This is a genomic window from Pseudomonas sp. TH31 (assembly GCF_016650815.1).
GTDB lineage: Bacteria > Pseudomonadota > Gammaproteobacteria > Pseudomonadales > Pseudomonadaceae > Aquipseudomonas.
Genome location: NZ_JAEKEZ010000005.1, coordinates 65,172 through 122,842 on the forward strand (window position 1 = coordinate 65,172; position 57,671 = coordinate 122,842).

A 57,671-nucleotide genomic window follows, 5' to 3' on the forward strand; every position below is an offset into this window, starting at 1 on the left:
AAGCTAGGGGGTAACATTCACATAGTCCCTTCGTTCTTTGGTCGCCTACGCACCGATTCGTAGTGCTTCATGCCTTTGGAGATCCCTCGCAAGCGAGGCAAGCTCCCGAAGTCGAGCATCTCAACCATTCAGACTTTGTCGAAGAAGTCCTGGGTGCTCTACGGGTCGCAAGATCTGCAATCCGGATGCTGGCACTGGCAATTTCTCAGCACGAAGAAATCCTGAGAAAGTAAACGGATGGCATTATCGGAACCCTGATCGTTCATGATCACCACTGGATTCGTGGTGAGGATGAGGAGTTCTGACTAAATATACTCGAGCAGAAGAGAGATTCAATTCGGGTCGTGTTGTTTATTGATATCCAGTAGAGGAGTGAATTCTATCCAGCAAAAAAAACGTCACCACTTTGTCCCCAAAGCATATCTAAAAGCGTTCGCGAATAAGGATGGCCAGGTTCTCGTTTACCGTAAGGACAACCCCGGACGTGCGCTCCCCGCCAACCCCGATACAACGCAGTTTGAGCGCTATTACTATTCGCAACCGCTACCCGAGGGCGGTCAGGACAATAACACCCTAGAGGACATTTTTTGCGAAGTAGAGTCCGCATGGCCAGCTCTCGTTGAGAGGCTGGCTCGGAAAGAATCCATAAATGATGAAATTGATCACTTCATCCAATTTGTGGCGCTACAACGAGCCCGTGTGCCTGCGGCGAGAGATGCGTTTGAGGCCGCATTGGGGGCAACCGTTAAGGAAACTATGAAAGCGCTAGCGAGAAATGGAAAACTCCCTGCGCCGCCCCCAGGTTTTGAAGAAATCCTCGACAAGATCGACGTGTCCATAGACCCTCATCAAAGTATTCACGCGATGCCTGGCCTCATCAACAAAATTGGCGAGCTTTTCGATACGGTTGGCCTAGCCATTATTCACAACATGTCAGACATGCCGTTTCTGACAAGCGACAATCCAGTCGCTTGGTACGACCCGTCGATCCCAATCGAAAGTCAGAATCCCTATGCCATTTCCCCCGATGGGCCGATAGCGATCCAGTTTCCTATAAGCCCCCAGATGATGTTGTTTGGAGCTAAGGAATACCGAGAGCGCTACTGCGCAGAAGGGCTCTTGCATGGCGAGATACCGGACGTTGAATGGGTACGTTCTGTAAACACCCAGACCTGTCGCTTCGGCTATGGCGCTGTAATTGCCCAACAACCAGGACAGGAAGAAATGATCCTGGCGCATAGTGCGCTGTCGCCGGTGTTCGACCACTCATCACTGGAACTTGGCGCCAAGACACTCTCAATGGGTCGGTTCGTTTTCGGTGCGCGAGTAGCGAAGCTAAAGTGGATACCTCACAAAGATGGATCCGCCTGAACTCGTGCCCTGTCCGTAACCAGTCGGAATTTCTGTCAATGTCTACCACCGCATTGTCACCGAGATTTGGTCGCGGGCATTTGCCGGAGCCTGGTGCTGAACGTACATCAGCTGCGGGTGCAACTGAGGCTCGGCTCTCGGCAGGTTGCTCGGCTGCGGGAGCCACGTGACGATGTAACCACTCACAATCCCTACGGCCAGGTTCAGCAGCGTTTTTTTCAGATCTTTTTAGTCATCAGTTGCCCACCTCCTTTTTCGAGGGCAACAGTCGGTATAACGGCAGTTTTTTCCCCGACCAGGTTGTTCGCTATTTTTTTCGCTTCGTCATCGCGGCCTCGCTCGCAGTGTGATCTCTTGATCGCGCAGTCACGACCAATTGCAGGCGCTATTTTCACCAGCGTTTAGCTGTGTCATCGGGAGGGTTTGCATGGTTTTCGCAAATCCTGAAAACCGAATCTGCCAAGTCAGGAAAACGTGAACCGCTAGAGCTAGATGTCCGCTAGGGGAGCTAGCATGGAGTCGGCGTTAACTGATCATGTGTTGGTCGGCAAGGTAAGAAACCGCCCACGACGCTCTAAGGGTGGTTAATGCGCTAATTACGGAACATTATAGCGAGCGCTTTTAAGGCTCAGCTGCGTCCACCCCTCGGATTTCTGAGGAAGGTGAGCAGGGAGGGAGCGCCTGCTCAGCTCCGGCAGACTACGTTGAGGCTTTACCAGAGATGGTGGTGATGCCTTTGACGATAAGTACCGCAACCATGCCTACGAACGCGCCTACTAGGCAGTGGATACCTAGAGTTGCGACGGTTTCCCACGCACCTACCTCTTCGACTAGTCTCTCAGCAAAATGCTGCATCGGCTCAATGCCTTCTGTGATAAACGCTCCACCGACCAAAAACATTGCGACAGTCCCTATCCAGGACAGTGCTTTCATAAGCTTCGGTGCAGCTGACAGCAGCCATCCTCCGACAGTTCTCACCACAGAACCCCATGTACCGGTAGCTTTAGATTTCTGGAGGATAAGGCCTGCATCATCCAGACGTACGATCCCCGCGACCAAGCCGTAAACGCCCACCGTCATGACCACAGCAATCAACGCTAACGTCAAAACCTGCTGGAGCATTGGTGCATCAGTAACGATATTCAGGGTGATGACGATGATCTCGGCGCTCAGAATGAAGTCCGTTCTTACAGCACCAGCAATCTTCCGCTTTTCATAAGCTGCAAGCTCATCAGGTGTCTTAGGCTTCGTTTTCTTCGGTTGCCCTGTGCCGTCGTCTCGACTAGCCGTGAGCTTGTCCTTGATGGCCTCAAATCCCTCATAACAGAGATAAGCTCCCCCTATCATGAGCAGCCAGTGAACCGCCGCAGGCAGCAGTGCGTTCAACACCAACGCACAAGGCACCAGGATTGCTTTGTTTCTCAACGACCCCTTGAATACAGCCCATACCACCGGTAGCTCTCGGTCTGCTTTCATGCCAGTAACCTGCTCAGCATTCACAGCAAGGTCGTCGCTCAAGACACTAGCCGATTTCTTTGCAGCGACTTTGCTCATGAGCGAGATGTCGTCTAGCAGTGTGGCGATGTCGTCCAGAAGTGCGAAGAGGCTACTGCCTGCCATATGAAAATCCTTGAATAAAACACGAGCTACCAACTGAACAACCGCCCCCAGTAAGCTAGGTCGAGCTTGAAGGACGGCTGCAATCGAGGTGAGTGTGTAAATGAGCGCAAGTGGCCCAGATGGCACAGGTACTAGACCATATGCTCGGATCACCGTTCCGCATGGCACTTGAGGCCATAGATGGCTTGGATCAGGAGGTACCGCGAAGTGCTGCTAACCTTTCAGAGACGAAGCAGGCTAACGATAAAACCCAAGCGTCCGTAACAAGGGTTCGCCCTTCTAGATGAGCTCTCACCCAGTACGCGAATGAGAGCCCAGCTAGGGCGATTACTCTGTGACGACCAAGGTGTCAGATATCGTGGCGCGAACCTTAGCTATCTCATCGATAATTACTTGGCTCAACGAAAACGGCGTGTGATCGAAATCGATTATCAGCTTCCGAGCCGAAGCCACGTCGAGGTCGCTATCAGGGACTAAGCGCTGAAGCTCAGCAGCCGCGATGCGGGATAGCCCAAGCTCAAGAAACGCTCGTCCTGTCACGGTGCTGACACCCAACTCCAGCGCTAACGAGAAATCAAAAATCTCTGGCACTCTATGGCTCATACCATTCTCAACCATCACATAAGTCAGAATGTCGATGTAGGCTTTACCCATCTGCACCAATTGAAAACGGATGACGTCTTCTATGATATCGAAAGTATCCTTAATAACCTTACTGGGATTAAGGTCAGCGACTTTTCTCACCTTGTAACCCTCAATTGTCCGGGCATACATACCTTCAATATCTCGCTTTTTCTGAATCTGACCCTGCTTAGAACTTATTTCATACTTTAAGATAACTGGATAAGGCTTACCCTCCATCCATCGAACTGCAATTCTTGCTACATACCCGCCAAAGTTTCCCCCATAACCTTTTATGTATTTAAACATAACATTAAATATATCGCGGTAATGCCCGATGGACTTCCGGGCGAGATCTGAAGGGTTTCGCGGGATCAACAGTTCCAGAGTTCCATCGTCCAGGCTCGCACGCAAGAAAACCTTCAGTCTATCGAGGGAAAAAAGGTCTAAAGTCCAGTTAGCTTTAAGAACGTTAAGCGGGAGATCCAAACTCTCTGATGCTTGTTGAGAGGCAATACAAAGCAACCGTGAGTCGTTAACGTTCAATTCAGGGGCAACGCGTTCAAGGAAGCTCTGAACGTTACCTTGTCGTGCCTTGGTGATGAGCATGCCAGCAGACGCGAAAGCATTTCTACTTGCTTCATCACGAGGTTTACCAGCAGGCGCCTCCCCTCCCAGCACCTTGAGAACTTCACTAGCGTGATGGGTGATAGCCTCACCCAAAGCGGATTTAATGGTGAACTTCGTAAACTTATCCATGGGCTGCTGGCTCCACGAATCGTAGTCAACAAGAAACACATTCCCAACGATATCCTTAGTCATACGGCCTGCTCGGCCAGCAAAATTCCAAAGCAGAGCAGGATCTAGAAGCTGTTTATCACCCCTCCCACGGGCGGGAGTATCGATGAAGACATTTCTAGCTGGCAGATTGATGCCTTGGAACAGAGTAGTGGTGCAGACTAAGAATTTGATCGAGCCATTACGAAATGCGTTTTCGATAGCCTCTCGGAGCAACGACGGCATTTGTCCGTAATGGAATGCCACCCCCTTCTCCACCATGTGTATCAGGTGATACTCCGGATGAATGTGTTCTTTGATGAATGCTACTAAGTCTTTAGTCTTACCAAGGGCACCTGGATCTGTAACCCCTATCGCTATCGAACCGGCGAGTTTTGCTGCTTCTGTAGGCGTCTTGGCATATACCAAAGAACCGCCACTACTACCTAGTTCAAGCGCTACGGCTGCCAAACGGCTATCTGGCGACGACATACCAGTGCTACAGTTCATAGAACCAATGGGAGTCGTGCTGAGAGAGGAAAGTAGTTTGAAATCTAATTGACGCGGCCCAACGCCCTTAGTCACGACAATCCTATTCTGAAGAACAGGTGAGACGGTGGTGGTGATTTCCGAAATTTCCGGCAGACCCAGGCTTTCGAGAGCTTTTTTGAACCCTTCCGCACCAGGTGCAAGCATAACTACATGAGTACGCTCATCGCGCACCACGCACTGTTCAATGCAATCCTGGAGGATCATTCCCCGCGTACCGTCAGAAAGATTTTGAGCCTCATCTACGACCACTAGATCAATTTTAGCGGCGGTTGTAGAAAGAAGTACCTGGAAACGCTCCTGCGTCAGGACAAAGACCTGCCGAGGTACCTGTTCAAATGTCGGGATATCCGTAACACGAATTTCTATATCACTTGCGAGCCGAGCCTTTATCCTCATATGAACTTCAGAAAGCAGGGCTCGAGTAGGTGCTATGTATACAAATGTAAAACTACTGGAGGAAACCGCACGACGGCATAGGTGCTCAATCACCAAGAAAGATTTCCCTGCTGAGGTAGGAGCAGATATCGCAAGTGATGACCCACCCTCCAGAGAGTCCCATACTTCTTTTTGATAATCCGTTAGAGCTATTTGTTCTCCATGAACACGGATAGTGTTGAGATGCTCGACCACGCGCCTTTGAATCAAGCCAACCAAGCTATTCAGTTTTGATTTGAAGTTCAGTTCGGCATATCGGAGGCCGGGAAAATTTCCGAGCTCTGTCAACACTGCTGAACACCGATCCAAAATACTTTGTTCCTGATTAACTAGCATTGCATTGAATGCGATGGCTTGAGCCATTCCTACATGAGCCTCGATATTCGACTGAGCGAAAACAGATGCGCAGTAAAGTAACTTACCGAGAGCTTCGACATCAGGATCAGCCTCAGATCGCTCGATGCCCTTTGGCAAAGTATTCGCTGCACCTGCAGACTGGAGAGTTCCTAGAGTCTTCCTGAATTCGGCGTTTTCGATGATGCGCGCCGACAACTCAGACGCAAAGCTACTCATTTTGATCATCCCCATCGGTCAATGGAGCTGTTAATGCCGTGTCAGATAGTGCTGGTGCAATCCCCAATGACTCGTAAAACTGCTCCCTCAACTCATCGACATCAGGTACCGCCACCAGATACAACATACATTTGTTGGGATCAACTCCGTGCCTTGCCAGTTGGTTACTCACATTTTCATGATGACGACTATGGTCTTTGACGTACAATTCACCGAAGTGAGTCTCGTGCTTATCGAGTACGGTATCATCAACTGAAACTTTGTTGCCAAAATGCTTAGTTTCCGAATAACAAATCACACCAACAGATCGCTCTCTCCTTGGTGAGTTAGGCTTATTAAAAACATCAAGGTAATCCATCAGCAGTTCTTTTTCTGCTGGGTCAAGCGCGTCCAGGTTGCCTAGGTCTCGAACCAATCCATATTCCTGCATGTACTGTTTTTTATTGCTTCCGAATCCTGCGATAGACTCTGCGTAATCAGCAGTGCCGCTTGCGGCTGAGCCGGCCAGCTTCGACTCAAGAAAAAAGACGTTTAGCACCCCGTCTTTCACAGAGGCATGAATTCCATCGAGCCCGTGGACTGGCATATTAGTGGAAGTTTTCAGGGACATCTTGGCTACTAGCTGGGCAGCGCCCAGGTGATGTATCGCCACGCAATAAGCAAGAACCTCACCGACCTCACTTGCTCGAGACGGAAACTCCTTGCGGAACTCGATGAACGCACTCCTCACAGCTTTATGAATCTGAGAAGTGAGCGATAGATCACCATTTTTCCCAGAGTTCAGCTGCGTCATGTAAGCATCACGACGCCGCCGGCTAAGCGCGTAATTAACCGCTTGGCTGCTTAGGAAGTCAGCCAAGGAGATGGTGTTAGGAATGTCCTCTTGGAAACGTACATGCAGCAAAGCGAGCTTGGGTGGTGAGCCTGGTAACTGGACGGAAAAGTCCAAAGCGCATTTGACGAAGTCGTCTAGCGGAGACTGATTCAACAGCTTGTCTATGACCTCACTCAGTGAGGGCACAGTTGCTAATGGTGAGGACACGGTTCCATTCCCTGGGTAAAGCCCAACACGACCGGCAGCACTAAATCTACGTGAGCACGGGACTTCTGCGATATGGCGATAATGACGGGAATATAAGCAGATTGCCATCACCCAACAATTGGTGGGGCTTCCGGGGTATGCCATAGATCGAGGTGTGTCAGGAAGGCCAAGGCAAAAGCACTCCCAATCAAATATACATCTTAAGCTTCCACATCAGGAGCAGGAGCAGGAGCAGGAGCAGGAGCAGGAGCAGGAGCAGGTCAAAGCCTAAGGGCTTTGACACCAAAGAGGTGTCTGTCTAGAAAATCACCGCCGAGTAGATCGTGTCGCGCACCAGGGTCGGCGAGGCTTCGTTGCTCATCATGATCGCCAGGATCACCACTTCCACCAACACCGCAGCGAGGGTCAGGATCATCGTGCCGTAAGGATCGCCGACTTTTTCGGCGAGCAATTCGGCGTGATGAGCCACGCGCATCGAAGCGACAACGATGAAAGCGATCAGCACCAGCCCGGCGGCGAGCGCGACGGGTTGGCCGCTGTGCAGCATCCACGGCTCGAGCGGGTACGCAACGACGGCGGCGAGAACGGCCAGCAGCAGAAACTTTTCTTGCTTGAGGAGTGTGAGCATTGCGGGCCTTTTGCACAGTGGAGCAAAAACAGGGTGATGAGCTACTGACTGCGGGGCGGCGCTAACGTTTCGTTACACCTTAGCGCACCAGTGGATGGCGTGAGTCCGGTCAGTTGCACTGGGTTGGTTCTGGAATCGAAAAGATCGCAGCCTTCGGCAGGTCCTACAGAGGTACGCAAACTCATGTAGGAGCTGCCAAAGGCTGCGATTTTTTGATTTTGTTGTCCTGTTGGTCAGCAATTTGCATTGACCTCGCCAACCTCAAAACAAAATGGAGTTCGAGTTCATGCATAAACGTCCGCTGAAGAAGCTGTTGTGCGTCGTTGCGGCAACTATCGGTCTGAGCGCCAGCCTGATCGCCAGTGCCGCCGACCCGCTGAAAGTCGGCTTCGTCTATATCGGCCCGATCGGTGACCACGGCTGGACGTATCAACATGAACAGGGGCGCAAGGCACTCGCCGATAAATTCGGCGCGCAGATCACCACCCACTACGTGGAGAACGTCGCCGAAGGTGCCGACGCCGAGCGGGTGATCCGCAACATGGCCAAGGACAACTACGACCTGATCTTCACCACCTCCTTCGGCTACATGAACCCGACCCTGAAAGTCGCCAGGCAATTCCCCAAGGTGACTTTCGAACATGCCACCGGCTACAAACAGGACAAGAACCTCGGCACCTACCTGGCGCGCACGTATGAAGGTCGCTACGTCGGCGGTTTCCTCGCGGCGAAGATGACCAGGACCAGGAAGATCGGCTACGTCGCCTCGTTCCCGATCCCGGAAGTGATCCGCGACATCAACGCCATTCAACTGGCCATGAACAAGTACAACCCCGGCACCGAGATCAAGGTTGTGTGGGTCAACTCGTGGTTCGATCCGGGCAAAGAGGCCGACGCAGCCAATGCACTGATCGACCAGGGCGTGGACGTGGTATTCCAGCACACCGACAGCCCGGCGCCGATCCAGGCCGCAGAACGGCGCGGCGTATATGCCGTGGGCTACGCCTCGGACATGGCGCACTTCGGGCCCAAAGCGGTGCTGACCTCGATCGTCAACAACTGGGGCCCGCATTACATTCAGGCGACCCAGAGCGTGCTCGATCACAACTGGAAGTCCCAGGATTACTGGGGCGGGTTGAAGGAAGGCACGGTTGAACTGCCGATCAGCGACCTGGTGCCGGCGCCGGTGAAAGCCGAAGCCGAGCAGATCATTGCCGACATCAAGAGCGGTGCGCTGCACCCGTTCACCGGGCCGATCAAGGATCAGGCAGGCACTGTAAAAATCCCGGCGGGGGCGACGGCCAGCAATGCGGAGCTGGCGTCGATGAACTACTACGTTGAAGGCATGAAGGCTGATATTCCGAAGTAAATATCGTCACTTCGGCAGCTCCTGTAGGAGCTGCCGAAGGCTGCGATCTTTTGGCCACACCACAAAACTTCGCCTGGAACAGCACATGAACCCACTCCCCCTCATCGACATCGCCCCGCTCTACAGCGACGACGCCCACGCCTGGCAATCCGTTGCCACGCAAATCGACAGTGCCTGCCGCGACTGGGGCTTTTTCTATATCAAGGGTCATCCCATCAGCGCCGCCCGCATCGATGCCGTGCTTGACTACGCCCACCGTTTCTTCGCCCTGCCCGCCGCCGAAAAGCTCAGGATCGACATCACCCAGACCCAACACCATCGCGGCTACGGAGCCATCGCCACCGAGCAGCTGGACCCGAGCAAACCCAGCGACCTGAAAGAAACCTTCGACATGGGCCTGCACTTGCCGGCCGATCATTCTGAAGTGCTGGCGGAAAAACCGCTGCGTGGCCCCAACCGCCATCCATCGATGCCGGGCTGGGAAGCGCTGATGGAGCAGCATTACGTCGACATGCAGGCCCTCGCTCAAACCCTGCTGCGGGCCATGACCCTGGCGCTGGGCATCGAGCGCGATTTCTTCGACAGTCGCTTCAACCAACCGGTCAGCGTACTGCGGATGATTCACTACCCGCCACGCCACACCGCCAGTTCCGCAGAGCAACAAGGCGCCGGTGCCCACACCGATTACGGCTGCATCACGCTGCTGTATCAAGACGCGGCCGGAGGCCTGCAAGTGCGCAACGTCAAAGGCGAATGGATCGATGCGCCGCCCATCGAAGGCACGTTCGTGGTCAACCTCGGCGACATGATGGCGCGCTGGAGCAACGACCGTTACCTGTCGACACCGCACCGAGTGATCAGCCCGTTGGGGGTGGACCGCTACTCGATGCCGTTCTTTGCCGAGCCACACCCGGACACCGTCATTGAATGTTTTCCCGGTTGCCACGCCGAGCTGCATCCGGCGAAGTACGCAGCCACCACTTGTGCGAATTTCCTGCTGTCGCGTTTCGCCGACACCTACGCCTACCGTCGGGAACAGGAAGCGGAGTGAAGTTCCGATTCATCAGGTTTTAGCCATGCTTGTAGGAGGATTCTGTAGGATATAGTCATTGCACCTTGATGAGATTTCAAACATGTACGACTGGCTGAACGCCCTGCCCAAGGCTGAACTGCACCTGCACCTCGAGGGTTCGCTGGAGCCTGAGCTGCTGTTCGCCCTGGCTGAACGCAACAAGATCGCCCTGCCGTGGGACGACGTCGACACCCTGCGCAAGGCCTACGCCTTCAATAACCTGCAAGAGTTTCTCGACCTGTACTACCAGGGCGCCGACGTGTTGCGTACCTCTCAGGATTTCTACGACCTGACCTGGGCTTACCTGTTGCGTTGCAAGGCGCAGAACGTGATTCACACCGAACCGTTCTTCGATCCGCAGACCCACACCGACCGTGGCGTGCCATTCGAAGTGGTGCTCAACGGTATCGCTGCCGCGCTTAAAGATGGCGAGCAGCAACTGGGCATCACCAGCGGTTTGATCCTGAGTTTCCTGCGTCACTTGAGCGAAGAACAAGCACAGAAAACCCTCGACCAGGCGCTGCCATTTCGCGATGCGTTCGTGGCTGTCGGCCTGGACAGTTCAGAGATGGGTCACCCGCCGAGCAAGTTCCAGCGCGTGTTTGATCGTGCCCGTCACGAAGGCTTCCTGACCGTCGCCCACGCCGGTGAAGAAGGTCCGCCGGAATACATCTGGGAAGCCATCGATCTGCTGAAAATCCAGCGCATCGACCATGGTGTGCGCGCCATCGAAGACGAGCGTCTGATGCAGCGGATCATCGACGAGCAAATCCCGTTGACCGTGTGCCCGCTGTCCAATACCAAGCTCTGCGTGTTCGATCACATGTCCCAGCACAACATTCTCGACATGCTCGAACGTGGGGTGAAAGTCACCGTGAACTCCGATGACCCGGCGTACTTCGGTGGTTATGTCACCGAGAACTTCCATGCGCTGTACACCGATTTGGGCATGACCCAGGATCAAGCGAAGCGTTTGGCGCAGAACAGCCTGGATGCACGGTTGGTAAAACCTTAAAAGCAAAAGATCGCAGCCTTCGGCAGCTCCTACAGGTGTACACATAACCTTGTAGGAGCTGCCGAAGGCTGCGATCTTTTCGGGCCTATCCCACCACTGGTTCTGTCAGCTCTTCCAACGTCTTGCCCCGCGTCTCCACCCCAAACACCCAAACCACCCCCGCCGCAATCGCAAAGCACATCGCCCCCAAGGCGAACACCCCGCCCTGCCCGGTGATCGGGAACACCAGTCCGGTCACCAATGGCCCGAGCAACGAGCCGATGCGTCCAATCGCCGAGGCAAATCCTGAGCCGGTAGCCCGCGCCGAGGTCGGGTACAACTCCGGCGTGTAGGTGTAGAGCACCGCCCACATCCCAAACAGGAAGAATTGCATCAACAGCCCCGAGGCAATCAACAGGCTGACGTTGCCGCCGAACACCGCACTCTGACCATAGAGAAACGCCATCACCCCGCCGCCGAGCAGTGTCACCACGCACACCGGTTTACGTCCCCAGCGTTCCACCAGCCACGCGGCCATGAGGAACCCGGGAATCCCGCCGAGGGAAATCAGCACCGTGTAATACACCGACTGGGTCACGGCAAAACCTGACTGTTGCAGCAAGGCGCTGAGCCACGACGTCAGTCCATAGAAACCGAGCAAGGCGAAGAACCAGACGCTCCAGATCATCATCGTGCGCTGGCGGTACAGCGGCGACCAGATCTGCCGCAGCGCGGAAAAGAAGTGGCCCGGCGTACTTTCCACGCGCGTCAGGCGCATCGGCTCCGGCAAATCAGCCCGCCCCAGCGACGCCCGGACTCGATCTTCAATGCGCAGCAAAACCTTGTCCGCCGCCTCATGCCGCCCGGCCTGTTCCAGCCAGCGCGGGGATTCGGGAATGAAGAAGCGAATCGCCAGGACAAACACCGCCGGCACCGCCAACACCAGGAAGATGTCGCGCCAGCCGATCACCGGCAACAGAAAGTACGACAGCACCCCGGCCGCGACGAAACCGAGCGGCCAGAACCCGTCCATCAACGCGATGTAACGCCCACGCTTGCCGGCCGGAATCAGTTCCGAGAGCATCGACTGCGCAATGGGAAACTCCATACCCATACCGATTCCCAACAGGATACGGAACAAGGTCAGGGTTTCCACATTCTGCGCCGTCGAGCACAGGTAACTGGCAATGCCCCACAACACGATGCTCCACTGGAACACCGGTTTGCGCCCGAAGCGATCGGCCAACATGCCGGACAACGACGCCCCCAGCACCATGCCAAAAAAGCTCGAACTGGCCAGCAACCCGGCCTGGGCGCTGCTCAGGCCGAACTCGGTTTTGATCGAGCCGAGCAGGAAGGTCATCATCGCCAGGTCCATGGAGTCAAAGAAAAACGCCAGGGCAATGATGATGAAAATGATGCGGTGATAACCGCTGATGGGCAGCCGTTCCAATCGCTCTGCCGCGCTGAAGCCTCGTATTTCCATGCCACATCCCCCGTCCGAAAGTCCCCGGAACGAGTGTGCGCGATAGTGGCTGGGGGTTATTGCTGGATGCGACCCGCTCGCATCCATGAACGACGCCCGAGAACTCAGACGTCGGTCTCGACGTCTCTAAAACGCCATTTCCAGCTCGGCTTCCCTGGCAAAGCAATGAACTTCACGCTGCCCGGCAACGGTGATCTGCAACGCCCGCGAGTCATTGGGCAGGCTCAACCAGCCAGACTGCATGAACAACTGCAACAACGCCGCGCCCAGCGAGCCACCCAAGTGCGGACGGTGTTCACTCCAGTCAGGGCAGGCGCAGGCCATTTGTGAGTTGCGGTGGGCCAGGGCCTGGATGAACACCCCTCGGCTGGCCAGTTGCGTGGCGCCCTTGGGGGTGACGACGACCCGCTGATCGAACTGCTCGATCCAGCCGGCATCCAGCAAACGCTGGTAAAGCTCGGCCGCCAGCGTGCCGCCCAGGTGGTCATTGCAGAGCCGGGCCTGCAACAGCGACGATGGCACGGCCTGGCGCCAGGCCATGAGGCTGCCGCGTTTGACCGTCTGCACAATATCCCGAGGCTTGCTGGCCAGTGAGGCGCTGGCGAGCGCCTCGACCGCGGCGCCGACTTCGGGGGCCGCCAGGCGGAAGAACCTTTTTCGCCCACGCTCTTCGACTTTCAACAGACCTCCGGCGGACAAACGCCCCAGGTGTGCACTGGCCGAAGACGGCGACAGCCCGGCGAGCAAGGCCAGCTCTTCCGCATGCCGCGCCGAGCCATCCATCAAGGCCCACATCATTGCGCTGCGCTTGGGGTCAGCCAGCAACGTGGCGATCTGGCTGATGCAAGGTGCATGTTCCATGTATTCACTCCCTGTTGAATCATTTCGTCTACTGCTCACAGACATCTTGACCAGTAATGTGTCGTCGGCCAAGGCGCGTAAACCGCCATGAATCGGTTCAGGCAAGCCATCAACGCATCGTGCCCTGTCGAACAACCCGGGCCGACTCCGGGCAAGGACGACTGGATGGTGAACGGCTCGAGGCCGCTTCGACCATGTCGGCGTAAAGCGGGCGCCAGTATAAGCGGGTTAACCGCCGGTTCCTGCCCTTGGGACGCTTGCGGTGGTGATAGTTCGTGACAGAAATTTCGCTATTTTCCTGCGACTATTGATCGCTTCCCGGCAGGGCCGGACATTGACGACTCAATTGCGCGCAACGACTGGCAAGCATTTCCCGCAACAGGTTCACCGGCTTACTCAATTGCGCGCGATGAGCGCACAGCAAATTCAGCGGGGCGCGCTCACAGAGCAACTCTGGCAACAGCACTTTCAAGCGACCAGCCAGTACATCGGCGGCCACATCGAGCCAGGACTTGTAAGCAATCCCGGCCCCCGCCACAGCCCACAGGCGCACCACGTCAGCGTCATCGCTGAACCGGTCACCACTGACCGTCAACCCGACTTCGCGCCTGCCGTCATGGAAACTCCAATGATCGTGAACCCGGCTGCCGAGCATGAACAACAGGCAATTGTGCTGCGCCAGTTGCTCCAGTTGGCGCGGCTCGCCGTACCGGGCCAGGTAACCGGGCGAGGCACAGAGGACCCGGCGGTTTTGCGGGGCGATGGGCAGCGCCACCAGGCTCGAATCTTCCGGCTCGCCGTAACGCAGGGCAATGTCCACCGGTTGGCGGAACAGATCGGCGATGCGATCCCCAGCAGTAAACGCACCGTGAGTTTCGGATGTTCGCGCTGAAATTCATCCAGCCACGGCAGCAACAGGTTGCGACCAAAATCCGACGGCGCCGACAGTTGCAGCACACCGCTGACCTGATCCTGACCGCTGGCCAGCAGACGACGGCCCTCATCCAGATTGCTCAGGGCCGCCCAGGCATATTCCAGAAAGCCTTCACCTTCGGCCGTCAGACGCAGACTGCGGGTGGAACGGGCCAGTAACCGCGCGCCGAGTTGCAGTTCGATACGTTTCAGCGCCGCGCTGGCCACCGCCGCCGACATGTCCATCCCCCGTGCCGCCGCCGACAGGCTGCCCAGGTCCGCCGCCCGGACAAACAACTGCAAGTCATCGAAACGCAGCATCTTCAGCCCCGATTATCAAAAAAATATTGAAAGAGACTGCTCTTTTAGCGGGTTTTATCTTGCAGAGAAATAGCCAATCATCTGTCCCATCGAAATCATTCAGCGTCAGGAGTCGAACATGTCCCAGCCTTTTACCGCCATCGCCACCCTCATCGCCAAAGCCGGCCAGCAAGACGCCCTCGAACAGCACTTGCGAGCGCTGCTGGAACCGACCCGCGCCGAGGCCGGTTGCGGTCAATACGATCTGCATCAGGACCTGGCCAACCCCTTGGCCTTCTACATGATCGAACAATGGAGCAGCGACGAAGCCCTGCAAGCCCACGACGCCAGCGCCCACATCCAGAACTTTCGCGCCAAGGCCGGTGACGTCCTCGAACACTTCGACCTCAAGCGCCTGCGCCCCCTGGCCTGATAGCCGTAACGCGATCTGTAGCCGCTGGCGAAGCCTGCGTTCGGCTGCGCAGCGGTCGTGAATCCAGGCGACGCGGTGTATCAGAAGGACCGCGTGCTCAGATTTACGACTGCTGCGCAGCCGAACGCAGGCTTCGCCAGCTGCTACAAAGAGCCTGTTTCACCTGAGATTTTCTTAATTGAGTGGCATCAGGCCTCACCCCTTTCTTTATTACTGTTCCGGAGCCCTCCATGAAAGCCATTGCCTATTACGCCGCCCTGCCGATCAGCGACGCAAAATCCCTGCAAGACATCGAACTGCCAGAACCGGTAGCCGGCCCCCGCGACCTGTTGGTGGAAGTCAAGGCCATCTCGGTCAACCCGGTGGACGCCAAGGTCCGGCAGAACGTCCAGCCTGAAGGCGGCGCGGCAAAAGTGCTGGGGTGGGACGTGGCGGGCGTGGTCAAAGCGGTTGGCAGTGAAGTGACCTTGTTCAAGGCCGGCGACAACGTGTTTTACGCCGGCTCCATCGCCCGGGCTGGCGGTAACAGCGAACGGCATGTGGTGGACGAGCGGATTGTCGGCCACATGCCGAAAACCCTCGGTTTCGCCGAAGCCGCCGCCCTGCCGTTGACCGCGATCACCGCGTGGGAATTGTTATTCGAGCGCCTGCAAGTGCGCGAAGGCAAAACCGATGAAGGCCAGAGTCTGCTGATCGTCGGGGCTGCCGGCGGTGTCGGCTCGATCCTGACCCAACTTGCCAGACAACTCACCGGGCTGAAGGTCATCGGCACCGCCTCTCGCCCACAAACCCAGAGCTGGGTGCGTGAGCTGGGCGCCGATCTGGTGATCGATCATAGCCAGCCGCTGAGCGAAGAGCTCAAGCGTGCCGGCGTTGAGCAGGTGACCCACGTCGCCAGCCTGACCCAGACCGATGAACACCTGGATCAACTGATCGAAGCCTTGGCGCCCCAGGGCAAACTGGCGCTGATCGACGATCCGAAGGCGCTCGACGTGACCAAGCTCAAGCGCAAGAGCATTTCGCTGCACTGGGAGTTCATGTACACCCGCTCGCTGTTCGAAACGGCCGACATGATCGAGCAGCACAACCTGCTCAACCGCGTGGCGGAGCTGATTGACGCCGGGACGCTGAAAACCACGGTGGGCGAACACTTCGGCACCATCAACGCGACCAACCTGCGCCGCGCCCATGAACTGCTGGAAAGCGGCAAGTCCAAGGGCAAGATTGTGCTGGAAGGGTTCTAACGCCCGAGATCAAAAGATCGCAGGCTTCGCCAGCTCCTACAGGTTTTGCGTATGGCTGGACTATCCGGATCAACGCCAATCCATGTAGGAGCTGCCGCAGGCTGCGATCTGTTGATCTTGCAAACTGCGATCTTTCCGGACGACAAAAGCAAGATCAACTGATCGCAGGCTTCGCCAGCTCCTACAGGTTTTGCGTATGGTTGGACTATCCGGATCAACGCCAATCCATGTAGGCGCTGCCGCAGGCTGCGATCTGTTGATCTTGCAAACTGCGATCTTTCCGGACGACAAAAGCAAGATCAACTGATCGCAGGCTTCGCCAGCTCCTACAGGTTTTGCGCATGGCTGGACTATCCGGATCCACGCCAATCCATGTAGGCGCTGCCGCAGGCTGCGATCTGTTGATCTTGCAAACTGCGATCTTTCCGGACGACAAAAGCAAGATCAACAGATCGCAGGCTTCGCCAGCTCCTACAGGTTTTGCGTATGGCTGGACTATCCGGATCAACGCCAATCCATGTAGGAGCTGCCGCAGGCTGCGATCTGTTGATCTTGCAAACTGCGATCTTTCCGGACGACAAAAGCAAGATCAACTGATCGCAGGCTTCGCCAGCTCCTACAGGTTTTGCGTATGGCTGGACTATCCGGATCAACGCCAATCCATGTAGGAGCTGCCGCAGGCTGCGATCTGTTGATCTTGCAAACTGCGATCTTTCCGGACGACAAAAGCAAGATCAACTGATCGCAGGCTTCGCCAGCTCCTACAGGTTTTGCGTATGGTTGGACTATCCGGATCAACGCCAATCCATGTAGGCGCTGCCGCAGGCTGTGATCTGTTGATCTTGCAAACTGCGATCTTTCCGGACGACAAAAGCAAGATCAACTGATCGCAGGCTTCGCCAGCGCCTACAGGTTTTGCGTATGGCTGGACTATCCGGATCAACGCCAATCCATGTAGGCGCTGCCGCAGGCTGCGATCTGTTGATCTTGCAAACTGCGATCTTTCCGGACGACAAAAGCAAGATCAACTGATCGCAGGCTTCGCCAGCTCCTACAGGTTTTGCGTATGGCTGGACTATCCGGATCAACGCCAATCCATGTAGGAGCTGCCGCAGGCTGCGATCTGTTGATCTTACAAACCGTCAGTCAGATGCTTGACCGTTGTCACAATTACGATCGTATTCAGGTCTACAATCGAAACCTCTGTGACACCGTCTTTTACTGAAGGAGGTCAGCAATGAAGATCCTGATAAAAGAAGTGGCAACATCCCAGTGGCAGGTCCGCCTGGACCAACACGCCGTCACGTTCCGCAGCGAAGCTGAAGCGCTCGCCTTCACCCGCACCCTTGAAGCGCGGCTTCTCGCCCCTCATCAGATCCCCGACCGCCAGCAGCGTGCCGCTGGCTGAGTCTGCGTTCACGCCTCTGCTTGGGCCAGCGCCCGGGCATTTTGCAAACGCCGGGTGAGCATCGCGACGCTCACCACCAGAATTCCGCACAGGCTGATGACCATGGCCATCGGCATGGCGCTGCCATCGTGTAAAACCCCTACCAGCGTTGCTGCCCCGGCGGCAATGCTGAATTGCAGGCACCCGAGCAGCGCCGACGCACTGCCGGCGCGGGCGCCCTGCCCGTTCATGGCGCAGGCTGAAGCGTTGGGGAGGATGCAACCGAGGCTGGCGATGCAGACAAACAATGGAATCAGCAGCGGCCATAGCTGTTCGGTGTGCAGTGAGCTGACAGCGAGCAACGTCAGGCCCGCGCCCAGATAAATCCAGACTGTGCGCGCCAGCAGGAACGCCGGGCCACGCTTGGCCAGCAATCGCGCGTTGACCTGCGCCACCAGAATGAATCCCGCCGCGTTGGTGCCGAACAGCCAGCCGAAATGCTCGGCCGGCACGCCATAAAGCTTGATGAAGACAAACGGGGAACCGGAGATGTAGGCAAACATCCCGGCGACGGCGAGACCACCGGTCAGGGCGTGGCCGAGGTAAACCGGATCGGCCAACAACCGACCGTACTGCCGCAATGCCCCTTTCAACGGTTGGCGCGGCACATAGTCGGGCAGGCTCTCCGGCAACCCGAGGGCTACCGCCAGGGCGGCCAGGGCGCTGAACACCGTCAGCACCAGGAAGATCGACTGCCAGCCGGTGGTGTTGACCAGCAACCCACCGAGCATTGGCGCCAGAATCGGCGCCAGCCCCATCACCAGCATCAGTTGGGAAAAGACCTTCGCCGAGCCCACCGCATCACATTTATCACTGACCACCGCCCGGAGATCACCATTCCCGCACAACCGCCCAGCGCCTGGATGAATCGCGCGCCCATCAGCCATTCCAGGTTCGGCGCAAATGCGCAGGCCAGGGAAGCGGCGGTGAACAAACCGACGCCCGTCAGCAACGGAATACGCCGCCCGAAACGATCCGCCACCGGGCCGTAGAGCAACTGACCAATGGACAAGCCAAGGAAATACGCGGCGAGCGTCATTTGAACGTGTTTTTCGTCGGTGCCGAACGCCTGCGCGATGGCCGGGAACGCCGGCAGGTAGAAATCGATCGCCAGCGGACCGAAAGCGGTCAAGGCGCCAAGAATCAAAATGGTACGCAAGTTCATCGGGCATCCAGTTGGGCATGGGTCGGCAGCTCGACAGTCTAGCCGCGCGGGAACGCCTTGAACATTCCGATAGGTCGCTAACTATTAAAAAACCCCTGGATGAACACAAGTCCATGTGGGAGCGGGCTTGCTCGCGAAGGCGGAGAGTCAGTCGGCATCTATGTTGAACGTGCCGACCTATTCGCGAGCAAGCCCGCTCCCACATGGGCTGATCGCCGGATGCAAACTTTGTGTTCACTACCGATCAAAACTGTGGGAGCGAGCCTGCTCGCGATCGCGGAAGTGTCAGTCAACATCGAGGTTGAATGTGCCGGCCTCTTCGCGAGCAAGCCCGCTCCCACATGGGCTGATCGCCGGATGCAAACTTTGTGTTCACTACCGATCAAAACTGTGGGAGCGAGCCTGCTCGCGATCGCGGAGTGTCAGTCAACATCGATGTTGAATGTGCCGGCCTCTTCGCGAGCAAGCCCGCTCCCACATGGGCTGATCGCCGGATGCAAACTTTGTGTTCACTACCGATCAAAACTGTAGGAGCGAGCCTGCTCGCGATCGCGGAGTGTCAGTCAACATCGAGGTTGAATGTGCCGGCCTCTTCGCGAGCAAGCCCGCTCCCACATGGGCTGATCGCCGGATGCAAACTTTGTGTTCACTACCGATCAAAACTGTAGGAGCGAGCCTGCTCGCGATCGCGGAGTGTCAGTCAACATCGATGTTGAATGTGCCGGCCTCTTCGCGAGCAAGCTTTGCTCCTACAGAAGCAAAAGCAGGAGCAGAGGTGTATCAGGCGACTTTGGCTTCGTAGCCTTCTTCGGTGATGGCGGCGATCACCTGCTCGATGGTCAGTGCGCTTTCAACGCCGACTTCCTTTGCCCCCAGGTCCACACGCACGCTGGCCGCCGGGTCCCTGGCTTGCAGGGCTTGGGTGATGGCCTTGACGCAGTGACCGCAGGACATGCCTTGAACGTTGAACACTTGCATGGGATGACTCCTGTAATGGGGCTTTTGGATGAGCTGCCGGCAGTCTCGAGCTTGCCACCATGGCAAGGTCAAGTTCTGAAATAAACTGCCGGGCTGGCAATCGGCCGCGCGCTCGGCCAAGCTGCGTCCATCAATGACTCGACCTCAGGAGATTCAGCCATGCGCTGGTCAGCTCTCAGCCTGTTTGGCTTCCTCAGCCTTTTCGCCGCCCTGCCTTCGGCCAATGCCGCCGGGGAGGATTACGCGGTTCTGATCATCTCGCGTGAGCGCCTGGAAGTGGCGACCTCCTGCGAGATTGGCGTGTACATACAAGACCAGTTTGTGGGGCGACTGCTGCAGGAGCAGACCACCTCGTTCAACCTGCCCCATGGCACGATTTCCGTGCGACTGAAGCTGGAGCCAGGTCAAGTGCCAGGCTGTAACCCCGGCATGCTGGCACCGCCCGCGCAGGAGATCACGCTCAAGGCCGGGGATGTAGTGAAGTACCGGATTGCGACGACAGCGAGAGGGTTGTACCTGAGGCCTGCCGCTCTCGAGTATTGATCATCGCCACCCCGTAGGAGCAAAGCTTGCTCGCGATGAACGATGACGCGCGGCGCCTGCATCGCGAGCAAGCTTTGCGCCTACAAAAACGATCGCTTGACCTTGCCCGCATGGCAAGGTTGATCCTGTAGACACTTTCTACAGGGAGCGTGACCGATGTCCGAATCCACCACTTTCGATCTGCCGATTGCCGGCATGACCTGCGCCAGTTGCGCCGGGCGTGTCGAGCGCGCCTTGAGCAAAGTCATCGGCGCCACGGCGGTCAGCGTCAACCTGGCCACAGAACAGGCACGCATTCAGGCGCCCAGCGACAGCTTGCCGGCATTGATGGACGCGGTGCAGCAGGCCGGCTACAGCGTTCCACAGCAAAGCCTGGAGCTGAGCATCGACGGCATGACCTGCGCGTCCTGCGTCGGCCGGGTCGAACGGGCGTTGACCAAGGTGGCGGCAGTGAAAAGCGTCAGCGTCAACCTGGCCAACGAACGTGCGCACCTCGAACTGCTCGGCCACATCGACCCGCAAATCCTGATCGCCGCGGTGACCAGGGCCGGCTACGGCGCCAGCGTCTGGGAAGTCGAACACCCGACCGACAATCAACAAGCCCGCCTTCATCGTGAACGCTGGATCCTGCTCGCGGCCATCGCCCTGGCCTTGCCGCTGGTGCTACCGATGCTGCTGCAACCGTTCGGCGTGCACTGGATGCTCCCGGCCTGGGCACAATTCGCCTTGGCCACGCCGGTGCAGTTCATCTTCGGTGCCCGGTTTTACATCGCCGCCTGGAAAGCCGTGCGCGCCGGGGCCGGCAATATGGACCTGCTCGTCGCCCTGGGCACCAGCGCCGGTTATGGCTTGAGCCTCTATGAATGGGCCACCGCCGCCGGGCGCATGCCGCATCTGTATTTCGAAGCTTCAGCGGTGGTGATCGCGCTGGTGCTGCTGGGCAAATACTTGGAAAGCCGCGCCAAACGCCAGACCGCCAGCGCCATTCGCGCACTGGAAGCCTTGCGTCCGGAACGGGCGATTCAGGTGATCGACGGCCGCGAACAAGACGTCGCCATCAGCGCCTTGCGCCTGAATGACCTGGTCATGGTCAAACCCGGCGAACGCTTCCCGGTGGACGGCGAGGTGGTCGAAGGCCAGAGCCACGCCGATGAAGCGTTGATCAGCGGCGAAAGCCTGCCAGTGCCAAAACAACCCGGTGATAAAGTCACCGGCGGTGCGATCAACGGTGAAGGCCGGTTGCTGGTGCGCACCTTGGCGCTCGGCGCCGAAACCGTATTGGCGCGGATCATTCGTCTGGTCGAGGATGCTCAAGCCGCGAAAGCGCCGATCCAGAAACTGGTGGATAAAGTCAGCCAGGTGTTCGTGCCGACGGTATTGGTCCTGGCCCTGGCGACGTTGATCGGTTGGTGGCTGTACGGCGCACCGATCGAAACGGCATTGATCAACGCCGTCGCAGTGCTGGTGATCGCCTGTCCTTGCGCCTTGGGCCTGGCCACGCCGACCGCGATCATGGCCGGTACTGGCGTCGCGGCGCGCTACGGGATTTTGATCAAGGATGCCGAAGCGCTGGAGCGCGCCCATGAAGTCAGCGCGGTGGTGTTCGACAAGACCGGCACCCTGACCTCCGGTGCGCCGCGCATCGCTCATTTGAGTGCGGTTGACGGCGATGAGGCGCCACTGCTGCAAATGGCCGGCGCGCTGCAACGGGGCAGCGAACACCCGCTGGCCAAAGCTGTTCTGGATGCTTGCGCCGAGCGTGGGTTGATCGTGGCCGATGTCACCAACAGCCAGTCGCTGACCGGCCGCGGCATTGCCGGCACGCTTGATGGTCGTCGTCTGGCCCTGGGCAATCGTCGTCTGCTGGAAGAAAGCGCATTGAGCGCCGGCGCACTGGCCGATTCTGCAAGCGCCTGGGAAACCGAAGGCCGTACGCTGTCCTGGCTGATCGAGCAAAGCCCCGAACCGCGTGTGCTTGGTCTGTTCGCCTTCGGCGACACCCTCAAACCTGGCGCCCTGCAAGCCGTGCAGCAACTCAACGCGCGCAACATCAGCAGCCATCTGCTGACCGGCGATAACCGTGGCAGCGCCAACGTCGTCGCCCAAGCGTTGGGCATCTCGGATGTTCACGCCGAAGTCCTTCCGGCAGACAAAGCCGCCACCGTTGCCGAGTTGAAGAAAACCGGTGTAGTGGCGATGGTCGGTGACGGCATCAACGATGCCCCGGCGCTGGCTGCAGCGGATATCGGCATCGCCATGGGTGGCGGCACTGACGTGGCGATGCACGCCGCCGGGATCACCCTGATGCGCGGTGATCCACGGCTGGTGCCGGCGGCGCTGGAGATCAGCCGCAAGACCTACGCGAAGATTCGGCAGAACCTGTTCTGGGCCTTCGTCTATAACCTGATCGGTATTCCGCTGGCGGCATTCGGCTTCCTTAACCCGGTGCTGGCCGGCGCGGCCATGGCGCTGTCGAGCGTCAGCGTGGTGAGCAATGCGTTACTGTTGAAAACCTGGAAACCCAAGGATCTGGAGGACAACCGATGAACATCGGCCAAGCGGCCCGCCACAGTGGCCTTAGCGCGAAGATGATCCGTTATTACGAGTCCACCGGTTTGCTCAAAGCCGCCCATCGCACCGACAGCGGCTACCGGGTGTACGGCGATGACGACCTGCACACGCTAGCCTTCATCAAGCGTTCCCGGGACTTGGGGTTTTCACTGGAAGAGGTCGGCAAACTGCTGACCCTCTGGCAGGACCGCCACCGGGCCAGCGCCGATGTGAAGGCCCTGGCCCGTCAGCACATCGACGAGCTGAACCAGAAGATCCGCGAGCTCGGCCAACTGCGCGATACCCTGCAGGATTTGGTCGAACACTGCCAGGGCGACCATCGCCCGGACTGCCCGATCCTCAAGGAGCTGGCGTCGGGCTGCTGCGCCGAGCCTGCTCGCGCCTGAACGACAAGCCCTTCACCACCAGCAACGTGGTGAGGGGAATGCCGTGAAACAACATCACCACCGCGCCGGGCGTCCACCAGGCATAGAACGGCGCGGCGATCAGCATGCCGATGCCGAACCCGGTCATTTGCAGCAAGGTCAGGAAGCTGAAGATCGGCAGGCGCAAGTGGTCCGGTTCCCGTTGCAGGCGCGACATCAGCCCGACCTCGGAAAAACCGTCGCCCAGCCCGGCCGGCAACGAGAACAGCAGCAAACCGTAAAGCGTCTGCTGCTGGAACATCAGGATGAAGCCGCAGGACATCAGCAGCACCCCGAAGAAGAATCGCCGCTCCAGGTGGATGTTGTCCGAGCCTTTGAGGCGGCTGGCAATCCGCGCGCCGATGAGTTTTCCGCTGGCCCAGACCGCCAGCATCAAGCCCAGTGTGGTGCTGGCTGATTCTGGCGTCAGCAGTCGGGAGATGATCGGGAACCCGACGTTGTGCGCCGCGCTGCCGAGGGTGTCGGCCATGGCGACTGCAAGCATCGCCGCCAGCACCGGAGCGGACCGTAACCCCTGAAGCAGCGCCGACCATTCCCCTCGTTCGGAGCCTGGCTCTGCACTGGGCGTCGGTGCGCGAAACCGCAATGGCACAATCAACAACGCCGCCAGCAGATACGTGAGCACATTCAGCGCGAACACCGCTTCAAAGCCAAAAGCCGCGACCACCAACCCCGCCACCAAACTGCCGCCGACCATCGCAATGGACGCCGCCGAGGTGATCCAGGCGTTGGTCTTGAGCAAGTGTTCACGGTCGATCAGGTTCGGCAATTGGCTGTTGAGGCCGATGGCGAACATCGAATTGCCAAACCCCAGACCGAACGCAATCACCGGCAGCAGCAGTGCTTGTTGGGTCACCGGCAGAATCAGCAACAGGCCAAGGGCCCCGGCGCGCAGCAAGTCGAAAGCAATCAATGGCACGCGGCCGGACCAGCGACGATAGAACGTGGTGCCGATCAGACTGGCGAAAATCCCCCGGCCACGCGGCTGGCGAGAAAGATCGCGACGCTCATGGCGCTGTTGCTCAGCACATAAACGTAAGTGGCCAGGGCGACCATATTGAGGAATGCGCCGAAGTCGGAGATCAGGCGGGCAGTGATGATGAGCTGGGCATTGCGCGTGGAAGGGATGTTCACAATCAATCCTTGAGTGTGGGGTGTTGTAGGAGCTGCCGAAGGCTCGGGCCGCGTTCGGACGATCTTTTGATCTTGTTTTTTCAAGGTCAAGATCAAGATCAAGATCAAGATCAAGATCAAAATCAAAAGATCGCAGCCTTCGGCAGCTCCTACAGGGTATTGCGTGTCCTGCAAAAAACCCGGCCGAAGCCGGGTTTTTTGTCAACCGATCACTGCATCCACGGTGGAGGCGGTTCTTCGGTTTTGCCCGGTGGCGCATCATCAGCCGCGCGCACCGCTTGTTTACGCTCTTCATCCAGGCGTGCCGCCTCGATTTCGCGTATGACGCCGCCAACGTCCGCCAGTTCTTCCGGCTCGTCGAACTCGCCGGTCAACACGCTGGCCGGGTGCAAGGTGCCGGCTTCGTAGAGCGCCCACATTTCCTTGGCGTACTTGGTCTTTTTCAACTCCGGCGCAAACCGCCCGAAGTAGGACGCCATGTTGCCCACGTCCCGCTCCAGCATGTTGAACGCGTGGTTGTTGCCCGCCGCATCCACCGCTTGCGGCAAGTCGATGATGACCGGGCCGGTCGGGGTCAACAGCACGTTGAACTCCGACAGGTCACCGTGCACCAGACCGGTACACAGCATCAGCACGATCTGGGAAATCAGGAACGCGTGATACTCACGGGCCTGATCCGGTTCCAGCACCACATCGTTCAGACGCGGCGCGGCATCGCCGTATTCATCGGCCACCAGTTCCATAAGCAGTACGCCTTCGAGGAAGTCATACGGCTTGGGCACCCGCACCCCGGCGCCGGCCAGACGGAACAGGGCCGCGACTTCGGCGTTCTGCCAGGCGTCCTCGGTTTCTTTCTTGCCGAACTTGGAGCCCTTGGCCATCGCGCGAGCCTGTCGGCTGTTGCGAACCTTGCGGCCTTCCTGGTACTCGGCTGCCTGACGGAAACTGCGTTTATTCGCCTCCTTGTAGACCTTCGCGCAACGTAGCTCATTACCGCAGCGCACCACATAAACAGCTGCTTCTTTACCACTCATGAGTGGGCGCAGCACCTCGTCGACCAGACCGTCCTCGATCAGGGGTTCAATGCGTTTTGGAGTCTTCATCAGCTTTTATTGTGGGTCCTTTATTACCAAACACGCGAAAGTCATTCGTTATACGGCAATCCTTGCGCGTCGGGGAGGGGTTGCCGACCTATGAACATTGAAGATGCACACAATGTGTCGAATTTATCCGTTAAATCCCGCGCCAATCAACGACTGACAGAGATCATAGCCGAGACGCCGACGCTTGTTGGCGAAGGGATGCGCGGCCATTTTCGACAGAAGCCGACATCCGGATTCCTCCTATTTGCAGGTTTTTTCCCAGAAGGCCTCAATTTCCCGTTTTTTCAGCCGAAGTCATCAGAGAGAAAAGGAATTGTCCGACAATCGTCTCGACAAAAAAAGACGATGCCGCCCTCAAGGAACCGAGTCGATCAACACCGTTTTCGGCTGCCAATAATCCGCGAGTCATCTGCACTGCGTGGGCCTACAAGAAAAATCTGGAGCGCGGATGAACATCAAACAGAAGTTGACCTGGGCGTTTGCAATCATCGCCTGCTTGCCGGTGGTACTGGTCGCCACGCTGGTCGTGCTGAACCTGCGCAGTGATGCCAAAGAAGGTTTCGTCGACAGCAGTGGTCGCGAGATCCGCCAGGTCAGCAATGCCATGCAGCTGTTTTTCGACGGCATCAGCCAGAACGTTGATTACCTGGCGTCCCAGCCGCTGATCAAGAACACCGACGACAGCCTCAAGACCTACATGGCCGCCAACGCCGAGAGCATTCCTCAGGGCGAGATGGACAAAAAGGTCTTCGCGCTCCTCCAGGACCTGGGCAACAGCCATCCGTCCTATGCCTACGCGATCGTCGGCACGGCGGCCGGCGGTTACGTGTCGTGGCCGGACGACGCGAAGCTGAACAACTACGATCCGCGCCAGCGTCCCTGGTACAAGGCCGCACAGGCCAAACCGGGCAAGCCGTTGCGCACCGCGGCTTATTACTGGGCCCAGGACGACGCGTCCTACGTCAGCACCGTACGCACCATCGACAACAAATTGGGCAGCAACGGCGGCGTGGTCAGCATCGACGTGACGCTCAAGCAGCTCACCGAAATCGTCAAACAGATCAAACTCGGCGAAACCGGCTACCTGATGCTGCTGGAAAACAGCGGCACCGTGCTGGTTGATCCGAAGCAGCCTGAGCACAATTTCAAGGCCCTGAGCAGCCTCGGCGACGGCTACGCGCAACTGGCCAAGGCCGGCAAAGGCCTGGTGGAAGTCGAGCTGAACGGCGAGCGCTACATGGCCAACGTCTGGCCGTCGGAGCAGCTGGGCTGGACCTTTATCGGCCTGATCAAGCAAACCGACGTGATGAGCTCGGCCACCCAGTTGACCTGGTTGATCGCGATCATCGCCGCAGTGCTGGCGGTGTTCTTTGCCATCGTCGGTGCCAGTTTCGCCAGTGTCATCGTGCGGCCGATCCGCAGTGTGGCCAGCGGTCTGGAAGGTATCGCCCAAGGTGAAGGTGACCTGACCAAGAATCTAGAAATCCGTGGCAACGACGAAACCGCGCAACTGGCCAACTGGTTCAACCAGTTCCTGGCGGCGATCCGCAACCTGATCCAAAGCATCGGCGGTGCGGCGAACAAAATCCTCGCCACGTCCCAGAGCTCGACCCGTGTTTCCAGCGACATGGCCGAAGCCGCCGGGCGCCAGCGCGAAGCGGTGGATATGGTGTCCACGGCGTTCCACGAGATGGTCGCTACCGCCAACGAAGTCGCCCGTTCGTGCAGCCAGGCCGCCGAGTCGGCCGACAGCGGCCAGCGTCAGGCCCGGGAAGGCCAGCAGCAGATCGATGCCGCGGTGACCAGCGTCGATCGCTTGAGCCAGGAGATCGAACAGTCGGCCCAGTCGATGCAGCAGCTGGAACGCGACAGCAACGACATTCAGTCGATTCTCGGGACCATTCGTTCGATTGCCGAACAGACCAACCTGCTGGCGCTGAACGCGGCCATCGAAGCGGCGCGGGCCGGAGAGCAAGGTCGCGGGTTTGCGGTGGTGGCGGATGAAGTTCGCGCCCTGGCTAAACGCACCGCCGACTCCACGGCGGAAATCGACGGGTTGCTCGGCAACCTGGCCAAGCGCACCAGCCAGGTGACGCAGCAAATGCATGCGAGCCTGGAAGTGTCGCAGCAGTCGGTCACCCGCATCGGTGAAGCGCGCAGCAGTTTCGGGCAGATTCGTGAGTCGGTGGACGTGATTCGCGATATGAACACGCAGATTGCGACGGCGGCGGAAGAACAGCATCAGGTGGCTGAGGACATCAATCGGCACATCAGCCAGATTCATGGCGATGCGCAATTGGTGGCGGAACTGGCGAACTCGGCGCGGCTGGATTCCCAGAGCCTGGCCGGGTTGTCGAATGAATTGGATGGGTTGGTTCGGCGTTTTAGAACCTGAAGATCAAAAGATCGCAGCCTTCGGCAGCTCCTACGGGATGTTCGCCGATCTCCTGTAGGAGCTGCCGCAGGCTGCGATCTTTTAGCCCGCTCACTGCCGGAACAATTCACCCGGGGTAAACCCGAACAACCCCTTGAACGCCGCAATAAACGCCGACGTCGAGTCATACCCGCAAGCCAGCGCGGCATTGGTCACGCTGTCGCCCTCCTCCAGCAAACTCAACGACGACAGCAGCCGCATGCGCTGGCGCCAGCCGCGAAAACTCAGCCCGGTCTCGCGTTGAAACAAGCGCATCAGGGTTTTTTCCGAAGTGCCCAATCGCTGCGCCCATTGTTGCAAGGTCACGATCTGCTCAGGGTTTTCGATCAGTTCATTGCACAACCCGAGCAGCCGCTCATGACGGGGCAACGGTAGCGAGAATTCCACCTGCGGCAAACTCGCCAACTGATCCAGCAACACGTTCACCAGCCGCGTCTCCTGGCTGTCACCCTGTGGATACTCCACCGGCAGCAGGCAAAAACTCTTGATCAGTTCCCGGGCCAGCGGCGTGACTTCCAGCACCCGGCAACGCCCGTCCGCCCAGGCACTCTCCTCGCGACGCACATACAGGCTGCGCATTTCGGCGCGCATCGAGGTCACCACTTGATGCTCAAGATCCGCCGGAATCCAGATGCCCCACTGCGGCGGTGCGAAGAAGCTGCCTTCGGCGGTGTGCACACCGAGAACACCGCTGATGGCGTAGGAAAACTGCACCCAATCGTGGCGATGGGGAGGGGTCCATGATCCGGCGTTGAGGCTTTCGGCGCGGGCGAACAATGGACGCGGAAGTGCCGTGATGGCGGGGATAGACCGCTCAAGGGAAATTTGTCCGTTGGACGTCATTGATGGGCCTTGTGTCGCAGGGCGGCAGATAACGCCGACGTTAGGCCAACTATCACTTCCTGACAAACACATTCCCTATGTGGGAGCGGGCTTGCTCGCGAAAGCGGTGGATCAGTCGACATCACTGTTGAATGACACACCGCATTCGCGAGCAAGCCCGCTCCCACATAGGGATTGTGGTTGATCTTAGCGCTCGATGATGGCTGTTACGCCCTGGCCACCGGCAGCACAGATCGAGATCAACCCGCGGCCCTTGCCCGCCGCGTCCAGCAACTTCGCCAGGTTGGCGACGATGCGCCCGCCGGTAGCCGCAAAAGGATGCCCCACCGCCAGTGAACTGCCCTTGACGTTGAGCCGGCTGCGGTCGATGGAGCCCAGCGGCGCGTCGAGGCCGAGACGGGTTTTGCAGTACTCGGGATCTTCCCAGGCCTTCAACGTGCAGAGCACCTGCGCGGCGAAGGCTTCGTGGATCTCGTAGTAGTCAAAATCCTGCAAGTTCAGGCCGTTGCGAGCCAGCAGGCGCGGCACGGCGTACACCGGCGCCATCAGCAGCCCTTCGGCGCCGTTGACGAAATCCACCGCCGCCGCTTCGCCGTCGCGCAAGTACGCGAGGATCGGCAAGCCGCGCTCTTTCGCCCATTCTTCACTGCCCAACAGCACCAGCGACGCGCCATCGGTAAGCGGCGTGGAGTTGCCCGCCGTCAGGGTGCCCTTGGCACTTTTCTCGAAGGCCGGTTTGAGCGCGGCGAGTTTTTCCAGGGTCAGGTCCGGGCGCAGGTTGTTGTCCCGGGTCAGGCCGAGGAACGGCGTCATCAAGTCGTTGTGCCAGCCTTCGGTGTAGGACGCGGCCAGTTTCTGATGGCTTTCGAGGGCCAGTTGATCCTGTTCGGCGCGGGGGATGCTCCAGGCCTGGGCCATCAACTCGCAATGTTCGCCCATGGACAGGCCGGTGCGCGGTTCGCCATTGCGCGGAAATTCCGGGATCAGGTGGTGCGGACGCAGCTGCAGGAAAGTTTTCAGTTTGTCGCCTGTGGTTTTGGCGCGGTTGGCTTCCAGAAGGATTTTGCGCAGACCTTCGCTGACCCCAATCGGCGCATCGGAGGTGGTATCGACGCCACCGGCAATGCCGCACTCGATCTGGCCGAGAGCGATTTTGTTGGCCACCAGGATCGCTGCTTCCAGGCCGGTGCCACAGGCTTGCTGGATGTCGTAGGCCGGGGTGGTCGGCGACAGTCGCGAGCCGAGTACGCATTCGCGGGTCAGGTTGAAATCCCGCGAGAGCTTGAGCACCGCGCCGGCCGCCACTTCGCCCATGCGCAAACCGTGCAGGTTGAAGCGTTCGATCAGCCCTTCGAGCGCCGCGGTGAGCATCGCCTGGTTACTGGCGGTGGCGTACGGCCCGTTGGAGCGGGCGAAAGGAATTCGGTTACCACCGATAATCGCGACGCGGCGCAGCTGAGTCATTAAAAAGCTCCTTGTGAAATATCCGAAAATGAACCGCCCCCTGTAGGAGCAAAGCTTGCTCGCGATGGCGGTGTATCTGCCAATGCCGATGAGACTGACACACCGCCATCGCGAGCAAGCTCAGCTCCTACAATGATCTAGCGTAGGCCTTATCTCGTGGATCGAACGACTGATCGCCATTCGTGGTCCACACTTTGAACCCCAGCTGCCGGAGAGCGTTCCATGTCAGACCGTTATATCGACTTCGCCAATTCGTCCATCGGTCACCGCCTGGTCGGGGCCTTGGGTCTGCCGTCGCCGGTTCGTCTGGAGCGCTGGCAGGCCGGACGCCTGCGACCTGTCGAGGGGGCATTGCTGATCGGCGGCGGCCCGCTGGCAGAAAATGTCAGCGTCTTCGCCAACCGCCTGACCGACGCGATTTACAGCTATGGCACCGAGCCGTCCCTGGCCACCGCATGGATACCCGGCCACGGCCCGAAACTCAAAGCCGTGGTGTTCGACGCCAGCCACCTGATGCAAACCGATCAGCTCAAACAGCTGCGCGAGTTCTTTCAGCCATTGATGAAAAACCTCGATCACAGCGCGCACCTGGTGATTCTGGGCCGTGCGCCAGAAACCTTGGGCGACCCATTCGCCGCCAGCGCCCAGCGAGCCCTGGAAGGCTTCAGCCGTTCGCTCGCCAAAGAGCTGCGCAGCGGCGGCACCTTGCAACTGATCTACGTCGGCGATGGGGCCGAGGATCAACTGGAAGGTCCGCTGCGGTTTTTCCTCTCACCCAAAAGTGCTTTCGTGTCCGGGCAAGTGATTCGCCTGACCGCTTGCGACACGCCAGTTCAGGATTGGACTCGTCCGTTGTCCGGACGCAAAGCGCTGGTGACGGGCGCCGCACGCGGCATCGGCGCTTCCATCGCCGAAACCCTCGCCCGTGATGGTGCCGAGGTGATCCTGCTCGACGTGCCACCGGCCAAGACCGACCTAGAGGCCCTCGCCGCACGCCTCGGCGGTCGCGCCATCAGCCTGGACATTTGCGCCGAGGATGCCGCCGCGCAGCTGATCGAGCACTTGCCCGACGGCATCGACATCGTGGTCCACAACGCCGGCATCACCCGCGACAAAACCCTGGCCAACATGACCCCGGAATTCTGGGACGCGGTGTTGGCGGTCAACCTCAATGCGCCACAAGTGCTGACCAAAGCCCTGCTCGACGCCGGCACCCTGCTCGACAACGGCCGGGTGATTTTGCTGGCCTCGATCAGCGGCATCGCCGGCAATCGCGGGCAAACCAACTACGCCGCGAGCAAGGCCGGGCTGATCGGCCTGGCGCAGGCCTGGGCGCCGCGGCTGCACGAGCGCGGCATCAGTATCAACGCGGTGGCGCCGGGGTTTATCGAAACCCAGATGACCGCGCACATTCCGTTTGCCCTGCGTGAGGCCGGGCGTCGCATGAGTTCACTGGGCCAGGGCGGCTTGCCGCAAGACGTCGCCGAAGCGGTGGCCTGGCTCGCGCAACCAGGCACCGGCGCGTTCACCGGGCAAGCGTTGCGGGTCTGTGGACAAAGTGTATTGGGGGCGTAGCGATGATCATCGACTGGCACACACTTAACCGCGAGCCGAGCCTGCCCGAGTTGTATCTGCGGGCGGCCCTGCGCCGAAAAATCACCGGCACTACCCTGCCCGACTCGGGTTTGCGCTGCTGGCTCAATGTTGATCTCAAGCGCCTGGCGGATTATCGCAAGGTCTGTGGTTTCGCCGACAACGGTCTGTTGCCGCCGACTTATCCACACGTCCTGGCGTTTGCCCTGCAGATGCGATTGCTCACGGCCGGGGAATTTCCATTTCCGCTGCTGGGACTGATTCACCTGAGCAATCGCATTCGGGTGCTGCGGCCCATGGGCGGGGTGAATCGGGTGCGTGTCAGTGTCCAGGTGCAGAACCTGCAACCCCACGCCAAGGGCGCGACGTTCGATTTGGTCACGACCCTGGATGATCAGTTGGGCACGCTGTGGGAAGCAGAAAGCCAGATGCTCTGTCGCGGAGTCAAACTCGAGGGCGAACCGATTGAAGAAGTGCTGGCATCGACGCTGGCGCTGGCCGAAGTCGCTCGCTGGAAAGCCCCGGCGAACATTGGCCGGCAGTACGCCAAAGTGTCCGGGGATTACAACCCGATTCACCTGAGTGCGGTCAGTGCCAAGTTGTTCGGTTTTCCTACGGCCATTGCTCATGGGCTGTGGAACAAGGCACGCACCCTCGCGGCACTGGCGGATCATTTACCGACAGCGAATATCGAGATTGCGGTGCAGTTTCGCAAACCGGTGCGCTTGCCCAGCGAAGTGACGTTGCTGGCCAGTGCGGCGGCATCCAGTGGTGATTTGCAGTTGGTGGGTGCCGGTGAGCTGGAGCATATGGTCGGGCATTGGCGGCCTGTCGCCTGAGTTGTGGCAGGAGGATCCTTGATGCCCTTGAGATCGCTTTCGCGAGCAGGCTCGCTCCCACAGGGGGTCAGGTCGTTCACAGATGTTGTGTACGGCCGAGAACACGTGTGGGAGCGAGCCTGCTCGCGATAGCGGTGTGTCAGTCACAGTGATTGTGAATGAACCTGCGGAAACAGGTTATTCAACGTCTCCAGCAACCGCACGTGATAGATGGGTTTGCGAAACAGGTCGAGCACCTGCAAGCGCAGCATGTCACTGACGTCCTCCATGTCCGCATGCCCGGACGTCACGATCACCGGCAAATGCTGGCGCGAAGTGTGCTCACGCAATCGCTTGATCAGCGACATGCCGCTCTCCTCCGGCATGCGCAGATCAGTAATCACCAAGGCAATGTCTGGATGACACGTCAAATGATGCAGGGCGAGCTTGACCGAAGTGGCCGTAAAGCAACTGAAGCCCTCGCCCTCCAGCAACTCGGCCAGCTCCAGCAACGCATCCTCTTCGTCGTCAACCAGAAGCAACTGTTGGCGGGGCTGCGAGGAAGCGTTCATGGGCGATACCTGAAAACGAATGGGTAGGATCGAGTGTAGCGTGACATCCGCCAGGCGTGACTTTCACTCAGGTCATGGCGTTTGCACCGGCGCTGTTTGTGCGGTGCCGCCCAGTGCCACCAGCACACTATTGAAAATCGCCAGCACTTTTGCACCTACCGGCGTGATAAACACCACCACCACCACCGCCACCATCGCGACCACAATCGCGTACTCGATGGCCGACGCCGCCTCGGTACTGCCCATAAAAATACGCGCGCGCATCATCAGGTATTCAAAAAGCATGGACGTTCTCCTTAGTGCCACCAGACACCCCAGATAACATGATCCCAATGAAAAAGCAGGAGCCGAACACGCCTTCCAGGGCTACCAATCAACAGATACCAGTACCGGCTCACTGCTGAAAAACCACTCATGATCAAGGCACAGGTTTCGTCTGCGCCGTACCGCCGAGGGCGACCAGAACCGAGTTGAAGATGTTAAGGACTTTAGTGCCGATTGGCGTCACGAACACCACAACCACCACCGCCACCATGGCCACCACAATCGCGTACTCGATGGCTGATGCCCCCTCCTCGCTCTTGAAGAACAACCGGGCCCTGGCCACTAGATAATCGATAATCATACGAGACATACCTCTACTCCTTTGCGCCTCTGGCGCCGATGTGACGGTATAGCGGCAGGTTCCACCGTGCTATCAGAGCATTGTCAACAAACCTGCGGACAACAACTGTAAGAACGGATTAATCACAAAGGATTAACCGGAATGTTGACGCCATGATTCCGACAGTTAATAGGCCAATACTCATACTTTAGTGAGTTATTTTCGGGCCAATGATGGCGTTTTGTCTTAGATCAGCTAGCTTGGAAATAGCGAAATAGTTGGATGTTCATAGCTGCCTGATTGCGAGGTCTCTTGTTAGAAAGTGCGGCTGGTAGTGCAGCAGGAGAGGGAGAGCCTTCATGAACAGTCGCGTCACCATGGGCCTTGCCGCCATTCTTTTATTCGGGGCAATTTTTGTCGGTTATTGGGGCCTGGTCCTCAGTCGGCAACCCGCGCCCGTCGCCGCACCAGCGGCCTCCATGGCCCCGGTGGTTACCGTTGAAAAAACCGTTGCCGTCGCCGAAGACCAGACCCGTCAACCGGTGGTGGTGCTGATCCATGACGTCCCGCCATTCACCCCGCTCACTGCCGCGGACCTTACCGTGGAAAAACTGCGCAGCGCCCCCGCCGGCAGCCTGAGCAAAGTCGAGCAAGCCGTGGGACGCGCGCCGTGGCGACACCTGAGCGCCGGCACCTGGCTCAACGATGAGAGCTTTGCAGCGGGCGGCGCACTGGCGCGCATGATTCACAGCAATGAACGCGCCCTTGCCGTCGCCGTGGACGAAGTCATCGGTGTCGCCGGGCAACTGAGCCCCGGCGACTATGTCGATGTGTTGTTGTTCCTGCGCCAGGACACCAGCAACCTGCAACAATCGACGCAGATCGTTGTCCCCGCGATGCGCGTGCTCGGGGTGGGTGAGCAGTTCGGCCTGACCAACGACGGTCAACCCGTCACGCCGGCCCTGAGCAGCGACGACAAACTCAAACAGGATCAACGCCGCATCAGCGCACGCACCGTGGTGCTGGCTGTACCCGAACAACTCTTGAGCCGGCTGATGCTCGCCACTCAGGTCGGCACGTTGCGTCTGGCCGTGCGCAGCAGCGAAGAGCAGCGCCTGGCCAAATACTGGGCCGGCGAAAGCGAGTCACCGGCCAAGCTCGACAGCGCCAACAGCCAACTCTTCCAGTTCACCCAACTGGCCCTCGGCGGCGCGCCCAAAGCGCCGTCCAGTGGCGGCCACGTTGGCGCGACGCGGCCAACAATGGAGATCATTCGCGGCAATCAGCTCACCCAACAAACCCCATGACTGAGTAAGGATCCAAGTGCATGCAAAGTCGTTCCGGGCCGAAGTTCAAACCTGTTTTCGGGGCCTTGATGCTGAAGGGACTGTCTATAAACACCGACTTCGCGATGACCGGCAATTGCACCGCACTGGGCCGCTTACCGCCAGTCATCGAAATCGGCGAAGGGCTGCAACAGGATGTGCAGTCGCCGGTGGCGATCACTCGCCTGGCCGTTGGTTACCCGAAAATCGCCGATGTGCAGGCCAATGGCAGCTCATCCTTTTTATTCACCGGCATGGCCTCCGGCGCCACCAGTCTGATGGTCTGGACCGCCTGCGCCAGCGAGCCGCGCCAGAGCATGGTATTTGTCCAGGGCAAAGCCACCGCCACCCTGACCAACGCCAGCGTACTGCCGTCGCTGCCAGGCGAAAAACTGCGCAACTACGACCCGAATTTCTACCGCATGTTCTTCCTCGAAAACGGCAACTTCGACAAACGCAACGGACTGTCGCAATGAGCCAGAGCCTGAGCCAGACGTTTCTTGCGATCACCCGCAACAGCACCGACCTGGAATGGCTGCAAGGCGCCCTTGCGCCACTGGGTCAGGTGGTGAGCGCCGGCGGTGGCAGCCTCGACGAATTGCTCGCGTTGGTCGACGTGACCTTCGCCAGCCTGGTGTTCGTCGGCCTCGACCGTGAGCATGTGGTGGCCCAGAGCGCGTTGATCGAAGGTGCACTGGAGGCCAAGCCGATGCTTGCCATCGTCGCCCTCGGCGACGGCATGGACAATCAGCTTGTACTAAACGCGATGCGCGCCGGAGCGCGGGATTTCGTCGCCTATGGCTCGCGATCCAGTGAAGTCGCCGGGCTGGTGCGGCGCTTGAGTAAACGCCTGCCACCGGTGGCGCCGAACACGCAACTGGGCGGCCTCACCGTGCTGTACGGCGCGCAGAGCAACGCCGACGGCGCGCTGCTGGCCAATCACATGGCGCTGGTGGTGCAAAAGAGCGGGCAGCAAACCCTGCTGCTGGACCTCGGCCTGCCGCGCGGTGACAGCCTGGCGTTACTGGGGCTGGAGAGCTCATTTCATTTCGGCGATGCCCTGCGCCACTTGCGCCGCCTCGACGCCACGCTGATCGACAGCGCCTTCACCAGCGCCGAGGCGGGCCTGCGAATTCTGGCGTATGCCAGCGATGATGAACCGCTGGAAGGCACCAGCGCCGCCGAGCTGTACATGTTGCTCAGCGCCTTGCGCCAACACTTCCAGCACATCGTGGTGAACCTCACCGGCCAGCCGGACAGCGAAGCGCTGCGCACCTTTGTCAGCCACTGCGACAAACTGCTGTGGTACACCGACCAGAACGTCCTCGATTGCCGCCGCAATCTGGCGGTGCTCAACACATGGCGGGAAAAAGGCATGAAGCTCGACCACGGGCGCTTGCTGATCGACCGCTACTTGAACAACGTTGCGCCAGACTCGGACACCCTCGGCAAAACCTTCAATCTGGAAGTGGTGGCGGTGCTGGCCTTCAGCCCGGAACTGCGCCTGAACGCGAAAAATCAGGGCCTGAGCCTGTTCGAACTGGGCCCCAGGGAAAAACTCACACAAAGCCTGCGCTCCCTCGGCGAGCTCCTGGCCAAACGTTCCGAAAGCCTGGCCAAGCCGAAGGTCAACTGGTTCAACCGGTTGCGAGGCACGCCATGACCGCTGAAAAACTATTCGGCGCGCCCCAGCGCGGACCGCTCGGCAACACCGACCACGAAGGCCTGAAACTGGTGCTGCACCGCTACATCATCGATGCCATCGAAGAATCCGGAAAAAACCTTCTGGAAGGCTCCCGGCAGTTGTTGGCGCAGTTCGTCACCGACAAGGTCGCCGAATACATTGCCCGTCTGCACCTGGCGATTTCCCGCTATGAAATGGAGCGCCTGGCCGAAGAAATCGTCGATGAACTGACCGGCTTCGGGCCGCTCGAAGTGCTGCTGCGCGATCCGACCGTGACCGAAATCCTGGTCAACGGCCCGCACCGGGTGTTCATCGAACGTGACGGCGTGCTGCATCAAAGTGACCTGCGTTTTATCGATGCGCATCACGTTGAGCGAGTCATGCAACGCATTCTTGCACCGCTGGGGCGACGGCTTGATGAGTCTTCGCCGATGGTCGATGCGCGCATGCCTGATGGCAGCCGGGTCAACGCGATCATTCCGCCGATTGCATTGGACGGGCCGTGTCTGTCGATTCGTAAATTTCGCAAGGACATGCTCAAAAGCACTGACCTGATGGCCATGCAAACCATCGATCAGTCGATCTTCGAGTTTTTTCAAGAGGCGGTCGGCAAGCGCTGCAACATCCTCATCAGCGGCGGTACCGGCACCGGCAAAACCACCCTGCTGAACATCCTCAGCCAATTGATCAACCCCAATGAACGGCTGGTCACCATCGAAGACGTCGCCGAATTGCAGTTGGGCCACCCCCACGTCGTGCGCCTGGAAACCCGACCGCCCAATGCCGAGGGCCACGGCGAAGTCAAAGCCAGCGACCTGATCCGCAACGCCCTGCGGATGCGCCCCGACCGGATCATCCTCGGCGAGATTCGCGGGGTCGAAGTGCTCGACGTACTCACCGCCATGAACACCGGCCACGACGGCTCCATGAGCACCGTGCACGCCAACAATGCCCAGGACGCATTATTACGCCTGGAAACCCTGGTCGGCCTGACGGGCCGCACCGTGGCCGAACGCACCTTGCGGCAGATGATTTGCGCGGCACTGGATGTGATTATCCAGCTGACGCGATTGCCCGACGGCCGACGTTGCGTCAGCGAGGTGGTGGAAGTGGTCGGCGTGCGCGAAGACATCTACGTCACCAACACGTTATTCCGCCTCAATCGACAGACGGGTTTCGGCTTCCTGCGCGAAGCGATGAACCCGGCCGGCGACAAGTTGCGGCACGAGTCGGGCCTGGACTGACGGCATGGGACACTCAATATGATCGGACCGATCATTCTTATCCTCGTCTGCCTTATTTTGCTGGGGCTGTCGATTCGCCTGTTCTTGCACGGCGTGCACAAGAAGGCCAACGAACGGGTGCTCAATCGCCTGGCCAAGGGTCAACCGGTACAGGCCGCGAGCAAGACCTCATGGGTGGGTCTTGAGCGCATGTTTCTGCGCGCCGGCTTAGGGCGCCCGACCGAGCGTCTGGGCCTGTGGTTGATGCTGTGGACGGTGGCGATGCTGCTCGGTTACCTGCTGGCGCAATGGGTCGGTTTGCTGGTTGCGGTGCTGGCGCCGCCGCTGCTGCTGCGCCTGTACATTTCCTGGCTGTATCGGCGCCGCCTCAAACGCATGATCGAACAACTGCCGCAATTGCTCGATCACAGCGTGCGCAGCCTCAAGTCCGGCCGGACCTTGACCGATGCCATCACAGGCGGCATCGAGGCCAGTGAAGACCCATTGAAAAAAGCCATGGGGCGGGTGCAGCGCAACGTACAGCTTGGCGTTAATTTGCCGGACGCCGTAAGCGATTTCGCCGAACTCTATGAACAGGACGAATTGCGCATGTTTGCCCTGGGCCTGAAGGTCAACCATCGCTACGGCGGCAACGCCAGTGAGCTGCTGGAGAACCTCATCAAACTGATCCGCGAACGGGACCAGGGCGCCCGCCAACTGAGCGCCCTGACCGGGGAAACCCGCATGACGGCATGGGTACTGGGTTTGCTGCCGGTGATTCTGGTGAGTTACTTCATGCTGACCAACCCCGCTTACATGCTCGGCATGTGGCATGACTCGGGTGGCCAGACCATGCTGATGGTCGCGCTGGTGTTGCAGGTCCTCGGAAGCCTGGCGCTGTGGCGCATGTTGCGGAGCGTTTGAAATGATTCTTCTGGCGAGTCTCATGCTGTTCCTCGGCGCCCTGTTGCTGGTGAGCAATCACTTGCTGCAGGAACGCCGCCGTGTGCGTCAGGTGATCCAGCGTTTGCAAGGGCAACTGGTACGGGAAAACCGCTTCGGCAATTGGCTGCGGGTTCTGGGCGGCAGTAAGATTGGCCAGCGCTCGGTCAGCATCGACAGCGAAACCCAGACCCTGCTCAGCCGCCTGGGCTGGCGCCGCACCAGTGAGCGCTCGTTGTACGCGGCCTGCCAGATCGGCACCCCTTTGCTGGCCCTCGGCCTTGGGCTGTTCCTGCAAGAGGTGTTCTTTGCGCATTCCGACAATGGCTGGCTGCTGCCAATGCTCGCCACAGGCGCGGGTTATCTGCTACCAAAACGCGTGTTGGCGTACGCCGCTGCTCGCCGGCAGAACATCATTTCAGTCGAGATTTCGACCTTTATTCCGCTGTTGCGCATCCTTTTCGAATCGGGCATGGCCGTCGAACAGGCGTTGCGCGTGCTCAGTACCGAGGGGCAAAAGCTGTTACCGGAACTGACCAGCGAGCTGCGACTGATCCTTCACCGCGTCGACTCCGGCCTTGAGCTGGGCCAGGAACTGAACAAAACCGCGGTGATGCTCGCGGTGGATGAATTCACCGACACCTGCGTCATCTTGCAGCAACTGATTCATCAAGGCGGCGGCGCCATGAAATCGCTGCTGTCGCTCAAGCAACTGCTCGACGACAGGCGCCTGACACGCTTGCAGGAATACATTTCAAAGATGTCGGCCAAGATGTCCGTGGTGATGATGCTGTTTCTGTTTCCGGCTTTGCTGATCGTACTGGCCGGCCCTGGTTTTACCGCCATATCCCGAGCATTCGCGCCCTGACGTTGGCTCACGGAGAGAGCTTGATATAAACGCTGATTGTCGTGGCCAGTTTGTTAATGCTGGGCGGTTGCACCACTGACGGCCAGGCGCCGTGGGCATCGTTGACCGGTCCCAGCAGTTGCAGCAAGTTGAGCTCCGAACAGGAACTGGCCCTTAACCTGGCAGACGACCTGGTCAACGACGGCAAACTGCACGCCAGCCAGGCCAATCTGCAAAGCCTGCCGGATGACCTCGGCGAAGTACGCTTGCGCAAAGCCAAGGTGTATCGCCTGCTAGGCCGCAGCGAAGCCGCCTCCCCTACTCCGCAAACGGCGACGGCGGCGGAACGGGAACTGGCGATGCAGCGGTGGTTGAAGAAATACAAGTATCAGATCCCGGATCTGTATGACCCGGATGCCGGGGGCAAGATTAAAACCAACCAAGTGGATGATCTCCCTGTAGGCGCAGCCTTCGCGAGCAGGCTCGCTCCCACAATTGGACCGAGTACATTCGGGAGAGAATGGTCGGCTGTCAGGCCGCCATCGCGAGCAAGCTCAGCTCCTACAATTGGGCCGAGTACATTCGGGAGAGAATGGTCGGCTGTCAGGCCGCCATCGCGAGCAAGCTCAGCTCCTACAATTGGGCCGAGTACATTCGGGAGAGAATGGTCGGCTGTCAGGCCGCCATCGCGAGCAAGCTCAGCTCCTACAATTGGACCGAGTACATTCGGGAGAGAATGGTTGGCTGTCAGGCCGCCATCGCGAGCAAGCTCAGCTCCTACAATTGGACCGAGTACATTCGGGAGAGGATGGTCGGCTGTCAGGCCGCCATCGCGAGCAAGCTCAGCTCCTACAATTGGGCCGAGTACATTCGGGAGAGAATGGTCGGCTGTCAGGCCGCCATCGCGAGCAAGCTCAGCTCCTACAATTGGGCCGAGTACATTCGGGAGAGAATGGTCGGCTGTCAGGCCGCCATCGCGAGCAAGCTCAGCTCCTACAATTGGACCGAGTACGTCCGGGAGAGAATGGTTGGCTGTCAGGCCGCCATCGCGAGCAAGCTCAGTTCCTACAATTGGATCGAGTGCATTCGGGAGAGAATGGTTGGCTGTCAGGCCGCCATCGCGAGCAGGCTCAGTTCCTACAATTGGATCGAGTGCATTCGGGAGAGAATGGTTGGCTGTCAGGCCGCCATCGCGAGCAGGCTCAGTTCCTACAATTGGATCGAGTACATTCGGGAGAGAATGGTTGGCTGTCAGGCCGCCATCGCGAGCAAGCTCAGCTCCTACAATTGGGCCGAGTACATTCGGGAGAGATTGGTCGGCTGTCAGGCCGCCATCGCGAGCAAGCTCAGCTCCTACAATTGGACCGAGTACATTCGGGAGAGGATGGTCGGCTGTCAGGCCGCCATCGCGGGTAAGCTCAGCTCCTACAATTGGACCGAGTACATTCGGGAGAGAATGGTCGGCTGTCAGGCCGCCATCGCGGGCAAGCCTTGCTCCTACAAAATCAAAAGCAGATTCCCGCGCACCGGCTCTTCACCACTCATCAGGCCGAGCGTTAGCTCGCCTGCTTTTGATCTTGATCTTGCTTTGCCCGCCCCTTCGGGAGGCTGAGTGGAGGTGTTTATCTGGGGGGGCGCGAAGCGCCGTGCGGCGAAGCCGCACACATCGAGAGGAGGTCGTCGCGAAGCAGACCGGAGGCGATGCCCCCAGATGAATACCGGAACGAAGGAACGCCGAGCCTAAGCGAGGGGCCGGACGCAGGGGCGAGCCTTTTGGGTACTTTTTTGGCGTTTGAAAAAAGTACCTCGCCGTAAGGGCGAAACCCTAAGTAGCCGTTACCGCAGAAATGGAGATGTACCCGATCAACCATCAACATGGTCGGCCCGAAGGCCGCCAAGACCAAAGGCTCAATGCGCAGTAACCCGCTGCCGAATAGAAGAGTTGCCAGGGGAAAGCGCCAAGGCCAGCTGCGTCCGATTATGCATATGCGTCAACCGCAAAACCTGCGACACATAAAGCTTCACCGTGTTCTCGGTAATCCCCAACTCACAGGCAATCTGATAATTGGTCTGCCCCTTGCCCACCAACCGCGCCACATCCAGCTGCCGGGGCGACAGCTGATTGAAAATCGCCGGGATCTCCAACCGGTCAGCCTCGCTGGCCTCTTCAGACGAAACACCGCGAGCGCAAGCCGCAGGACTGCGCCGCACCTTGTCCAGGTCCTGGTAAAGATCATCAATGGATTCGGAAAGAAACTGCAGCTTCTGATTCAACTGCCCCAGCTGCACGCTCTTCTGCCGTTCTTGCAGGACAACTTCCTGGCGCTGCAAACCCTCGAGCAGCTCATCCAGATCGATCGGCTTTTGATAGTAATCGGCGATCCCGGCACGCAACGCCTTGATCACGTCCTGCTTGTCGGCCCGACCGGTCAGCATGATTGCCTCGAACGCCCGCTCCTTGCCGGCCAGCCGCTGCAGTTCCAGCACCAGTTGAATACCGTCCATGCCCGGCATGTGCAAATCGCACAGCACCAGACCGATCTCGGCGTCTTCACTGAAGCGCTCGACCGCCTGCTGACTGGATTCGCACGGAACACAGCGATAACCGCGGCTCTCGAGGAATTCACAGAGTTCTTCGACAATCAACGGTTGATCATCGACCACAAGGACTTTTACCGCAGACATCACTTTGTTCACGTGCCACTCCATGCCAAGGTCCAAGCTGACCATTCCTGTACTGCCAGCCTTTGGCGGTATAACCAGTCATTTGAAAGTAGACGCACTTTCCGACTATGTACATAGGACTAGTGGCGTTTGGCGACTAATGGATCCAGCACAGTACTGCCAGAGCACCCGCCAACACGAACGGCGCAAATGGTGGCTTTTTTGACGCTCCTGGCGCCATATATCGAAGACGTTCTCTAAGTCCTTGACTCATATGCAGCCAGACTCTTGGCGCCAGTAGCAGCCAGACCACGCTGGCCACAGCGGCGCCAATAAATACGTAGAGAACGAAAATACCGTCCGTCGCAAGGCCCAAGGCTGTCATAAGTTTCACATCCCCGGCCCCCATCCGGCCCATGACGTAGCCCGGCAAAGTGAATGCCAACGCCAGCAAAAAGGCCCAGCCACCCAGCAACGCCTCGGCGCCCATCCAGGTGTTGCCGGTCCATAGCAGGTACGCCAGCGCCAGCGTGCCGCCCCCCAGGGTCAAGGCATTGGCGATGCGCCGCTCGCGGGCATCCTGCGCCGCGCACAGCGCCAGCCATATCAATAGGACAAAACTCTGCATCCGGTAAAAACCGCCCGTTTTTGCTGAATGATTCTATGCTGATACTACGCAGTGAACGTCAGGGTAGACGCAGTCATGAAAGCAGGCCTCCCCAAATCGCAGAAAGGCGCAGTGGCGATTGAATTCGCCTTGGTGTTCGTGGTTTTTTTCGCCGTGTTTTATGGTTTGGTCAGTTACAGCCTGCCGCTTGTGCTGATGCAGTCGTTCAATGAGGCCACCTCCGAGGCACTGCGCCGTAGTGTCGCGGTGGACCCCACCACCCCAAGCTATGCCACCGTGCTGGTGAATACCGCAAACGCCACGCTGACCCAACAACTCCAATGGGTGCCGACGGCGCTGAACCTGGTGGTCGGCGTAGACACCAGCGCCGTATACGACCCCATCAAAGGCATTCTGACCGTCGCCGTGAATTACCCCGTGAGCAAGCTCAATCAGGTGATTCCGTTTCTGGTGCTGCCGGGGGTGGGGACAGTGCCTAATCTGCCGCCCTTCCTCACGGTGACATCGAGTCTTCAACTTTGAATTCGGGGGACAAACTCTTCGGGCGTTTACTCAAACGCGCGCCAATCGCCGCCACCGAGCTGCCCGATCACCTTGGCTCGCCGTCCCTGGGCTTGCATTTGCACCTGGATGCCGACGGCGGCGTCTTGCAAATCGCCGGCCCACTGCGGCATTTGCTGGCGCAACACCCCCCATGACCAGCCTCTCCCGCTCCACCGCCATGTGCAGCCTCACAGCACCCTGGCGATAGAGGGCCGACCGGTGGAATGGCAGGGCCAAAGCCTGGACCTCGACTTCCCCGGCCTCGGCGACCAGACACTGCACCTGCGAGGCTGGGTTCAGCCCATGGGCAATGGCTGGCTGATGCAACTGATAGACATCGCCGACCTGTTGCTCGAGCGCCAGCAAGCGCGCAGTCGTGAGGCCTGCCAAGCGCTCGCCGGGCAGATCAGCGAACAGTTGCGCGCCTGTAGCCTGGCGCGGCTGCCGGTGATCGTCGGCGAGCAATTGCAGGCCATCGCCCAGCGCTGGCACATCCCCTGCCTCGCCCTGGCCGTGCTCGACGAACAGGCACAGGGCTGGAAAGTCCATCGCCAACATCACGCCCACGACGCACCGGAACTGTGGCATGACGGCCAGTACCTTGGCACGGCCCTCGATAGTTTGAACGGCACCGCGCCGCAACACGTCGGCACTCATTACGGCCTCGACGAACACTCCCGAGTGCAGGCCACGTTCGGCAACAGCGAAGGTTTCGTCGTACCCTATGCCGACGACCGGGGCGTGGTTGCCTGGTTGCTGTGCGGGTTTTACCCGATCAATGATGACGCGCCGTACCTGGCCGATCGAGACTGGTTACTGTTGGCCAGCGCGCTGGCAGGTCCGTTGCTCGGTCGCTTGCGTGAACAGCAGCATCACCAGCAACTGGAGCGCCTGGAATCGTTGCAAACGCTGCTGGGCACCGGCTGGTGGGAAATCGTCGGCAATACCGTCCATCTGGCGCCCTCCCTGGCCGCGGCCTTGCAACTGGACGCGGCGTCACTGACGCGGGAACAGTGGCTGGCGCGGTTTCATCCCGCTGATCGAGATGAGTTGCACAGTCGCCTGCAAGCCTTGCAACAGCAGGGCGAAGCCTTGACCTTGTGCGTGCGTTTGCACAGCCCTGAGGACTGGAAACATCCCTTGTGGTATCGCCTGCAAGGACAGGTCACGGGCACCGGCGAGCACCGGCGGCTGGTAGGTTTCATGCTCGATATCAGTGACATCAAGAACCAGCAACAAATCGCCGCTGCCGCTCACGCCCGTCTCGATAACCTGATCGCCAGTTCGCCCGCCGTGATCTATGTGCAGCACTACGTCGAAGGCGCGCTGCAACCGGCGTTTTTCAGTGCCAGTCTGCAACCTTTGCTGGGCTGGAGTCTGGACGACTGCGCCACTACCGCGTTGGTGGAGCGGGTCCATCCCGACGATCGCGACCTGTATTTCGAACGCACCCGGCAGCTGCTGCGCCAAGGTTCGGTACGTGCCCGCTACCGACTGCGCGACAGCCGGGGCGATTACCACTGGCTGCTCGACGAAGCAAAACTATTGCGCGATGACCTCGGCCTGCCGGTAGAAGCCGTCGGGCTGTGGCTGGATGTCACCGAGGCGACCCTGGCCGCCGAGCAGGTCAGGCAAAGCGAAGAGCGCTACCGGATTCTGGTGGAAGACTCGCCGGCGATGATCTGCCGTTATCGCCCGGACCTGACCCTGACGTTTGGCAATCGGCCGTTGGCGATGTACCTGGAGTGCGCCCCGGAACAGTTGCCGGGGATTCGTCTGGGCGAATGGATGTCCGACGAACAACGCGAGGCGTTCGTGCAGCGGCTGAGTTCGCTGACCCCGCAACAGCCGGTCAGCACCGCAGAAATCAACCTGCAATTGCCGGGGCGCGAGCACGCCTGGTGGGTCTGGTCGGATCGCGGAGTGTTCGATGCGCAGGGGCAACTGATCGAAGTACAAGCGGTGGGCCGCGACAATACCGAAGTGCGCCGCACGCAACAGCAGCTCACGCAAAGCGCAAAAATGGCCACCCTCGGCGAAATGGCCACCGGCCTGGCCCACGAAATCAATCAGCCGCTGAACGTGATGCGCATGGCCATCGTCAATGTGCTCAAACGCCTGAGTAGTGGCGACGTACAGATTGATTACCTGACCGACAAGCTCAACCGAATCGACATGCAAGTCCAGCGCGCGGCGCGGGTGGTTGACCATATGCGGGTGTTCGGCCGGCGTTCAGAGGTCGAGCAGCAACCGTTCAATCCGGCCACCGCCATCGAAGGCACGCTGTCGCTGCTGGCCGAAGGCATGCGCGGTAAAGGCGTGGAGCTGCGTGTCAGCGAGAGCGGTTTCGAGGTCCAGGTACGGGGTTATGTCGATCAGCTTGAACAAGTGTTGATCAACCTGATGGTCAACGCCCGGGATGCGCTGCTGAGCAAGCGCGAGGCCGGCCGTGAGTTCAAACCGTGGATTTCGGTGTATGCCGAACGTGACGAGTGTTCGGTGCGACTGTGGGTCGAGGACAACGGCGGCGGGATTGACCCACGATTGCTGGAGCGGATTTTCGAGCCGTTCTTCACCACCAAACCGGTGGGCGTCGGCACCGGGCTCGGCTTGTCGGTGAGCTACGGGATTGTCGAGAACATGGGCGGACACCTGAGTGCTTCCAACTCGGTGGAAGGCGCACGGTTCTGTATCGAATTGCCGATTGTGCCCGACGTTTAAATCACCAGATAGGCCACGCCGGTCTGGCCGCAGGTCATGTTGGCGCCGACGTCAACGTCCATCAGATTGATGCCCAGGGCGCTCAACAGGTTGTTGAGCAGCGGATCCAGCAGCGGGCTCAGCAGGTTGGTGATCACCGGCATCAACAGCGCGGTGACACTGCTTATTGCACTGGCGGCAGCCGTCATGATGCTTCCCAGCAGATTGCTGCTCACAGGTTGATAGGCATTCACACTGATGCCCGTCAGCGTGTTCGAAAGGCTGCCGACGATATTGTTGGTGGGGGCGGCGGAGATGATGCTCGGCGGCAACTTGAGATTAGCCGGGGTCGCGAAAGGCGTGGTACTGGAAAACACCAGGTCCTGGGTATTTTGCGCGACGCTGGTGTTGACCATGATCCCGATGCCGCCGGCGGCAAACGGCACATGAGTGGACTCGTCACAGGTGCCGATCAATAAAACCTTGTGACAGGTGACGGTGCCGAGATCAATCAACGGCAACGGCGTGACCGTCGGTTCGGCGGTGGAGGAAAAAGCGGCGACGGGATTGATCTTGCCCACTTTGAGGTCGGCGATCGAGGTGATGGTGTGCGCGGTCAGGCTTTTGGTGCCCGAGGGACCACCACCGACCGGGCAACTGTAGGCCGTGACGTAACTGATGGCGCCGCCGGCATCCAGGCTGATGTCGATTTCGGGTGATGGCAGGATCAAAGGGTCCAGTTGTTGGCAGCCGGCGCCGAGCAGGCAGAGGACCGAGTTGAGCGTGGTGACCAGATTCAGGCTCAGCACCCCGTTGAGTACCGGGGTCAGTCCGCCCACCAACCCCAGTACTGCGCTGCTCAACCCGCTCACGCCGGACAGCACCGGCAGGTTCACTGACAGCATCGTGCGTATCTGGGCGGTGCGCACATAAATCTGATTCGGCCCCAAGGGGTTGAGCACCGCCAGCGCCGGGTTACCAATGGCGGAGAACTGCGGCGGCTCGATCACCTTGACCCGCACCGTGAAGTTCGCCAGCCCCAGCACGCTGATCGGCAAGGTCGCGGCCACTGCGCTTTTGCTGTTGGCCAGTTGCACCACGCCCTGAATCAATTGCAGCAATTGCAGATTGGCATCCAGTCCCGCCGCCGTTGTACCGGATTGCAGCTGCAAAATCTGCCCCAGCGTGAGCGGGACGCTGTTGGTCGCCGCCAGTTGCAGATTGCCCAGCGCGGTCATGACATCCGCCGTCGCGCCATTGAGCTGGACCACCGTCGCTGCAGCCTGAATCAGTTGAGTCGCAGTGACCTGGGTATTGAGCAACTGTGTGTAATTGCCCGCCGCCACATTGAGGTTGATCGCCAACTGATTCAGGTAGCTGAGCAGGTTGATATTGGTGTTGAGCAGGCCGGTCCAGCCCAGGGCCGTCACGCTGACGTTACCGCCCAGCAGTCCGGAAAACAGCGGGTTGAGGATGTTCGACTGGGAGGTGCTGATGCTGACCAGATTGCTGCGAATGTTCAGTTGCGCAATGGGCGGTTGCGGCTGAGCCGCTACCGCCGAGGCATTGAGTGTGGTGTTGAGGCTGACCGGCGCCTCGGAAAACAGCGCCTGCGCGCCGCCGGCAAAACTGGTGGTGACGGTGCGGCTGGCGACTACTTTGACAGCGGCCGATTGCGTGGCATCGACGGTGAACGTACGCAGCCCGGTGTTGGCGGTAATCAAGCTACCGCACGTAGTGACAAGGGTGTCGGTGGCATCGACGGTGTAGCCATTGCGGGTGGCGCTTTGGCCGGCGTAACTGGCGGCCGTCAGACCAGGCAGGCAATTGCCACCGCGGCTGATGGCCTCAAGGGCGGCGGTGTCCACCACCCGCTGCAACTTGCGCTGTTCCATGTAGAGACGGCCGGTATCGACCACCAGCAACATCAACACAATTGCCAGGCTGAGGGTCGCGGCGGCCATCAACCCGATAGCCCCCCGTTGCCTGACTGGGCTACGAAACTGCGGCATCGCGCACTCCTTCGCCGGCGCACTACCGAGTGCGGCCTCCAATGGTGAAGTGCAGTGTAGACAAGGGTTGACAAGGCTGCTGGCAACTCGCCAGTTCCGACGACACAAAACCAATGTGGGAGCGGGCTTGCTCGCGAAAGCGGTTTGCCAGTCACATCATCGTTGGATGTGCCGCCGTCTTCGCGAGCAAGCCCGCTCCCACATTTGCTCTTCAGTGAACACAAGATGTTTAGACGACAAACATCCCCCTGTGGGAGCGGACTTGCTCGCGAAAGCGGTTTGTCAGTCACATCCATTTTGGATGTGCTGCCGTCTTCGCGAGCAGGCTCGCTCCCACATTTGCTCTTCAGTGAACACAAGATGTTTAGACGACAAACATCCCCCTGTGGGAGCGGACTTGCTCGCGAAAGCGGTTTGTCAGTCACATCCATTTGGGATGTGCTGCCGTCTTCGCGAGCAAGCCCGCTCCCACATTTGCTCTTCAGTGAACACAAGATGTTTAGACGACAAACATCCCCCTGTGGGAGCGGGCTTGCTCGCGAAAGCGGTTTGTCAGTCACATCCATTTGGGATGTGCTGCCGTCTTCGCGAGCAAGCCCGCTCCCATATTTGCTCTTCAGTGAACACAAGATGTTTAGACGACAAACATCCCCCTGTGGGAGCGGGCTTGCTCGCGAAAGCGGTTTGTCAGTCACATCCATTTTGGATGTGCTGCCGTCTTCGCGAGCAGGCTCGCTCCCACAGGGGATGTGCAGGGTTAGAGATCTGAGTGTTTATCTGGGTGGGTAGTTGGCCAGGATCCGGCTCACGGTTTCGTTCACGGCTTTGCTGCGATCGGCCGGGTTGGGCGTGCTGCTGAGCATTTGCTCGTCACTGCCGCGCCACACCAGTTTGCCGTCCCTGCCATCGAGCAGGTCGATCTGGATGGTGGCCACTTTGTAGGTGATGTTGCGGGTTTCGTTGTACATCGGCGCGCCCCAATAGCCGTTCCATGGGCCGCCCCAACCGCCGCCGTAGTTGGTGGTCACCTGTTGCTGACGGTCTTCGACGATCAAGTAGGCCTGCACGTTCACGTCACCCTTGCTGCCTGCGGCGGCCGGACGCAAGCCACGTTGATCCAACTGATCGGCAACGGCCTGGCGAATACGCTGTTCGGTCAGGTCGCTCTTGATCCGTGGATCATCGGGGCGGTATTGCAGCGCCGGTTCTTTCCAGCTCCAGCTGCGATAAGCGGCGAAGTCGCGGCTGGCGTCGAAGTCATGATTGACCTGGTGGGCGGCGCAGGCACTGAGCAGGGCGGCCATCGCCAGTAAAGCGAGACGGCGGAACATGATGGTTCTCCGGTTGAAGGCATGATCCTTGGGAATGCTTCTTATCTACGGAAGCTAACTGGGAGGATACGCCGACATCGCCTTTTCTACAGCTTCCCGTATCGCATCGGCGCGCTGACTTTGATTGCCCTGGTCAGCGGTTTCGGCGCTCGCGCTCCAGACCGGTTGACCGGTGCCGGCGTCGAACAGGTCCACACGCACCACCACAACCTGTTCCTGGTAGGTGCGAACGACCGGCACGGTCTCGTACATGCCGTAACCACCGCCATAACGGTTGTAACCGCCACCGTAATAACCGGAGTCGTCCTGAACCTGACGCAAACGGGTTTCCAAGTGCAGGTTGGCGCTGACCAACAGGTCAGGCGGGCGGTTTTCGTGCAACGGGCGCAAGCCGCGCTGGTCGAGGGCGTTGCTGACCGCTTCGGCCACTTGCGCCGAATCCGCCCAGGCCGAGCCCGGTGGCAATTGCCCGTTGAACCAGGCCCAACTGCGGTAGCGCCCGTAGTCCCGAGGCGGTGCCGGGTAGGCGCTGCGGTCAAAGGTATTCGCCGCTTGTGCCGGCGCCGGCGGCAAGGGGTTGGACGTCGCCACATAAGGGTTGCTGCCCTGGCAGGCCGCCAACCCCAGGCACATCAGCAGTAATCCTGAACGCGCTTTCATTTCGCTCTCCGATCAGACCGGTCGACAGATCCAGTGCAAGTAACGCCCAAGCCCGGCAAAGCTTGGGTGACGACGGTGGGCCAGTTCCATTTCCAGCAAGTCCACCAGTTCGGCGCGAGCCTGGAACTCCACCGGCATGTAGTCGTGAAAAACCCGAACACCGCTCTGGGTTTCGACCTGCCACATACCCTCAAGTTGCGCCGCCAGTTCCCGGGGATCGAGAGGCTGCTGCGGGGTCAGGCTCTGCTTCTCGCCGGCCATGTCGTTCTTGCGCATTTTGCGGAAGTGGCCCTTGAGCAGGTTGCGATAGATCAACGCGTCGCGGTTATAGAACGCCAGGGACAACCAGCCGTCCTGGGTCGTGAGCTGATGCAATACCGGCAGGATCGCGTGGGGTTCGGCCAGCCATTCCAGCACGGCGTGGCACAGTACCAGGTCGTAAGGTTCGGTGAGTTGACCGAGCAAGTCCTGCCACGGCGCTTGAATGAAGGTTGCGGTCTGCCCCGCGTCAGCGAAGCGCTGGCGAGCACCGTCGAGCATCGGCGCGGCCGGTTCGGCGAGGGTCACGTCATGTCCGCGCTGGGCCAGCCACAACGACATGTGGCCAAGCCCGGCGCCGATGTCCAGGACGCGTAGCGGCCGGTCCGGCAAGGTTTCGGCCAGGTCGGCTTGCAGCACCGCCAGACGGATCGCGCCTTTGGCCCCACCGTAGATTTTTTCAGCGAAGCGGGTCGCCAACTGATCGAAATGACGGTCGCTCATCAGCTGAACCGCCGTTCGCTGTCCGCAAGCTTGCTGCGCACCACTTCGTTCATGTCCAACCCCAACTCGCTGCACAGCAATAATAGATAGAGCACGATGTCACCGACTTCCTGCCCGGCGTGGGCGAGTTTGTCTGCCGGCAATTGCCGCGACTGGTCTTCGGTCAGCCACTGGAAGATCTCCACCAGTTCGGACATTTCCACGCTCGCGGCCATGGCCAGGTTTTTCGGGCTGTGAAATTGCCGCCAGTCATTGCGGTCACGGATGGCGTGCAGGCGTTCGGTCAGTTCAACAAGGTTCATCGGGCTCTCCTGAAGGCGTATAGCTTCGGGGGAAGGCGGGTGAAGGCAAGTGTCTCGGTGTTGACCGCGACTTTGCACCATAATCAAAAGATCGCAGCCTTCGGCAGCTCCTACGGGGAACTCGGCGCCGCGATCCATGGCCCAAGGCTCAGGCACGGCAACCCTGCCACCTCTTTCATCAGGACACCCACATGCAGGTAGAAAGTTTTTTCGAATGGCTCGGCCAGGCACTCGGTTCTGTCATCCGTTTTATCGTCGATGGCCTCAGTGGCCTGTTCAATATCCTGAGCCATGCAGGCGGCAATTTTGTCGAAGGGCTGTCCCGGGCGCTGGGCATGGACACCTCGATCATCAGCATCATCGCGCTGATCATCGGGTTGATGCTGTTGTGGTCGGCGATTCGGGCGTTCATGAATGCGTCGATCATCGCGGGGATTATCTGGTTGCTGCTGGGGCTTTGGTTGTTGAGCTGGGTTATTCATTAAGACAGTCCATAACCCTGTGGGAGCGGGCTTGCTCCGGGCGGCGTTCCGACGAAAGCGGTGTGTCAGGCGACGTAAATGTTGAATGTCAGTCCGTCTTCGCGAGCAAGCCCTCTCCCACATTGGATCGCAGCACATTCAGATGTACCGCTACAATGCCCGCTCCCCAAGGAGCCCGCATGTCCAACCTGATCGCCGACTGGCGCGACCGCCCGACCCATCGCAAGGTCTGGGCACTCGCCGCGCCCATGATCCTCTCGAATATTTCCGTACCGCTGGTGGCGCTGGTCGACAGCACCGTCATCGGGCACTTGCCCCACGCTCATCAGTTGGGTGCCGTTGCCGTGGGGGCCAGCCTGTACACCTTTCTGGCCTGGGGCATGGGTTTCCTGCGCATGGGCACGACGGGGTTCGCCGCACAAGCGGCCGGGCGCGGGGATGGTGCGGCGTTGCGGCAGATTTTGTTGCAGGGGCTGTTGTTGGCGTTGGGGCTGTCGATTGTGCTGGGGGCGGCGGGGGTTCCGTTGAGCGGCGTGGCGCTGCACTTCATGCAACCCTCGGCAGAACTGGATCAACTGACCCGCGATTTTTTCCACACCCGACTGTTCGGCCTGCCCGCGGCGCTGGCCAGTTATGCGCTGGTGGGCTGGTTCCTCGGTACCCAGAACGCCCGGGCACCGCTGGCGATTCTGCTGAGCACCAACCTGATGAACATCGCGCTGAACCTGTGGTTCGTCCTCGGGCTCGATTGGGGCGTGGTCGGCGCGGCCCGGGCGTCGGTGATCGCCGAATGGACCGGCGCCGTGATCGGCCTGTTCATGACCCGCAAAGCCCTGCGCGCCTATCCCGGCCACATCGCCTGGGCCGCCCTCGCGCTGTGGCAGAGCTGGCGCCCGCTGCTGGCGGTCAACCGCGACATTTTCATCCGTAGCCTGGCGCTGCAATCGGTGTTTTTCCTGATCACCGTACAAGGTGCGCGGCTGGGTGATGCCACGGTCGCCGCCAATGCGCTGCTGCTCAACGGTTTGCTGCTGACCGCCCACGCCCTCGATGGCCTCGCCCATGCGGTGGAAGCCCTGTGCGGTCACGCCATCGGCGCTGGCGATCGTCAATCCCTGCGCCGCTCATTGGTGGTGGCCGCCGGTTGGTCGTTGCTGGCAAGTCTGGGCTTTGCCGCGCTGTTTCTGTTTGCCGGGCATCTGTTCATCGAGATGCAGACCAACATCCAGAGCGTGCGTGACACCGCATTCATCTACTTGCCCTATCTCGCCGCCCTGCCGCTGATCGCGGTCTGGAGCTACTTGCTGGACGGGCTGTTCATCGGTGCCACCCGGCCCGGGAAATGCGCAACGGCATGCTGTTGACGGTGCTGCTGTTGCTGCCGTTCGCCTGGGCGCTGCAAGGTCTGGGCAACCACGGGCTGTGGATAACGTTCCTTGTGTTTATGTTGCTGCGCAGCCTGACCCTCGGCGCATTCGCCTGGTACTTGCGCAGGAACGACGGCTGGTTTACCGGCCGCGCTCACTGAGTCGGCGTGGCGTTGACGAAGGACGTGACTTCATCCAGCACCGGCGCCAATCCGCGCATGGGCCGGGACAGCGTCGCCACCAACGTGGCGTGGCTGGTGCGCGAATAATACAAATCCTGAACCGGCACCCCGGCGGCGCGCAGTTTGCTCGCCAGACCGCCGGTGTTGCGGGTTGGGTTGACCACGTCATCGTCCCTCGACGCCATCAACAAGGCTGGCGGCGCGCCGCGACTGACGTGATTGATTGGCTGGGATTGTGGCGGTGAGTCCGGCCAGAAAAACACCGGGCGCACCTCGGGATTCTTGATCGGCAGGAAGTCATACGGCCCGGCGAGACCGATCCAGCCGCTGAGATCACTTGGCGACATCCCCACGGCCCCCAGCAACTGCGGCTCCAGCGCCAGCATCGCGACGTTGTAGGCCCCGGAACTGTGGCCCATCAGGTACAAGCGTTTTGGGTCACCGGAAAACTGGCGAATGTGTTCGTGGGTCCAGGCCACAGCCTTGGCACCATCCTCAAGGAACGACGGATAGCGCACCTGCGGATACAACCGATAGTCCGCCAACACCGCGACGATCCCTCGGGACGCCAGCGCTTCGCCGACAAAGCTGTAATCGCTGCGTGAACCGCTGTTCCAGCTGCCGCCATAGAAAAACACCACCACCGGGGCGTTTTCCACGGCGTGCCTTGGTACATACACATCGAGCTTTTGCCGTGCATCACTTCCATAGGCAATGCCTTCGGTTTTGTCGAAGGTGCCGTCAGGGGTCAGCGCGTTGAGCATTTTCAGTGGCGAGCACGCGCTTGTCACAGCCAGTAAAAGGCCGCAGATCAATACCTTGAACAGTTGCCGGGCTGTACTCGCCATGTCGGTGAAACCTCGTGTTCAGGGTTGATCGTTCTGCCAGCGGTTGCGCAGGTTATCGAGCTGTTCCTGCGGGGTCTGCCCCGGCAAAGGCTGGACGGGCAAAGCACCGGGGTACTGCAAGCGTAGCCATAACCAGCCATCCAGAACCGGGCGTTCGCTGAAGCCCAGCGCCAGGCCCTCCTGCACATGGGACCACAGGCGGTTGTATTCGGTGCCGGTGGATCGGCTCCAGTACCAGGCATGTTGCTCCAGCAGGCAAGTTTGCAGTTTTTCCCGCTGGCGAGGACTGAGGGTTTCTTCGACCGCCAGCGGGCTGACCGCCAGGCCCGGACTGAGCAACTGCTGCCAGCCCTGACTGCCCGTTGCCCGGTCGGCCCAGGTCCCGCCGAACCAGCGTAACCGAGTGATGGGGCCGAGCCAGCGACTCAGTTCCTCGGCGTCACAGGCATCGAAAAAGTAGCTGGCGCAGTGCGGGTTGTAATAACTCAGTAGCGCCCGGTGATGCAGGCCGAGTGTGACCGTGAGCATGCGACGCAAATGCGCCAGCAACGACGCCGCCGACACCTCACTGCCCACCAGCAAACCTTGCCAGGTATGCGGCTCGCTGCAGCAACGTTCGATTAACGCCGGGCAGTCCTGCAACTCGATCAGGACGGGGCCTTGTTCGCGCAACGGGTGAAACTCCGTCCCTTCGAACAACCAGAACCGGCGGGCATCGGTAAATCGCTGCTGTAATGTTGCCGCCGCCCGGGCGCCCCCGGCACATCCAGCAACAGCCATTGTGAGGTCGGGGCAGGCGCCTGGACGCCGATCATGTTGCACCGCTCTGACCCAATAGCGTCGCCGCCCGGCAGGCGCAAACCGTCTCCCGACAATGGCTGAAACTTCCGCCACCGGGCAGCAGGCATAACAACACCAACGGCTCGCTGGATTGCAGCAAGGCCAGCAAACCGTCCATCGCTGGCGGCATGTGGGTGGGATGCGGGAGCGGTACTTCAACCACCTCGACAGCCGATTGGTTCTGCAGCAGTCCGGTGATCAACGGTTGATCCGGATCGCCGTCGATGAAACTGACCACCACCTCGGCCCCCGCCCGCCATTGCGAAACCGCCGTGCCTTTCAGCTCAGGGGCCAATGGTAGCCAACAGTGTCCAGGCTTCGCCCCTTCGCCCTGATAGAGCCAGTCGAACTGCACCGCAACCGGACGGGACGGATCGGGTTGTGCCTGTGCAACGTCAACCACCCAGGCCCGTTGCAGGCCGAACATCTTCGGCTTCACCACCTCCAGGCTCGCCACCCACGGCACGGCGCGAATCGTATTGGAATAGGGCAACAACGGATCCTGGCCGCCCTGGTGCGCGACCCGGATCAACCGCCACAGATGATTCCACTCGCGGGCCGAATGACCGGACAGCGGCATCAACTGACCACTGCGCAACGTCGAGAGGTCCGTGCGCGCCCTGGCGACTGGCGCTGTTTGCGCGCTGACCTGCACCTCGAACCGACACAGCGCTGGCAGCTCGCTGTCATCCTGGAACACCAGCGTTTGCGCGCGGCACGCTGGCCCTTGACCGTCACCGACGATCAAGCAGTGCCCACCACTGGAATGCTCGAAATGGTAATGAAGACGCTCCTCGGCGCACAGACGCTGGAAAAATTGCAGGTCCGATTCGCTGTACTGCGTGCAGAAATCACGCGGTGGGTATTCACCACTCAACGCCAGGCGCCAGTCCTTACCGGCAATGCCGTGCTCCTTGAGCACCTGGCCGAGAATCTGCGGCACTGATTGCGCGCTGAAAATGCGCTGGCTGAAGCGCTGGGCCAGGCACGCCAGTTTCGGCCCCAGACGCACACGACACAGCCGGGATGAGCTGCCGTGCTCTCGCTGGGCGAGTTCATGCAGTTGCCCGTGGATACCGTGACCAGCGGCTCCAAACTGCAAGAACGCCGAACGATAAAGCAGGCGTGCAAGGTCCAGCGCCGGGTCATTGATCAGCAGGTCCACCTCGAACACAAACGGCTCGCTGATGGCTTCGTTACCGGTAAAGGCCAGGACCTCAAAGGCGTCGGGCAGGCCCGCTACGTCCAGACGAAATGACGGCTCGTTGACTGGATCGAACATCGGCGATTCTCTACGGGAGGGGCGGCCGGGGATTCTCGCCGAGGAACAGGGCCGAGTAGAGTGCCGAAGTACAACTTAGGAAATGACCTACGAGAAAAGAAGACCACGTCAATTTAATAGCCGTGATGTCAGTCATTTCAGATGAAAAAAGAGAGAAGTCGCACCAGGTCATCTGAAACTTCCGCCAGGACACGGAACATTTTCAGACAACCTGATGGGAGCAGTGCCTTACCTCAGGAAGAGAGGTAAGACGAACGGGTCAGACCCAGGCGCAACGCATCGAGGAATTGGGTACGCTCGGCGGCAGTGATGCGCGCACTGGCGCACTTGTCGCGGTAGTGGGTCATCAGCTCTTCCGGCGACAAGTGCACGTAGCGCAGCATGTCTTCGATGGTGTCGTGGGTTTCGATACCGGCGTGGTACACGGTGCCGTCGGCGTTCTGGTAGATGTTCACCGAATCGGTGTCACCAAACAGGTTGTGCATGTCGCCGAGAATTTCCTGGTAAGCGCCGACCAGGAAGATCCCCAGCAGGTAGTCTTCACCGTCATTCAACCCGTGTACCGGCAGACTGGTTTCGATGCTCTGCTCGTCGACGTATTGCTTGATCTTGCCGTCGGAGTCGCAGGTCAGGTCTTGCAGCACCGCACGGCGCATCGGCTCTTCGTCGAGACGGTGCAGCGGCAGGATAGGCAGTACCTGGCCGATGGCCCAGGTGTCCGGCAGGCTCTGGAACACCGAGAAGTTGCAGATGTACTTGTCGGCGAGCTTGTCGTTGAGTTCGTCGAGCACCTGACGGTGGGAACGCTGACGCGCCTTCAACGAGTTGTGCAGGCGACGGCAGACGGCGAAGTAGCATTGCTCGGCCAGGGCTTTTTCCGCCAGGGTCAGCTTGCCATCGGCGTATTGGCTGGCGATGTCGCTCATGTAGTGCGTGGCGCGCCAATAGGTCTCGGTGACCATCTCGATGTCGGTCGGACCCAGCAGGTCAACCAGCCACTGCACGGTTTCCGGCAGTTCTTCCTTGTTGTCGATCTGCGGCACGTCGTCGTTGTGTTTCTCGA

General features: G+C 59.4%; 44 protein-coding genes and 11 pseudogenes (1 of these 55 only partly in view). 28 read left to right on the forward strand and 27 right to left on the reverse strand.

Annotation, left to right across the window (positions count from 1 at the left end; translation table 11 throughout):
* The first annotated feature begins 372 nt into the window (after positions 1 to 372).
* On the forward strand, positions 373 to 1,371 hold the full coding sequence (locus tag JFV26_RS01985; protein WP_201189275.1) for a DUF4238 domain-containing protein: 999 nt from the start codon (positions 373 to 375) through the stop codon (positions 1,369 to 1,371).
* A gap of 699 nt (positions 1,372 to 2,070) precedes the next feature.
* Here JFV26_RS01985 and JFV26_RS01990 read toward each other — a convergent pair.
* The 4 genes and pseudogenes from JFV26_RS01990 to JFV26_RS02005 form a co-directional block, all read right to left on the reverse strand.
* Complete coding sequence (locus JFV26_RS01990) at positions 2,071 to 2,991, reverse strand: DUF808 domain-containing protein (protein ID WP_201189277.1); 921 nt, start codon at positions 2,989 to 2,991, stop codon at positions 2,071 to 2,073.
* 327 nt (positions 2,992 to 3,318) lie between these two features.
* The gene (locus JFV26_RS01995; RefSeq protein WP_201189279.1) at positions 3,319 to 5,949 is read right to left on the reverse strand and encodes a DEAD/DEAH box helicase; all 2,631 of its coding nucleotides are present in this window, start codon (positions 5,947 to 5,949) and stop codon (positions 3,319 to 3,321) included.
* Positions 5,942 to 6,991, reverse strand: a complete 1,050-nt coding sequence (locus tag JFV26_RS02000) for a HamA C-terminal domain-containing protein (protein ID WP_342215416.1) — start codon at positions 6,989 to 6,991, stop codon at positions 5,942 to 5,944. The genes JFV26_RS01995 and JFV26_RS02000 overlap by 8 nt, the downstream gene beginning before the upstream one ends.
* 304 nt (positions 6,992 to 7,295) lie before the next feature.
* Positions 7,296 to 7,619, reverse strand: a pseudogene (locus tag JFV26_RS02005) (calcium:proton antiporter); the annotation flags it as partial.
* Positions 7,620 to 7,905: 286 nt separating this feature from the next.
* On the opposite strand from JFV26_RS02005, the gene JFV26_RS02010 reads away from it, so the two are divergent.
* From JFV26_RS02010 to JFV26_RS02020, 3 genes are all read left to right on the forward strand, one after another.
* Positions 7,906 to 8,988, forward strand: coding sequence for a BMP family ABC transporter substrate-binding protein (locus JFV26_RS02010; RefSeq protein WP_201189281.1), 1,083 nt, complete (start codon positions 7,906 to 7,908; stop codon positions 8,986 to 8,988).
* An 85-nt stretch (positions 8,989 to 9,073) separates the two neighbouring features.
* Complete coding sequence (locus tag JFV26_RS02015) at positions 9,074 to 10,039, forward strand: 2-oxoglutarate and iron-dependent oxygenase domain-containing protein (RefSeq protein WP_201189283.1); 966 nt, start codon at positions 9,074 to 9,076, stop codon at positions 10,037 to 10,039.
* 82 nt (positions 10,040 to 10,121) lie between these two features.
* The gene (locus tag JFV26_RS02020; protein ID WP_201189284.1) at positions 10,122 to 11,075 is read left to right on the forward strand and encodes an adenosine deaminase; all 954 of its coding nucleotides are present in this window, start codon (positions 10,122 to 10,124) and stop codon (positions 11,073 to 11,075) included.
* 85 nt (positions 11,076 to 11,160) lie between these two features.
* On the opposite strand, the gene JFV26_RS02025 is transcribed toward JFV26_RS02020, so the two are convergent.
* From JFV26_RS02025 to JFV26_RS02035, 3 genes and pseudogenes are all read right to left on the reverse strand, one after another.
* Positions 11,161 to 12,540, reverse strand: a complete 1,380-nt coding sequence (locus JFV26_RS02025) for an MFS transporter (RefSeq protein WP_201189286.1) — start codon at positions 12,538 to 12,540, stop codon at positions 11,161 to 11,163.
* A 126-nt stretch (positions 12,541 to 12,666) separates the two neighbouring features.
* A complete protein-coding gene (locus JFV26_RS02030; protein ID WP_201189288.1) occupies positions 12,667 to 13,401 on the reverse strand; it encodes an ArsR/SmtB family transcription factor in 735 nt (244 codons plus the stop codon).
* A gap of 304 nt (positions 13,402 to 13,705) precedes the next feature.
* Positions 13,706 to 14,634: pseudogene (locus JFV26_RS02035) on the reverse strand (LysR family transcriptional regulator).
* Positions 14,635 to 14,752: 118 nt separating this feature from the next.
* On the opposite strand from JFV26_RS02035, the gene JFV26_RS02040 reads away from it, so the two are divergent.
* The 3 genes from JFV26_RS02040 (at position 14,753) to JFV26_RS02050 (ending at position 17,698) form a co-directional block, all read left to right on the forward strand.
* Entirely contained in the window at positions 14,753 to 15,046 is a 294-nt protein-coding gene (locus tag JFV26_RS02040) for a putative quinol monooxygenase (RefSeq protein ID WP_201189290.1), read from the forward strand.
* A 230-nt stretch (positions 15,047 to 15,276) separates the two neighbouring features.
* Positions 15,277 to 16,290, forward strand: a complete 1,014-nt coding sequence (locus JFV26_RS02045) for a zinc-binding alcohol dehydrogenase family protein (protein ID WP_201189292.1) — start codon at positions 15,277 to 15,279, stop codon at positions 16,288 to 16,290.
* Positions 16,291 to 17,527: 1,237 nt separating this feature from the next.
* Positions 17,528 to 17,698 carry a hypothetical protein gene (locus JFV26_RS02050; RefSeq protein ID WP_201189294.1) on the forward strand — a complete coding sequence of 57 codons (171 nt, stop codon included), beginning with the start codon at positions 17,528 to 17,530 and terminating at the stop codon, positions 17,696 to 17,698.
* 8 nt (positions 17,699 to 17,706) lie between these two features.
* Here the strand turns inward: JFV26_RS02050 and JFV26_RS02055 are convergent.
* A pseudogene (locus tag JFV26_RS02055) lies at positions 17,707 to 18,902 on the reverse strand (multidrug effflux MFS transporter).
* Between the two features lie 780 nt (positions 18,903 to 19,682).
* Complete coding sequence (locus JFV26_RS02060; protein WP_201189295.1) at positions 19,683 to 19,880, reverse strand: heavy-metal-associated domain-containing protein; 198 nt, start codon at positions 19,878 to 19,880, stop codon at positions 19,683 to 19,685.
* A 159-nt stretch (positions 19,881 to 20,039) separates the two neighbouring features.
* Here JFV26_RS02060 and JFV26_RS02065 point away from each other — a divergent pair, with 159 nt between their 5' ends.
* The 3 genes from JFV26_RS02065 to cueR all read left to right on the forward strand — a co-directional run bounded on the left by JFV26_RS02065 (position 20,040) and on the right by cueR (position 23,380).
* A complete protein-coding gene (locus JFV26_RS02065) occupies positions 20,040 to 20,423 on the forward strand; it encodes a hypothetical protein (protein WP_201189297.1) in 384 nt (127 codons plus the stop codon).
* 156 nt (positions 20,424 to 20,579) lie between these two features.
* Entirely contained in the window at positions 20,580 to 22,970 is a 2,391-nt protein-coding gene (locus JFV26_RS02070; protein ID WP_201189299.1) for a heavy metal translocating P-type ATPase, read from the forward strand.
* On the forward strand, positions 22,967 to 23,380 hold the full coding sequence (gene cueR / locus JFV26_RS02075; protein WP_201189301.1) for a Cu(I)-responsive transcriptional regulator: 414 nt from the start codon (positions 22,967 to 22,969) through the stop codon (positions 23,378 to 23,380). The genes JFV26_RS02070 and cueR overlap by 4 nt, the downstream gene beginning before the upstream one ends.
* On the opposite strand, the pseudogene JFV26_RS02080 reads toward cueR, so the two are convergent.
* Together JFV26_RS02080 and JFV26_RS02085 are read right to left on the reverse strand one after the other, a co-directional pair.
* Positions 23,334 to 24,547 (reverse strand): annotated as a pseudogene (locus JFV26_RS02080) (MFS transporter). The gene cueR and the pseudogene JFV26_RS02080 overlap by 47 nt on opposite strands.
* 215 nt (positions 24,548 to 24,762) lie before the next feature.
* Positions 24,763 to 25,656 (reverse strand): PA4780 family RIO1-like protein kinase, encoded by an 894-nt coding sequence (locus JFV26_RS02085; protein WP_201189303.1) that lies wholly within the window; start codon positions 25,654 to 25,656, stop codon positions 24,763 to 24,765.
* A 90-nt stretch (positions 25,657 to 25,746) separates the two neighbouring features.
* Here JFV26_RS02085 and JFV26_RS02090 point away from each other — a divergent pair, with 90 nt between their 5' ends.
* The 3 genes and pseudogenes from JFV26_RS02090 to JFV26_RS34640 all read left to right on the forward strand — a co-directional run bounded on the left by JFV26_RS02090 (position 25,747) and on the right by JFV26_RS34640 (position 28,051).
* A complete protein-coding gene (locus JFV26_RS02090; protein WP_201189305.1) occupies positions 25,747 to 26,202 on the forward strand; it encodes a hypothetical protein in 456 nt (151 codons plus the stop codon).
* Positions 26,105 to 27,193, forward strand: a pseudogene (locus JFV26_RS34635) (cache domain-containing protein); the annotation flags it as partial. The gene JFV26_RS02090 and the pseudogene JFV26_RS34635, both read left to right, overlap by 98 nt.
* 129 nt (positions 27,194 to 27,322) lie before the next feature.
* Complete coding sequence (locus tag JFV26_RS34640; RefSeq protein WP_371916351.1) at positions 27,323 to 28,051, forward strand: methyl-accepting chemotaxis protein; 729 nt, start codon at positions 27,323 to 27,325, stop codon at positions 28,049 to 28,051.
* Between the two features lie 90 nt (positions 28,052 to 28,141).
* Here the strand turns inward: JFV26_RS34640 and JFV26_RS02100 are convergent, their stop codons facing one another.
* Both JFV26_RS02100 and JFV26_RS02105 read right to left on the reverse strand, forming a co-directional pair.
* Complete coding sequence (locus JFV26_RS02100; RefSeq protein ID WP_201189309.1) at positions 28,142 to 28,933, reverse strand: AraC family transcriptional regulator; 792 nt, start codon at positions 28,931 to 28,933, stop codon at positions 28,142 to 28,144.
* Between the two features lie 186 nt (positions 28,934 to 29,119).
* Positions 29,120 to 30,397, reverse strand: coding sequence for an acetyl-CoA C-acetyltransferase (locus JFV26_RS02105; RefSeq protein ID WP_201189311.1), 1,278 nt, complete (start codon positions 30,395 to 30,397; stop codon positions 29,120 to 29,122).
* Positions 30,398 to 30,619: 222 nt separating this feature from the next.
* Here JFV26_RS02105 and JFV26_RS02110 point away from each other — a divergent pair, with 222 nt between their 5' ends.
* Together JFV26_RS02110 and JFV26_RS02115 are read left to right on the forward strand one after the other, a co-directional pair.
* Positions 30,620 to 31,972 carry a 3-oxoacyl-ACP reductase gene (locus JFV26_RS02110; protein WP_201189313.1) on the forward strand — a complete coding sequence of 451 codons (1,353 nt, stop codon included), beginning with the start codon at positions 30,620 to 30,622 and terminating at the stop codon, positions 31,970 to 31,972.
* A gap of 2 nt (positions 31,973 to 31,974) precedes the next feature.
* Positions 31,975 to 32,829: a MaoC family dehydratase gene (locus JFV26_RS02115; RefSeq protein ID WP_201189315.1), complete on the forward strand. Its 855-nt coding sequence runs from the start codon at positions 31,975 to 31,977 to the stop codon at positions 32,827 to 32,829.
* Between the two features lie 143 nt (positions 32,830 to 32,972).
* On the opposite strand, the gene JFV26_RS02120 is transcribed toward JFV26_RS02115, so the two are convergent.
* The 3 genes from JFV26_RS02120 to JFV26_RS02130 all read right to left on the reverse strand — a co-directional run bounded on the left by JFV26_RS02120 (position 32,973) and on the right by JFV26_RS02130 (position 34,005).
* Complete coding sequence (locus tag JFV26_RS02120) at positions 32,973 to 33,380, reverse strand: response regulator (RefSeq protein WP_201189317.1); 408 nt, start codon at positions 33,378 to 33,380, stop codon at positions 32,973 to 32,975.
* 72 nt (positions 33,381 to 33,452) lie between these two features.
* Positions 33,453 to 33,665 (reverse strand): Flp family type IVb pilin, encoded by a 213-nt coding sequence (locus JFV26_RS02125; protein ID WP_201189319.1) that lies wholly within the window; start codon positions 33,663 to 33,665, stop codon positions 33,453 to 33,455.
* Positions 33,666 to 33,798: 133 nt separating this feature from the next.
* Complete coding sequence (locus JFV26_RS02130; protein WP_201189628.1) at positions 33,799 to 34,005, reverse strand: Flp family type IVb pilin; 207 nt, start codon at positions 34,003 to 34,005, stop codon at positions 33,799 to 33,801.
* A 338-nt stretch (positions 34,006 to 34,343) separates the two neighbouring features.
* Between JFV26_RS02130 and cpaB the strand changes: the two genes are divergently transcribed.
* From cpaB to JFV26_RS02170, 9 genes and pseudogenes are all read left to right on the forward strand, one after another.
* Positions 34,344 to 35,291 carry a Flp pilus assembly protein CpaB gene (gene cpaB / locus JFV26_RS02135; protein ID WP_201189321.1) on the forward strand — a complete coding sequence of 316 codons (948 nt, stop codon included), beginning with the start codon at positions 34,344 to 34,346 and terminating at the stop codon, positions 35,289 to 35,291.
* A gap of 20 nt (positions 35,292 to 35,311) precedes the next feature.
* Positions 35,312 to 35,686 (forward strand): annotated as a pseudogene (locus JFV26_RS02140) (pilus assembly protein N-terminal domain-containing protein); the annotation flags it as partial.
* Positions 35,687 to 35,781: 95 nt separating this feature from the next.
* Positions 35,782 to 36,972, forward strand: coding sequence for an AAA family ATPase (locus JFV26_RS02145; protein WP_201189325.1), 1,191 nt, complete (start codon positions 35,782 to 35,784; stop codon positions 36,970 to 36,972).
* Positions 36,969 to 38,237 (forward strand): CpaF family protein, encoded by a 1,269-nt coding sequence (locus JFV26_RS02150; RefSeq protein WP_201189327.1) that lies wholly within the window; start codon positions 36,969 to 36,971, stop codon positions 38,235 to 38,237. Before JFV26_RS02145 ends, JFV26_RS02150 begins: the two co-directional genes overlap by 4 nt.
* Positions 38,238 to 38,255: 18 nt before the next feature.
* Positions 38,256 to 39,140 carry a type II secretion system F family protein gene (locus tag JFV26_RS02155; protein WP_201189329.1) on the forward strand — a complete coding sequence of 295 codons (885 nt, stop codon included), beginning with the start codon at positions 38,256 to 38,258 and terminating at the stop codon, positions 39,138 to 39,140.
* Between the two features lies 1 nt (position 39,141).
* On the forward strand, positions 39,142 to 40,026 hold the full coding sequence (locus tag JFV26_RS02160; protein ID WP_201189331.1) for a type II secretion system F family protein: 885 nt from the start codon (positions 39,142 to 39,144) through the stop codon (positions 40,024 to 40,026).
* A 56-nt stretch (positions 40,027 to 40,082) separates the two neighbouring features.
* A pseudogene (locus JFV26_RS34645) lies at positions 40,083 to 40,316 on the forward strand (hypothetical protein); the annotation flags it as partial.
* Positions 40,296 to 40,409: pseudogene (locus tag JFV26_RS34650) on the forward strand (DUF3613 domain-containing protein); the annotation flags it as partial. The pseudogenes JFV26_RS34645 and JFV26_RS34650, both read left to right, overlap by 21 nt.
* A 116-nt stretch (positions 40,410 to 40,525) precedes the next feature.
* Entirely contained in the window at positions 40,526 to 41,617 is a 1,092-nt protein-coding gene (locus JFV26_RS02170) for a hypothetical protein (protein WP_201189339.1), read from the forward strand.
* A 296-nt stretch (positions 41,618 to 41,913) separates the two neighbouring features.
* On the opposite strand, the gene JFV26_RS02175 is transcribed toward JFV26_RS02170, so the two are convergent.
* Positions 41,914 to 42,702 carry a response regulator transcription factor gene (locus tag JFV26_RS02175; protein ID WP_342215417.1) on the reverse strand — a complete coding sequence of 263 codons (789 nt, stop codon included), beginning with the start codon at positions 42,700 to 42,702 and terminating at the stop codon, positions 41,914 to 41,916.
* Between the two features lie 124 nt (positions 42,703 to 42,826).
* Complete coding sequence (locus JFV26_RS02180) at positions 42,827 to 43,297, reverse strand: A24 family peptidase (protein WP_201189343.1); 471 nt, start codon at positions 43,295 to 43,297, stop codon at positions 42,827 to 42,829.
* Positions 43,298 to 43,372: 75 nt separating this feature from the next.
* Between JFV26_RS02180 and JFV26_RS02185 the strand changes: the two genes are divergently transcribed.
* Positions 43,373 to 43,819, forward strand: a complete 447-nt coding sequence (locus JFV26_RS02185) for a TadE/TadG family type IV pilus assembly protein (protein WP_201189345.1) — start codon at positions 43,373 to 43,375, stop codon at positions 43,817 to 43,819.
* A pseudogene (locus JFV26_RS02190) lies at positions 43,816 to 46,561 on the forward strand (ATP-binding protein). The gene JFV26_RS02185 and the pseudogene JFV26_RS02190 overlap by 4 nt, the downstream one beginning before the upstream one ends.
* Here the strand turns inward: JFV26_RS02190 and JFV26_RS02195 are convergent.
* The 5 genes from JFV26_RS02195 to JFV26_RS02215 all read right to left on the reverse strand — a co-directional run bounded on the left by JFV26_RS02195 (position 46,558) and on the right by JFV26_RS02215 (position 51,607).
* The gene (locus JFV26_RS02195; RefSeq protein WP_201189347.1) at positions 46,558 to 48,552 is read right to left on the reverse strand and encodes a pilus assembly protein TadG-related protein; all 1,995 of its coding nucleotides are present in this window, start codon (positions 48,550 to 48,552) and stop codon (positions 46,558 to 46,560) included. The pseudogene JFV26_RS02190 and the gene JFV26_RS02195 sit on opposite strands and share 4 nt — an antisense overlap.
* Positions 48,553 to 49,325: 773 nt before the next feature.
* Positions 49,326 to 49,883, reverse strand: coding sequence for a DUF4136 domain-containing protein (locus JFV26_RS02200; RefSeq protein WP_201189349.1), 558 nt, complete (start codon positions 49,881 to 49,883; stop codon positions 49,326 to 49,328).
* Between the two features lie 54 nt (positions 49,884 to 49,937).
* Positions 49,938 to 50,543, reverse strand: a complete 606-nt coding sequence (locus JFV26_RS02205; protein WP_201189351.1) for a DUF4136 domain-containing protein — start codon at positions 50,541 to 50,543, stop codon at positions 49,938 to 49,940.
* Between the two features lie 12 nt (positions 50,544 to 50,555).
* Complete coding sequence (locus JFV26_RS02210) at positions 50,556 to 51,305, reverse strand: methyltransferase (RefSeq protein WP_201189353.1); 750 nt, start codon at positions 51,303 to 51,305, stop codon at positions 50,556 to 50,558.
* Positions 51,305 to 51,607, reverse strand: coding sequence for a MazG-like family protein (locus JFV26_RS02215; RefSeq protein WP_007951009.1), 303 nt, complete (start codon positions 51,605 to 51,607; stop codon positions 51,305 to 51,307). The genes JFV26_RS02210 and JFV26_RS02215 overlap by 1 nt, the downstream gene beginning before the upstream one ends.
* 191 nt (positions 51,608 to 51,798) lie before the next feature.
* Here JFV26_RS02215 and JFV26_RS02220 point away from each other — a divergent pair, with 191 nt between their 5' ends.
* The gene (locus JFV26_RS02220) at positions 51,799 to 52,092 is read left to right on the forward strand and encodes a hypothetical protein (RefSeq protein ID WP_201189355.1); all 294 of its coding nucleotides are present in this window, start codon (positions 51,799 to 51,801) and stop codon (positions 52,090 to 52,092) included.
* 176 nt (positions 52,093 to 52,268) lie between these two features.
* Positions 52,269 to 53,617 (forward strand): annotated as a pseudogene (locus tag JFV26_RS02225) (MATE family efflux transporter).
* Here JFV26_RS02225 and JFV26_RS02230 read toward each other — a convergent pair.
* The 4 genes and pseudogenes from JFV26_RS02230 to speA form a co-directional block, all read right to left on the reverse strand.
* Positions 53,611 to 54,486, reverse strand: a complete 876-nt coding sequence (locus JFV26_RS02230) for an alpha/beta hydrolase (protein WP_201189357.1) — start codon at positions 54,484 to 54,486, stop codon at positions 53,611 to 53,613. The pseudogene JFV26_RS02225 and the gene JFV26_RS02230 overlap by 7 nt on opposite strands.
* An 18-nt stretch (positions 54,487 to 54,504) precedes the next feature.
* Positions 54,505 to 55,301, reverse strand: a pseudogene (locus JFV26_RS02235) (DUF4123 domain-containing protein).
* Entirely contained in the window at positions 55,298 to 56,608 is a 1,311-nt protein-coding gene (locus tag JFV26_RS02240) for a contractile injection system protein, VgrG/Pvc8 family (RefSeq protein WP_201189360.1), read from the reverse strand. The pseudogene JFV26_RS02235 and the gene JFV26_RS02240 overlap by 4 nt, the downstream one beginning before the upstream one ends.
* Positions 56,609 to 56,841: 233 nt before the next feature.
* Positions 56,842 to 57,671 carry the end of an arginine decarboxylase gene (speA, locus tag JFV26_RS02245; protein ID WP_201189362.1) on the reverse strand. It continues 1,084 nt past the right edge of the window, so 830 of the gene's 1,914 nt are visible here — the last part of the coding sequence; the start codon falls outside the window, past its right edge; its stop codon occupies positions 56,842 to 56,844.

Coding starts and splice junctions, on each gene's coding strand:
- JFV26_RS02195 (WP_201189347.1), bottom strand. CDS start 48,552: ATGCCGCAGTTTCGTAGCCCAGTCAGGCAACGGGGGGCTATCGGGTTG.
- JFV26_RS02230 (WP_201189357.1), bottom strand. CDS start 54,486: ATGGCGAGTACAGCCCGGCAACTGTTCAAGGTATTGATCTGCGGCCTT.
- JFV26_RS02205 (WP_201189351.1), bottom strand. CDS start 50,543: ATGAAAGCGCGTTCAGGATTACTGCTGATGTGCCTGGGGTTGGCGGCC.
- JFV26_RS02130 (WP_201189628.1), bottom strand. CDS start 34,005: ATGATTATCGATTATCTAGTGGCCAGGGCCCGGTTGTTCTTCAAGAGC.
- JFV26_RS02125 (WP_201189319.1), bottom strand. CDS start 33,665: ATGCTTTTTGAATACCTGATGATGCGCGCGCGTATTTTTATGGGCAGT.
- JFV26_RS02100 (WP_201189309.1), bottom strand. CDS start 28,933: ATGACGTCCAACGGACAAATTTCCCTTGAGCGGTCTATCCCCGCCATC.
- JFV26_RS02015 (WP_201189283.1), top strand. CDS start 9,074: ATGAACCCACTCCCCCTCATCGACATCGCCCCGCTCTACAGCGACGAC.
- JFV26_RS02020 (WP_201189284.1), top strand. CDS start 10,122: ATGTACGACTGGCTGAACGCCCTGCCCAAGGCTGAACTGCACCTGCAC.
- JFV26_RS02150 (WP_201189327.1), top strand. CDS start 36,969: ATGACCGCTGAAAAACTATTCGGCGCGCCCCAGCGCGGACCGCTCGGC.
- cpaB (WP_201189321.1), top strand. CDS start 34,344: ATGAACAGTCGCGTCACCATGGGCCTTGCCGCCATTCTTTTATTCGGG.
- JFV26_RS02105 (WP_201189311.1), bottom strand. CDS start 30,397: ATGACTCAGCTGCGCCGCGTCGCGATTATCGGTGGTAACCGAATTCCT.
- JFV26_RS02170 (WP_201189339.1), top strand. CDS start 40,526: ATGGTCGGCTGTCAGGCCGCCATCGCGAGCAAGCTCAGCTCCTACAAT.
- JFV26_RS02060 (WP_201189295.1), bottom strand. CDS start 19,880: ATGCAAGTGTTCAACGTTCAAGGCATGTCCTGCGGTCACTGCGTCAAG.
- JFV26_RS02115 (WP_201189315.1), top strand. CDS start 31,975: ATGATCATCGACTGGCACACACTTAACCGCGAGCCGAGCCTGCCCGAG.
- JFV26_RS02010 (WP_201189281.1), top strand. CDS start 7,906: ATGCATAAACGTCCGCTGAAGAAGCTGTTGTGCGTCGTTGCGGCAACT.
- JFV26_RS02215 (WP_007951009.1), bottom strand. CDS start 51,607: ATGAACCTTGTTGAACTGACCGAACGCCTGCACGCCATCCGTGACCGC.
- JFV26_RS02065 (WP_201189297.1), top strand. CDS start 20,040: ATGCGCTGGTCAGCTCTCAGCCTGTTTGGCTTCCTCAGCCTTTTCGCC.
- JFV26_RS02045 (WP_201189292.1), top strand. CDS start 15,277: ATGAAAGCCATTGCCTATTACGCCGCCCTGCCGATCAGCGACGCAAAA.
- JFV26_RS02145 (WP_201189325.1), top strand. CDS start 35,782: ATGAGCCAGAGCCTGAGCCAGACGTTTCTTGCGATCACCCGCAACAGC.
- JFV26_RS02185 (WP_201189345.1), top strand. CDS start 43,373: ATGAAAGCAGGCCTCCCCAAATCGCAGAAAGGCGCAGTGGCGATTGAA.
- JFV26_RS02220 (WP_201189355.1), top strand. CDS start 51,799: ATGCAGGTAGAAAGTTTTTTCGAATGGCTCGGCCAGGCACTCGGTTCT.
- JFV26_RS02120 (WP_201189317.1), bottom strand. CDS start 33,380: ATGAACGCTTCCTCGCAGCCCCGCCAACAGTTGCTTCTGGTTGACGAC.
- JFV26_RS02210 (WP_201189353.1), bottom strand. CDS start 51,305: ATGAGCGACCGTCATTTCGATCAGTTGGCGACCCGCTTCGCTGAAAAA.
- JFV26_RS02160 (WP_201189331.1), top strand. CDS start 39,142: ATGATTCTTCTGGCGAGTCTCATGCTGTTCCTCGGCGCCCTGTTGCTG.
- JFV26_RS02030 (WP_201189288.1), bottom strand. CDS start 13,401: ATGGAACATGCACCTTGCATCAGCCAGATCGCCACGTTGCTGGCTGAC.
- JFV26_RS01990 (WP_201189277.1), bottom strand. CDS start 2,991: ATGGCAGGCAGTAGCCTCTTCGCACTTCTGGACGACATCGCCACACTG.
- cueR (WP_201189301.1), top strand. CDS start 22,967: ATGAACATCGGCCAAGCGGCCCGCCACAGTGGCCTTAGCGCGAAGATG.
- JFV26_RS02070 (WP_201189299.1), top strand. CDS start 20,580: ATGTCCGAATCCACCACTTTCGATCTGCCGATTGCCGGCATGACCTGC.
- JFV26_RS02090 (WP_201189305.1), top strand. CDS start 25,747: ATGAACATTGAAGATGCACACAATGTGTCGAATTTATCCGTTAAATCC.
- JFV26_RS02180 (WP_201189343.1), bottom strand. CDS start 43,297: ATGCAGAGTTTTGTCCTATTGATATGGCTGGCGCTGTGCGCGGCGCAG.
- JFV26_RS02040 (WP_201189290.1), top strand. CDS start 14,753: ATGTCCCAGCCTTTTACCGCCATCGCCACCCTCATCGCCAAAGCCGGC.
- JFV26_RS02200 (WP_201189349.1), bottom strand. CDS start 49,883: ATGTTCCGCCGTCTCGCTTTACTGGCGATGGCCGCCCTGCTCAGTGCC.
- JFV26_RS02110 (WP_201189313.1), top strand. CDS start 30,620: ATGTCAGACCGTTATATCGACTTCGCCAATTCGTCCATCGGTCACCGC.
- JFV26_RS34640 (WP_371916351.1), top strand. CDS start 27,323: ATGGTGTCCACGGCGTTCCACGAGATGGTCGCTACCGCCAACGAAGTC.
- JFV26_RS02050 (WP_201189294.1), top strand. CDS start 17,528: ATGAAGATCCTGATAAAAGAAGTGGCAACATCCCAGTGGCAGGTCCGC.
- JFV26_RS02025 (WP_201189286.1), bottom strand. CDS start 12,540: ATGGAAATACGAGGCTTCAGCGCGGCAGAGCGATTGGAACGGCTGCCC.
- JFV26_RS01995 (WP_201189279.1), bottom strand. CDS start 5,949: ATGAGTAGCTTTGCGTCTGAGTTGTCGGCGCGCATCATCGAAAACGCC.
- JFV26_RS02240 (WP_201189360.1), bottom strand. CDS start 56,608: ATGTTCGATCCAGTCAACGAGCCGTCATTTCGTCTGGACGTAGCGGGC.
- JFV26_RS02155 (WP_201189329.1), top strand. CDS start 38,256: ATGATCGGACCGATCATTCTTATCCTCGTCTGCCTTATTTTGCTGGGG.
- JFV26_RS02085 (WP_201189303.1), bottom strand. CDS start 25,656: ATGAAGACTCCAAAACGCATTGAACCCCTGATCGAGGACGGTCTGGTC.